This window comes from Ignisphaera cupida, from assembly GCF_030186535.1.
Lineage (GTDB): Archaea > Thermoproteota > Thermoprotei_A > Sulfolobales > Ignisphaeraceae > Ignisphaera > Ignisphaera cupida.
The window spans coordinates 134,174-191,844 of the sequence record NZ_JASNVW010000002.1; the positions used below are offsets into that span (position 1 = coordinate 134,174).

The following is a 57,671-nucleotide window of genomic DNA, read 5'->3' on the forward strand; positions in this document are numbered from 1 at the left end:
AGGTATGAGGCTAAAAAGAGAGCGTTGTGTTGGAGAACAAGCATTGAAAACATTGAAAGAAGGAGAAATAATTCAAATGGTTAGATTAGGCTTTGGAAAAATAGAAAAGATTCAGGAAAACAAAATAACAATTATTTATACTCATGAGTAAAGGTTTTGAGGCTCAAAATATCTTAAATACCCGACTAATTCAGTACATATAGTAACTAAAGATGTGGAAGGGTTAAAAGATGTCGAAACCATTTTATGTAAAATTCGAAGTCCCTTCAGATGTAGCTGAGAAAGCATATCAAGCACTGAAAAAAGCTAGAGAAACAGGTGGAAAAATAAGAAAAGGAACAAATGAGGTAACTAAAGGTGTTGAGAGAGGTCTTTGCAAACTTGTGTTAATAGCAGAAGATGTTGATCCTCCAGAGGTTGTAGCTCACTTGCCATTGCTTTGCGAAGAAAAGAAAGTGCCATATCTCTATGTTCCAAGTAAGAAGAGACTAGGTGAAGCAGCAGGAATAGAGGTTTCTGCAGCATCAGCATGTATAGTAGAACCTGGTGAGGCAAAAGCTGAGTTAGAAGAGCTTGCTTCAAAGTATCAAGAGCTTCGAGCAAAAGCTGGTAGATAGCAACTTCAATAAAATCTAAAACTGAAAATAAATTCAATAAAATGTTTTTTACAATCAATTGATTTAATTAATGAACCACTAAGATTAGCTGGAAATTATGTGAAAGTTACTTATATCTTCACTTACCTTCTTACTGTAAGCTTTCTAGCTTCTCTTTCTGTCTCTCTGAGAATTATTATGTCACCAATTCTGACAGGGCCTTTAACATTTCTTGTTAGAATTCTTCCTTTATCTCTACCCTCTAGTATTCTAACCCTAACCTGAGTAACCTCACCTGTAACTCCTGTCCTACCGATTATTTGTACAACTTCAGCAGGAAAACCTATTCGCTCAACCACATTGATATCATATTCTTTGCTTCTATCCTCAACAGTTACATTAGACATTTTAAGCACCTTTCTAACAATGCTGTATCTCTGATATGTTGAATAGAGCTTTTAAGCTTTACCAAAGAATTAGAGTTTACTAAAGGTGTGTTTAGGCATGGTCTCTAAGCATGTGTGTAGCTATTGCGGAAAGAGCATTGAACCTGGTACAGGGCTTATGTATGTTAAAAACGATGGTAGTATAACATGGTTTTGCTCTAGTAAATGCTATAAAAACTATAGACTTGGTAGAGACCCAAAGAAATTGCCGTGGACAAAGCTATATCTAAGCAGGAAATAGAATAGATAATTCCAACCTCTACTAATGGCCTATAAGTTCTTTAGTATGTACATGTATTCAGGATCTTTATACGATTTAATTTTAAGTATCTCCTTAAGTGTATCAATGCTATCTTGAGTAAGCATTGCTTTAAACTTTGTTACAAGCAGTTTTGCATGTTCTAATGGAATATCAGTATACAGAATATCGCCTTCGTGAATATGTCGCCCAACCATAACATTGCCTTTAATTGATATTGCAACCTCTTGCCCCATCCTAGCCTCCTTTATTGGTTGCCCCATGTGCTGAATTTGCATTATTTCACCAATTCTTTTGCCATCTGCCTTCATTAAAGGAACACCAGGTTTTATAATACCTCCAAGCACCTCTACCCCAACTATTGCTGGATCGCTTCTTCTGAATATAAAACCTGGTAGAATCTTTATTTTTCCAGGTGATACCAAAGACTCAAATTCTTTCTGAAGTTCTAATTTCTTCTCATTTTCTACCCACTGTAGATATTCCTCTATAAGCCTATATATTATGTTGTTTGAGAACACTCTCAGATTCTCCTTCTTTACAAGATCCTCAGCCTCTGGCAAAGGTTTTACATTAAATAACAGTATGACACCAAGATATTTATCAGCTTTTGCAACAAGAGAAGCCTCTATAACATCTCTTTTTGTTAAAGGTCCCACATCAGCAATGCGTATCGATATACCTCTTTTGCTAAGTGCATTAATTATTGCTTCTAGAGTTCCCAAGGTGTCAGCTTTTACTACAACACCATTAACATCTTTTCTAAATCTCACAGTCTCAACTTCTTCTTGAACAAGTCTTTTGTATTTATCAATTTCACTTTCTTGTGGAACAACATATAGTGGAGAGCCTGCTACAGCATCTTCCAAATTTGGTGCAACAATTCTAATACCTGCTGCAGCAGATACTAATTCAACTGTTTTAAGCTCTGTTTTAGCAACTCTAATATCTGTTACTGTTTTTGGCATTAAAATAGCTCTAACCTTTGTGACTATGGGTCCATTAAGACCTGCTAAAATTATTGTATCCCTTTCCTGTATAATGCCATCATATAGAATAACATCTATAGCTGTTCCAAATCCTGGTTGCTCCTTAACTTCAAGAACAACACCTTTTCCAGGTCCCTCAACATATAAAAGCTTTTCACTAATATATCTTTGCGCCATTCCTGCAACAACTGCAAGAAGCTCAGCTATTCCCTCACCTGTTCTTGCAGATACTGGTACTATTGGAATTGTTTTCATGAAATCCCTAATTCTTTCAAAAATATCAGCAGAAATATCATAATTAGATAGCTGAGCAATGAGTTTATACATCAAACTCTCTAATCTCTTTACTGTTGCCTGATCTTGCTTCTTTAAACTAATAGTAATTGGTGTATCTGGATTTGGTTTCCACCCAGGTATTTTATCAATTTTATTTGCTGCTATAACAAATGGAACATTTCTCGACTTTAATATTTCTATGCTTTCTACAGTTTGAGGCATTACACCCTCATTAATATCTATAACAAGTATTGCAATATCAGCAACGCTTCCACCTCTTTTCCTGAGATTAGAAAAAAGTTCATGGCCAGGAGTATCAATGAATAGAAGCCCAGGTATTGTTAGTTTAAGAGGTATAATCTTTTTAAGAGGCTCAGTAACTTTTTCAATAACAGATATTGGAATGTTGCTAGCACCTACATGTTGTGTCATTTCCCCTGCTTCCTTCTTTACAACAGCAGTACCTCTAATCTTATCTAGTAAAGTTGTTTTGCCGTGATCAACATGACCAAGCACAACTACTATTGGTTGTCTAAGCTTTTTTGATAAACTCACTATTAACACCCCTAGCTAATATTTTCAATTTCAGAATATAAGGTCTTTTATAAAAGATTTTCAAAACAGCTTTTTAGGGTTTGTTTAACAGATTTAGCTTATGAAAAGTGAAGAATGAGGTGTTCAAAAGTAAATGCCAGACTTTAAAATTGTTGTTTCAGATCCCAGAGCTAAGGAGCTAAGAATAGTGCCAGTCAAGGTTGTTGGTGTACCGAATCTTGAATATAGTGAAAAACACAAGGAGCAAAGAGAGCTTGTAATTGGCAAAGCTAATCCAAAGTTAATAGAGTTGCTTAATCCAGAGCTTGGAGTTGTAATAATTAGAATATGGAAGAATAGAGCAAACAATGAAAAGGTTAAAATAGCTGCAAAGATTGTACCTGATTCATCACTAGAAATTCAGGTTATTGCAGTTCCAGAAGCATTATTGCGTGAGAAAATAGGGGCTGGAGAAGCTATAGGTGAGGTTTTTAGAGCTCCAGCATTTCAGATAAGAATAAGTGGTGGAGAAGCTTCGAGGCTTATTGGAATGAGGATTGGTGATAGAATAGATGGGTCTGTAATAGGTTTTCCAAATATTGTTCTAGAGATTAGAGGTGGATCTGATTTAGCAGGATTTCCGATGAGAAAAGACATAAGTGGAGCTGTCAAAAAATATGTTCTCTTATCTTCAGGTCCTGGTTATAGACCAAAAGAGGAGGGAGAGAGAAGAAGAAAGCTTGTAAGAGGCAACACAATTTCAGAGGATATTGTTCAAATAAATACTGTTGCCATATTTAAAAGTGTAAAATAAGTATGTTTTTAATTCTCTAAACGAGATTTTCTGTTGTGGTGTATTTAATGTCTAGTTCAAGAAACTTTATACCAAGCATTATAATTGGTGTTGTTGGCCATGTTGACCATGGCAAAACTACGCTTGTTCAAGCATTAACAGGTATATGGACTGCTCGATATTCAGAGGAGCTTAAAAGATCCATGACGATATACTTAGGTTATGCCCAGACATCTATATTTCACTGTAGTAATGCAGAGCCTCCAGACTCCTACGTAACATCTGCTAGTTCTTGTGGTGAAAACGCAGAGCCTAGGTATTTAAAAACTGTGTCCTTTGTTGATGCTCCTGGTCACGAAATTCTCATGTCAACAATGCTTTCAGGAGCATCTTTAATGGATGCTGCAATAGTTGTTGTAGCAGCCAATGAACCTTGTCCTCAGCCTCAAACACGTGAGCATGTCAAAGCTTTAGAAATTCTTGAAATAGATCAGGTTGTAGTTGTTCAAAATAAGGTTGATGTAGTTTCAAGGGAAAATGTTATGACCAACTATAGACAGATAAGAGAGTTTCTAGAAAGTACACGATATTCTAAAGCACCAATAATTCCTGTAAGTGCTCTTCACAAAGCTAATATAAATGCTGTTGCAATGGCTATTGCAAAGCTTTTTAAAGAACCTGAAAGAATTCTTGGAAAACCTGCTATAATGCAAATTGCTAGAAGCTTCGATGTTAATTTGCCTGGAACAAGACCTGAGAAATTGGTTGGTGGTGTTGTTGGAGGAGGGCTTGTAAGAGGTGAGATATCTGTTGGTGATGAAGTTGAGATAAAACCTGGTGCAAGAATTGAGACAAAGGGCAAGGTTAAATATGAGCCACTAGTAACAGAGGTTGTAAGTATTAGATATGGAGATATGGAATCTGATGTGGCTAAACCAGGTGGTTTAGTAGCTATAGGAACAAAGCTTGATCCTTCATTAACAAAGAATAATAGGCTTGTTGGTCAAGTTCTTGGACATGACGTTCCAGATCCTGTTAACGACATTTCAATAGAGTATAGAATGCTGGATAAAGTAGTAGGGGCAAGAGAGCTTGAGACACCACCTCAGCTAAAAAATAGAGACAAAATAATACTGATAGTTGGTACTGCACCTACAATTGCTGTTATTCAAAAGATTTCAAGTGATGTGATGGAGGTGAAAACAGAAAATCCCATAGTTGTTTTCGATAAAAGTAAGGCAGCCATATTGGCACAAGTAAAAGGTAGATGGAGACTTGTTGGCTGGGGGAGTGTAAAATAGCAAACTGCTTTGCAGTCATAGATACAAATGTGCTTTTATTAATTGCAGAAGGACTTGCTTCTTTTGATAGTTTTTATGAAGTATTAGAAGGGTGTGAACCTGTGATCATAACTCCAGTTCTTCAGGAATTAAAGAAACTTGTAGAAAATGCAAGTGATAAGAAATCTAGACTTGCTAAGTGGGTTCTTGAAAATGTTATTTCAAGACTGAGGATTGTGGAATTTAATTTCCAAGGAGCCGTAGATGAGGCGTTGATTGCTTATGCAAAAAATTTACGTAATCAAGGCTTCAGAGTGTTTGTAGTATCTACAGATAAGAAAGTTCGGGAAAAAGCTTTGAAAGAACATATAGATATAATTATATATAAATCATCGAAGAGAATGTTTGAATCTCTATAACCATAAGCTTTTAAGTTTTGTATAAATTGTAGAAAGTACTTGGGATTATTTGGTGAAATTATTTGTTTAGGATATACAGGCTTAGAGATATTGTTAGAATAGATCCATCGAAAATCAACAGACCATTAGAAGAAGTAGCACTAGATGAGTTGAGAAAGAAGTATGAGGGATTGAAAGATAAAAACCTTGGTATAGTGATTGCTATAACCGATGTTAATGTTGATCCAATGGGTTATATACCAATTGGTGATGGAGCACCATACCACAGAGTAGAGTTTACAGCTATTACTTATGTTCCGCTTGTTAATGAGGTTGTAGAAGGTGAGGTTGTAACAGTTGGGAGAGGTGGGGCAACAATTTCTCTTGGTCCACTTGAGGGATTTGTTCACATACAGCAAATAGCTGATGATGATGTTTCTTATGATGTTGCAAGAAATGTTATTGTTTGTAAAAATACAAAGAGATTTGTAATGCAAGGTGATATGGTTAGAGCAAGAATAACTAGTGTTTCCCTAGGTGCTGTAGGTAAACCACCTAGAGTTACAATGACTATGAGACAACCATATTTAGGAAAACTGGATTGGTTATCAAAGAAATAATTTTTCATGTAATTGTGTGATGAGCCTTGTAAGGACTGAATCAAATGATGTGACTGGGGATGCTGATTAAATGGTTTGGATTAGTAAAAGAGAAATAGCGTACTATATAATTCTCAGAAAAGCTTTCAATAACAGAACCTTTAACTTAGGCGAGGCACTTGATATACTATCCCTTTTTGGGTCAAAAAATATTGGAAGAAAAACTATAAAAAAACTCGTAAAAAAAGGATTTATAGAAAAAGTTGATGAATTGAACTACAATGTTGTTGAAATTGAAAAAGCCTTTGAAAAACTTTTAAATCAATACATGATGCAAAGACTCTTTAAAAACCTAAAGTCGAAAGGATACAATGTAAAAATTGATGTAAAAAACAACAGCATTGTTTTAACTACATGTGATCAAACTCTTGAAAAGGTAATTAAAATTCTTAATTTCATTAGTTTATCAGTGGAATGCGAAGAATATCCAGTTTCCTCTACACTATGATATAGTAAGTAATTAAGCTGTAATATATTGAATAGTATGGTGGGAATTTCTAAAAAAGTTTTATATGAGTATATTGTGTGATGCTCTGCTCTAATCTTTCTTTGATATAACTATTTCTATGGTTGAAACTCTGCTTTGTCTGCCATCACTGCCAGTTATTGTTTGACTGCCAATTGTTATATTTTTAACCTCTATCTTTCCTGGAAGGAATCTGTTTCTAACAATTTCTATGGCATCAACAGCTTTGCTTATAGCTCTACCTCTAGCCTTTACAACAACTTCATTTACTCCCTGGTTTAATAATGTTAACATTGCTAGGACATAGTTCATTACAGGTTTTTTACCAACAAGTACTGTGTTTGCAGATGTGGGTGTTTGCGACATTGGTTTTCAACCCTTAGTTTTATGTCTTTTTGTTCTTAGTAAGTTTTAGAATGACTAGGGATTAAAAATTTATTTGCTGTAATGAGAAATTGTGATGCAAACTATATTATTAATAATTGTTATGAATCCATATATTGCTTTGCAAAGTGTATTAGCTTTGAAGAGATTTTCCATTATTCTAGATAACAGATATTTAAATTCAAGAAGTATAAGCATTAATTTTATAACAAGTTTTTCTGCTAATATGGCATGAACCTTAGTTTTTTTCTAAAATCTTCTTGAAAGAGTTAAGCTTTAGCATTGGGTATCAAGTTGCTGATGATAGAATATAGGAATGGTTTTAGCAACTATTGTAGGCAATTGAATGAGCTAGGAAGTAAAGCTGTAGTTGTGTGTATAAGAAAAGATAGTACCTCTTCTTTTTTTGAGGATCTGAAAAATGTTATTGAAAAGGAGATTGTATTCTTTAAGGATTTTTTTAAGCAGTGTACAGGGTATGAGATGAGATCTTTTCAAGAGTATTGGAGCAAGAAGCTATTATTTGGAGAGTCCTTTGCACTTGTTGCTCCAACTGGTGTTGGCAAATCAACTCTTTTAACTGTTTATGCACTTTACAAGACTTTGTTTTATAATAGCAAGGTTTATATGATTGCTCCTACTAGAGAAATAGCAAAACAATTGCATAGAAAAATAGTTAGTTATGTTGAAAATATTAAAGACTTGGGATATGATGTAAAAAAGATAAAGATATTGTTGTATGATTCAACAGCTAGGAATAGTGAGGAAGTAAAAAACTCTATAATGAATGGAGACTTTAACGTTTTAATAACATCAGCTGCTTTTCTTTCAAGACATCACATGCTTATAATGGATAAAAAAGTTGATGTTATTATTGCAGATGATCTAGATTCTATTTTAAGAAATTCTAAAAATGTTGATAGAGTTCTTCACTTGCTTGGATTCGATGATGAGATAATAGAAATAGGATTGCAGTTAGTGAAAATGAGACAGAAAATGCTTGTAGCAAAGATTTCAAAGGGATTAGAATATGTTGATGAAATTAGAAAAGAGATGCTGGAGCTGGAAGCATCTCTTAAAGATAAGTTATCAAAAGTCACAACACAACTTGTAGTTGCTTCAGCAACTGGAAGATCAAAAGGAATAAAGGCTCTTTTGCTGAAAGAGCTTCTTGGTTTTGATGCTGGAGCTGTTTTTGAGTATCTGAGAAATGTAGATGATGTATATATTGATTTGAATAGAATTGATGAAATTGTAGACATAGTTAAAACTATTGGAAGTGGGGTAATATTTGTTTCAAATCTATATAAAAACTTTGTTGATAAATTAACAGATTTGTTAAGCAGAAACAACATTAGATTTGCTATAGCGAAGAGTGGCAATAAAGCAGTTGACAAGTTCAGAAAAGGTGAAGTTGATGTTTTAATAGGGTCGGCATCATATTATGGAATCCTTGTTAGAGGTCTTGACGAGCCACAAAGAATTAGATTTGCAGTGTTTATTGGAGTTCCACATACTATGAAAAAACTTGATGATGCTTTGAATAATGTTAGATTCATGTTCATTCTACTTAAGACGCTTAAAAACTATGGGCTGAATGTAGATGAGGATTTGAAGAGAGTTGTTAATATAATCCAAAATTCAACTCCTGCACAACTTATTCTATACTCAAAAATGTTAAGAGGAATTCTCGAACCACAACAAAATGTGCATGGTGTTGTCGATAATGTAAATATCTTAAAAATTGTAAAGAACAAGCTTGTTTCAATAGTAAAGCATTTGCTCGACAAACAAAGCCACATATTAGTAGAAAACTATGGAATAATAGTCAAGGATGACAATGGACAAATTCAAGTTGTCAAACCAGATTTGTTTACCTATATTCAGGCAAGTGGTAGAACATCTAGAATTGTTGGAAAGAGCAAGTGCTATGGTGTTTCGATAGTTTTTGAAAAGTATCACGAACTTGTTAAGATACTTGAGAGGAGACTTAAGAAAATAACCTTGTTTAATGGGTTTAGAGGGTACAGTAAAGAGTTTATTTACGAAGCTTTCAAAAAAATTGTTCAGAGCAGAGCTGAAGGTGGATCTGCCGATGGAATTCAAATTGAGAATATAAAACCCATTTTAATAGTTGTTGAATCACCTACAAAAGCTAGAACTATAGCCTCAATGTTTGGAAAACCTGTTAAGAAAATTTATGGAAATATAATTGTCTATGAAACTGTTATACCACTTGAGGACAGAGTTTTTGTAGCCATGGTTACTGCTACACTTGGACATTTAACTGACTTAGTTGTTGATGAAGGCTTTCATGGTGTTAAGGAATTGGGGTCTGGAGGATATGCTGCAATATATGATTTCATAACAAAGTGTAGAAACTGTGGAGCACAACACGTTGGAGCCTTTGACTCATGTCCTTATTGCAACTCTTTCGATGTTTACACATCAGCTTCTATTTACAATGTATTGAAAAAACTTGCTTCAGAGGTTAGTGCCGTTTTCATAGCAACCGATCCTGATACAGAAGGTGAGAAAATTGCATTTGATGTTTACAACTTAATCTATAGTTATAACCAAAACATTTACAGAATAGAGTTTAGAGAGGTTACTAAAAACGCCATTCTCTCAGCACTTAAAAATCCAAGGAAAATAGATTTGAATAAGGTTCTAGCTCAAATCACCAGAAGAATAGCTGATAGATGGATAGGATTCGAGCTTAGCATGTATCTTCAAAACATGTTTAACAAGCCTTGGCTTGGTGCTGGAAGAGTACAGTCACCTGTTTTATTATGGACTGTCAACAGATATGTTGAATATAAAGCAAATCAAGGTCATGCAATAGTCGTTACAATTCTTGGATATAAACATAAGCTATTTTTAGGATCCATAGACAAGGCTAAGGCTGAGGAAATAGCTAGGAGAATCTATGAAAAAGGTGTGAGAATAGCTGATGTGAAATACGAGGAAATCGTCTTGAATCCGCCACCCCCATATACAACAGATACTTTATTAGCAGAAGCAAACATGCTTTATGGGTTTTCAGCATCGAAGACAATGTCATTAGCTCAAAACCTATTTGAAATGGGTTTAATAACCTATCATAGAACAGATTCAACAAGAATTTCATCAATAGGCATGGCCATAGCAAGAGAAGCATTAGAGAAAATGAATTTAAGTGCTTTTTACATGCCCAGGTCATGGGATAGGAATATAAGAGGTGAAGACGCACATGAAGCAATAAGACCAACAACGCCATTGAATTCCGAGGAAGTTGTTGAGGCTATTATGCGTGGTGAACTAGGATTTGCAACAAGAATATCACACGATCATTTAAAGCTTTATGACCTTATATACAGAAGATTTTTGGCAAGTCAAATAGTGCCTGCAAAAGTATTGTATGCTACAATAGTTATGGATTTTGATGGAATTATACAAACTATTTCATTACCTGTGGATATAATTGAGCAAGGATTTACATTTGCCTATCCAATTAAAATATACAATCAATTCAGAAAACTTTCAGCTGGCACTATCATAAAGATTGATCATGTTGAAGTGATAAAAACATCTAGTGTGAGACTCTATAAAGTTTCAGATTTAGTGTCGATGATGAAAAGCCATGGAATTGGAAGGCCAAGCACATATGCAAAGGCTATAGACAATAATGTTAGACATGGCTATATGATTCTAAGTAAAAAGAAAAAGGTTGCAATTCCAACTAAATTAGGTTTAGATGTCGCTGACATACTTTCAAGAGAATTTCTAAATTTAGTTGGAATTGAATTTACGAGAAACCTTGAAAAACTTATTGATGAAGTCGAGAAAGGATCTATTGATATTAAAGATGCACTTGCATTTATAAAATCTAGAGTTGATGAAATATGGATTAAGACACATGATAATCATTTAACACATTTAACACAATTTGATTTAATTTCAACATCTCTCTAAATAAATATTACTTAGCAAACTAAAATTTACTGCTAAAGCTTTATTTCTTTGCAATAGATATTTTTATATATGAAACTCTTCTTCCTTTAATCAATAGGCTTCCTATCTCAACATTCTTAAGCGTTACTCTATCACCTAATCTTGAAGCAAGTGTGTTGTATAGTGTAACTGCTCTATGTATATGTCTCCCTCTACCAAGAATTTCAATGACATCAGCCTCTCTATTCAAACTCACTATAGCTTCAAGCACATATTCTCTTAGAGGCCTATTTCCAAGCACAATTGTTTTTGTATTGCCAGTAGGTGCTGTACTCATGTTAAAAACCTTCTAGTAAAGCATTTATACACAGCTATAAAATATAAATTTATCATTTTGTAGCAATATTATTTTAGGTTTAAAAATTTTGTGCTGTAATGAGTATTGACTAGGAGGTGTATTTATTATAGCAGATACAGATACAAGTTTTTTAGTACTAACATGGAATGATTTAATGGCACTTAGTCTAGAGCTTGCAGAAAAGATATTTTTGTCAGGCTTTAGACCAAGCATCGTTGTTGCAATTCTTAGAGGAGGTTACATTGTTGCAAAACTTGTTAGTGATTATCTTGGTATAGACGAAATAGCAACAACAGAGATAAAATTTTATAGAGGTATCGGTGAAAAGGGTGAGAAACCCATAATATCCACACCTCTTATTCGCAGCATAAAAGATGAGAAAGTTCTTATAGTAGATGATGTTGCAGACTCTGGTAGAACCCTTCAAGTGGCTATAGATCTTGTGAGAATATATGGAGCAAAAGAAGTAAAAACAGCAACTCTATATCTAAAGCCATGGTCTATAACAGTACCAGATTACTATGTTGCAGAAACAAGAAGCTGGATTGTTTTCCCATGGGAAGTAAGTGAAATTTTGAGAGAATTAGCAAAAAAGCTTGGAGGTTTCGAAAAAGCTATAAGCATACTCAACTTAGAGAAATACTATAACAAAGAAATAATAGAAAGAATAGTAAAAATAGCAAAACATAAAGCTTAAAGCCTCTGAACAATAATAAGATTATTGCTGTGCCGCGGTAGTATAGCCCGGTCAAGTATGCGGGCCTTTCGAGCCCGTGACCCGGGTTCAAATCCCGGCCGCGGCACTAAACACATAACAAACAATATTTTATTTTATTATTTAAATAATAGTAAACTTCTATAGTTATGTTAACAACTACATTACATTAAGAAACTTAGTTTTGTAATTAAGGATCTTGCCTCTAAGTTGTGAATGGAAGTTGAGTTAAAATCAGAAATAGTTTTCTATTGTTAATCTTATATACAAATATTCTTCACTACAATACATGGCTATTTCTTTAGGCAACGTGTTTTTATCTGTACATGGTATTGCAACTTCATGATTTTTGAGTAGAGCTTCTTTGATTCTTTGTGGCAACATTTCAATGTTTATTTGACCAACATGTCTACATATTGAGATGTGTGTAAGGAAATGTCTATATGTTGATGTATCAGGTGACTTGATTTCACATAGCCTGATACTAGCTTTCAACAACTTTTGTGACCTTTGAAACTTTTTGTTTGACATAGCCAAGCGCTAACAAAAGTCCATAGATTATGGCCTCCGGCCTTGCAGGGCATCCAGGAACATATACAACCCTATCTATTTCTACTCCTTGCTCTTTTAGTATTTCTTTTAGCTTTGGAAATCCTCCTATAGTTGAATATGTATTCCACCAAATTCCTCCACCAACAGCGCAAGAACCTATGGCAACGACTATTCTTGGTCTTGGAACAGCATTTAATGTTCTTATAACCTTTGGAAGCACCTCTCTCGTCACAGGACCTGTAAACAATATCACATCAGCATGCCTAGGAGATGCAACTAGTTTTACCCCAAATCTTTCAGCATCAAAGTATGGGGTTAGCGCATCAAGAATTTCAATATCACATGCATTACAAGATCCACTATTCAAATGGAAAACCCATGGACTTCTTCTAATGTTCTTCAACTTCTCATCTAATTTCATGTAGAAGCGCCAAATCTAATGCTAATTGCTTTAGCAAAGAGTTTTTTTCTACAATCTGAACATAGATTAATGTATTCTTCTGAAACAGGTTGAGACTTTATAACACTTCTAAGTTCGGATGTAGGCCCTATAGGCTTTCCACATATAGAACACTTACTCGTTCTATGAATAACATATTCCTTAAGATCTTCAAGATCTGTTGATGCAAGTTCGAATTCCTTTGTTACACTAATGGCGTTTGCCGGGCAAACGTCAGCACACATTCCACAGAATATGCATCTTCCCTTGAAATATTCTATGATTATATTATCTTTTTCAAACTTCATAGATAAAGCATTTGGTGGGCAAATCAATACACAGGCTCCACATCCCCAGCACTTTGTATTATCTATGCTTATAGCACCTCTAAATGATTCTGTAACTAATGGAGCTCCAAATGGATATTTAATTGTAACCCTACCTGTCTTCAATCCAATTGTTACGATTTTAGTTAATTTAGCTATTTTATCTACTTGCATATCTCCTCCCATAAAACAAATTCACAAATTTTTTAGAATCTGATTTAATATCATGTATAACTATTGCTCTATCTGTACATGAAAAACAGGGATCTATACTTGCAATAGTTAGAAATGCATCTGCTAGTGGAGCTCCTCTTAACATAACTTTTAAAGCAGGAAGATTTTGATATGTTGGAGCTCTAACTCTCCATCTATAAGGTCTTCCCAAGCCAGTTATAATGAAATGCAAATCTTCACCTCTAGGCGCTTCCACAGCTCCAACAGCTTTTCTAAAAGGTGGAATTTCATAGGATTCCACAGCTATAGGTCCTTTGGGCAAAGCATCTAGAAGCTGCTCCACAATGCTAATACTTTCAAAAACTTCATCAATTCTCACTAAAGTTCTTGCTAAGTTATCTCCCTCGCTATATACAGGCACTTTAAACGAGGTGTATCTGTATGCAAAATATGGATAGTTCTTTCTAACATCTCTTTCAAGACCAGAACCTCTTGCAACAGGTCCTACAACACTTAATTTTCTCGCATCTTCCTTGGGTAAAACACCTGTTCCACTTGCTCTTTTAACTATCTCAGGTACTGAAACCAAAACATCTACAACTTTCTTGAACTCATCTCTAACATTCCTCAAAATTTCCAAGGCTTTTCTCTTCTTAGACTCATCAATATCTCTTCTAACACCACCAACAATATTTATTCCATAAGTTTTTCTAGAACCTGTTAAAAGCTCTGCAAGCACCATCACTGGTTCTCTTATTCTCCACAACTGCATAAATCCAGCATCATAGCCTAGAATATGTGCTGCAATGCCAAGCCATAGAAGATGGCTATGAATTCTTTCAATCTCTAAAACAATTGATCTTATAAATTGTGCTCTTTCAGGTACTTCTATTTTTGCTGCTTTTTCAACTGTTAACACATAACATGATGAATGAACAAACCCACATATACCACAAATTCTCTCAGCTAAAAACGGAATGGTTTTGTATGTGAATCTAGGAGATTCAGCAAGTTTTTCAATACCTCTATGAACATGAAAACCTCTGTAAAAAACATCAACAACTTTTTCACCTTCAACATAAAGTTCAAAGTATTCAGGTTCGTGAAGTATTGGATGGTAGGGGCCTATGGGAAGACCAACCTCCTTCGGAAGCTCTTCATCAAATTTGCTAAACTCACTCTGAGGTCTGTAATCATATGAAAAATCTTTTCTAAGTGGATAAACATTTTCAGGCCAATCCTGTGGAAGAATAAACTTTGGCTTATCTTCATGACCACTTATCCTTATACCAACCATATCCCTTGCTTCAAGCTCACACCATTCTGCAGGTGGAACAATATCTGATATTGTAGGTGTATAGTCTTTATCAGAACCTGATACTTTCACAACAACATCTACACCCATTTCATCAAGTCCAAATATGTGATACAATGTGAATCTACTGTTAATCTCTCTTTCATCAACTCCTGCACATGTTTTTAGAAATGCATTATTTTCGTAAAGCCATTTTGCAAACTCCTTCAAATTATCTTTTGTAATTTCAACAATTACTGTATTATCTGAAACTGTTTCTATAAATCCACCCAAATCCTTAATTTTATTTTCAATTGCTTTGAGATTAGATGATAAACTCATACTATTTCACCGTAAGCATGTAAATTAAAAGTGTTAAAATCATTAAAATAATCATGGTCTTAAGCATAGTTGCAGGCCCTATATCTACACGAGTTCTAGCAAGTATAATACTAATGATGCTTGTGGTTATCCATATAATGAATGTTAACAAGGTTATTACAAAGAATGTATATAGCTCTAAATGCACGTTAAACAACTTGAGAAGAACATAGCTAAGAACTTCTGAAAGAACATATCTTTTAATATGGAGAGAATACATTGCAACTCCTAGCAAAGGTCCTGAAAGCTCTATATTTACTCCACTTGCAATTTCTGGTTCTGCTTCAGCAATATCAAAAGGTATTCTGCTACTAAGAACATAGCAAGACAAGGCTATTATAATCAACAACATTAATTTTAAAGGAAGAGAAGCATTAATGAAAAGAACTGTGGCAAGTGATGGCAAGAAGAAGGATTCTGTAGATAAAACAATATGAAATTCTCTAAAAACTCCTATAGAGGCAAATGGATTATTAAGGGCTATTGACCTAGTTATAAAGAATGCTGTAGATATTGATAGAAACACTATGAAAAGAGTCTTTACAACTATTAAATTGTTGAATAGAATTAAGATTTGAAGAAGTATAGCTGTTGAGGCTATAAGAAAAAGTTCTAACATTGTAATAATGAGTATTCCATAACCCGTTATAACAAGTTCTTTACTAAACAACTTAGCTATGTCAAACCAACTTTGTAGTAAGCTTCTAATAAAACCTCTTGGCCCTACTCTAGACTGAATTAATGATTTAACTTTTCTTTCAATGCTATCATAAATAGGTGCTAAGAGAAATGGCAAAAGCAATATTAACAAAATACTAATGAGCACCAAGTATTATCACCATTATGAGAAACGCTATTGTTAATAAAATCCCTGCCCAAAGAGATGAAAGTAAAAGTGATTTTTCGGCTGATTGCTGCAAGAATTGCACAAATATTGAGAAACCCTTAGCTATTCTAGCCACCCCCTCCTCGACATTGTGAAGATAAAAGATTTCTCTTATCTTTTCAGCATTTGAAAGATAAGACATTTTTACTGGAAATATGGACTTTTTTATCTCAATACCATAGACTATCCTTGGCGCTAAAGTTGATACTCTATTACTTTTCCCAGAAACTTCTTCTAACTTTTCTTCTCTCCTGTTATTCAAGGTCTTGCACCACCAAGCCAACTCTCAGAAACTCTAAAGATTTTTTGAGACTTATATACAATATATATTACCAGTATTAAGAATATTAGCGAAATTGTCATGATCATACCCAAAATAGTTCCATAAATTATTTGCTGCTCAAATAAAATTGAAAATGATAGTGCAACAGAAATTGCTATTGTTGTAACCACTGGTAAAGCTAGCTGTCTTAATAAATTTAAATCTATTCGAGGAAGTATCCTTATTGTTGAAGAGCCAAAGTGCGTCATCAGGTATTTAGCTCCATATCCTATGCTAAAAACAATTTCAATAGCTACAACAATAAGTAGAACAACTATTGGCGAAGCTGATATGAGGTTAGTTACAAGTGAGAGTATTGTTAAGAATTTTGCTAGGAAACCTGGGAGTGGGGGGACACCAATAAGAGATAGAATTGATAGTAAAACTGCAGTACTTTCTAATGGATATACTCTGGATATGTATCCTAAGCTTCCAATATCTCTTGTATGAGCAATTATTTCAACAACTCCTGAATCCATAAACAATGCAGCTTTGAAAAATGCATGCGCCAGTACATAGAATAAGGTTGCTTGCAAAGCCTCAACAGAATTAAACTTCACATACATGCTTAGCAAAATACTCATAACACTTGTATGCGATATTGTGCTATAGGCTAGAATCCTCTTTATATCTGATTGTGCAAGAGCTAGTAATCCACCATATACAGCTGTGATGCTTCCACAAATCATTAGGGTATATACATAAACATCTTTATTTATCGATGGATATAAAGATAACAGGTAAAGTCCATAAATTCCCATTTTAACCATAAGCCCAGATAACATTGAAGATGCAGGTGCTGGAGCTATTGAATGAGCATCTGGTAACCAAAAGTGTAAAGGTGCTATAGCAGCTTTAGCTAAGAATCCCACAACACATAGAATTGTTAGTATAGGTGAGCCTTGTATTGCTGGCTCAATACTTGTTATACTCACTGTATATGCTTTTTCAACACCTGTTAATGCAATTAATGCAAACAATGTTATGTCTGCTGGAACCATTGACACTAGGAGATACCTTATACCTGCTTCAAGAGCATTTCTATTACCTTGTGTAAACCACTCAAAAGTTATTAGTACAAATCCTATGAGTTCTGCAATAATCCAAAACGTAATAAACTCTATCAAGTATTTGGATATAAATGTGAATGTAATTGAAAGCGAAAAAGCATCTACAATTAACTGTAAATAAGGTAGTCCATACTTGTGTTTAGCATAGTTAGCTGTATATATTGAAACAATACATGCTATTACACAACTGGAAATGGCAAGTATTTTAGCAAAGATATTTTCAACAAACAATAAGGTGTAGAGCAAAATAAGAATATATCCAAGAATTCGAAGAATTGCACCATGTTTTTTATCAAATAGTTTTGCAGAACCACCTAATAATATAAGTATTGTTGAAAGAATATATGTAGTATATCTATATAGGTCTGCCAAAGCTTGTCACAGCCCCTATAATTTTTGCTAAAGCTCTTTTCTTAGCCTCATCAAATACGAATTGAGGAGTGCTAATGACTATGGCTTTTGTTGGACACATGACACTGCATGCAGGTTCTAAACCCTCGCCTCTGAGTTTTCTACACAAATCGCACTTCATTGATGTTTTTGTAACTACATCTAGCTCTGGTATTCCATAGGGACAGGCATAGAGACATGCCATGCAGCCAATACATCTAGATACATCAACATATACAGCCCCACTCTCATCTCTTCTCATAGCTTTTGTTGGACAAACCTCTACACATGGTGCTTTGGCGCAGTGAAAACATGATATTGGCTTTATCAATCCTCCACCAACATCGTAAAGTCTTATGTAAGGTGTTCCCTCATGTATGAATTCACAAACAGATGAACATATGCCACATCCAATACACTTGCCATAATCTATCCATCTAAGCAGTATTGGATTTCCAAATCCCTTATCCACATTCATACACCTCTAAGAAATACTTCAATAGCTTTTGCAGCATAGAGTCCATGTTTACATGCCTCACCTAGTTTTGTAGGCCCTGTTAAAACATCTCCAGCTACAAAAACATTTGTGTTTCCAAGTCTATAACCTTTTGAGATTATATAACCTTTCTCATCCAGAAACTGCTTAAGCTCTGCGCATTCAAATGTGAATGGAGGTGTTGAAATTTCTCCTATAGCAGGTATTACGAGATCTGCCTCCAAAATAAACTCACTACCTGGAATTGGTATTGGTGCTGGTCTACCAGTTTTATCTGGTGGGCCAAGCCTCATTTTCTGAAATTCAACAGCTTTAACAGTGTTATTTTCTGTAAGTATTTTTGTTGGTGCTGCCAACTCAACCCATTTAATACCTTTCATTATAAGATCCTCTATGTAGTATTCACCACAGGGAGCTTCCTTTTTCGTTCTTCTATAAACTAAGTAAACCTCTTCAGCGTCAAGCCTTAAAGCCTCTTCAGCAGCATCAACAGCACTTAAACCAGCCCCAATCACAATAACCTTTCTAGGTTTTGGCGGAGCCTCCTTAATAAGTCCATGTTCAATAAGTTTTAACCTGTAGAGAAAGGTAAGAGCATCAACAACTCCTCTAGCTTCCTCACCTGGAACACCAAGTTTTCTAGATCTCCATGTTCCAGTTGCAATAAGAATAGCGTGATATTCCTTCATGAGATTTCTCAAGTCAATAACTTGTTTAACAAAGTCGTCACCTTCATCATGTCTCTCACCACAAACAACCTTTGTGTTTAAGTATATCTTTACACCAAAGTTTTTAACTAAATCCTCAGCACCTTCCAACACATCGCTGGGCAATATTCTATAGGATGGTATGGCTAATGTTGCCATACCTCCCACTAATGGTTGTTTATCATAGATATCAACCTCAAAACCCTTACAGACTAGGTAGCCTGCTGCAGAAAGACCTGCTATACCAGCACCAACGATAGCTACTTTCTTTCCTGTTGTGCTTGGCTTTGACTTACACAAGAATGTGAATTTCATTGTACAAATCCCAATTTTGAATATCTATGAAGCTGGAATTAAAAATTCGTAGTATGATTTATATCTTTCAACAATCTCGTATCCAATACTATTTATGTAATTTCTTATAACAGGGTTAACCATGTAGAGAAAGCCTAGCGCAATGATAATTGTTATGCAAGTAGCTATAACAATATCAGCTAATAAAGTATTTTTCAATCTCTCATCAGCTTTAGATTTCTCAATAGCTTTAAAGGTATTGAAAATTAATTTAAAGTAGCCTATGGCTGAAATACCTGTTGCCAAAGCTAATATAATAGCGCCATAAACCTTGCCAACATCGATGAAGGCCTTGAATATTAGGTATTTACTCCAGAAACCTATAAGTGGTGGAACTCCCAGCAAATTTAAAACCCCTATAACCATACCTGCTAAAGCTATTTTATATTTTCTTAAAACTCCTAACGTGTCTATGGATCTTCCCATTGCCACTATTGCTATACCTGCTCCATAGAATAGTAGTGATTCTGCAAATGAGTTGGATATTGTATGTAGTATTGCTGCTGAGACACCTTCGCAAGTATCAATTGTTAGTGACATGAATATAAGCCCTAAATGACTTATTGTGCTAAATGCTATAAACTTCTTTACATCTGTTTGAATAAGCATGAGAAAAGAGCCTATAAAAACAGTTACTATAGCAAGTATTTGTATTGCTATAAGTGCGCATTCTCTATATTGTGAAACTATAGAACCTCTTCCAAATATTGTGTAGAACATTCTAATAGCTCCATATATACCTATCAAGTCTATTACACCTACAAAAATAGCTGAAATAGGTGTTGGAGCTTCTGGAGTTGCATCTGGAAGCCAGAAATAGTTTGGAAATATTGCACCTTCAAATGTCCAAGTCCATGCTGTAAGAGCTATAATCGTAGTTGCTGCAAGAATAACATTACCAAAAACACTTCCACTAAAAGGTATTGAAGCCTCCACACTTCTGCTCTTCAACGCTATGTCGGCAATGGTTAAAGTACCAAAAGATGAATAGGCTATGAAAGCTGATAGCAGGTAGAAACTTGATGATATGATACCTGCAAATGCATATCTTATCGCAGCTTCTATAGACTTTGGACTATCTCTAAAATATGCTACAAGAGCGAAGGATGATAAGGATAATACTTCTAGCATAACAAAGAAGTTGAAGTAATCCCCTGTGTAAAGACATCCCATAGATCCTGCTAAAAGTGTTAAGAGCAATACATAATATAGGTATATTCTTGGGAACCTCATATACCATAAGCTATACAGGCCTGAAAGAAACATTAACGATGATGCTAATAATCCCAGAAGTGCATTCAAAATATCAATTTCATAGATTATTCCCAGAGGTGGTGGATAACCTCCGAAGAAGTAAAGTTGTATACCACTTTTTGAAACCTTCAGGAAAATATATATAGAGATTATAAGGGCAATAAAAAGGTTTAGTACTGCAAACAATGCAGAAAAAATATTTCTTCTAATTATAACCCCTAAACCTGCAAGAATAAAGGCCATTGCAATTAGATAAAGAGGTGCTAAACCAATTATTGGATCCAACAATGTATTCATATTTTCACCCAAAAATTTTCATAGCATATTCTTCAAAAACCTTTGATATTTCCTCTCTAGCTTTTTTGGGATCTGTTGTTGTAGCATATATCCAATGAACATATAACACCTTCTTCTCTTCATCAACATCTACAACACATGTGCCTGGGGTGTTGGTGATGGAGCCAGCAACTAGGGTTATTCCATAATGTGTTTTTACATTGAATGGAACTTTAACAATAGCAGGTCTAATATCAATTTTAGGACTAAGAACAATTTTTATCACCATTGCATGAGCCTTAACCTCATCAATAATCATATACCGAAAATAGTAAAATACAAGGTAGAAAAACCTCTTTAAATCTCCAAACACGATCTCCCTTTGAATAATGAATGAAGTTAAGAAAGTTGTTAATATTACAGATCCTATTAATCCAAGAACTAAACTAAACTCTGCTATACCTCCTGTAAAAATTACGTAGAACAGATATACGTACAAGAATACTGTTATATATGTTAATACTTTTTTCATATCCTCACCTTTCTCACATTTGTAGTGCCATAGTATTTGTAAAACAAAATTATCAATCCTATGAGAAACATGTTCACTGCAAGACCAATAACTATAGCAGTGAGAACCAGGGCCTGTGGAAGTGGATCTACAGCTGAAGAAACAAATTGATGAATTTCTGTAACGTTTCTTGGAATTTCATGGTGTACAGCTATTGATGGATAAGCTTCAGAAGTTCTTCTAAACCCAATGAAAATAGCAAAACTGTTTATACTATCTGAGAAAATGGTTAAAGCTATGAATTTCTTTATTAGTGAAGGCTTTGAAAAAACTCCGTAAAGTGATATAGCTGTATTTATTATTAGAGAAATAACAATTGATGTTAACAGAAATGATTCTACATTACTCATGCTCCTCTCCTCCAATAACATGTTTTACTTCTTCATCTCTTAAAGATAATAGGACAATACCTAGAGACAACCCTCCAACAACAGCTACAGACTCTGAAACATTGAAGAAGAATAGTATTCCACCCAAGGGTCTGTCTAGAAACCATGAGGGCATGGTATACTGAGATCCTATTCTAATCATGTTTTGGAAAATATATGCATAACCTCCAAAGATTAATGCTTTGATAAGTAAAAACACCGCTGTAAGGACTATGAATATTAACCCTATCCACCTAATAATCAACAGCTTGTCTATGGTTATTTTTTTCTGAGCTATGAACTCTATTGAAAATGCTACAACAATTAACGCTATGGCTACAGTCATAAATGATCCTCCTTGGAAACCACCTCCAGGTGTTAAGTGACCATGGTAAGCAAGTGATACTCCTGCAACAAGTATTAAGGGGGCCACGATTTTAGTAGTTGTTTTAACTATTAGCGATAATCCTTTATTGCTAATACCTTGAACAATATTTGAACCTCTAAACAATGCTAAAAGCCCAATCAATGCTATGAACAACACAGAAGTTTCAAAATATGTATCAAGCCCTCTATAATCCCAAACAATAGATGTAACACCTTCAGGTGCCATAGCACTTAACTTTATTTCCCATGGATTATACGTATAGTTCAAGTAGCTTACAGCTAAAGGCCTTAGATTATATGGAGCTATTGGTCCCAACCCTCCATAAACCATTAAATAGGAAAGAATTATTGCCAATATAGCCATGGAAAGTCCTGCAACAATATCACTTACCCTCATTCCTCAAACCTCTCAGTCTTTTTGATTAGTGTTATTGTGAGTAGTGGTAGAAGACCAACAGATACTGGGAGATATACCAGAACTATGTCTGGAGCCATTAGAAGGTAGTATAATAGAGCATAGCATGTGCTTTGAACAGCTGAAAAAAGTGTTGCTATTATTAAGTCCTTTTCTTGTACAGCAAGCCATGTTGAGACAACACTTATTATAGCAGCTATAAAAGCGATTATCAGAGGTGTTACGTCGATTGTTTTTCACCTTTTCCATTCTTTTCAGATAATGCATCGTATATTATTGGCTGTAGGGGAGCTGCCCTAGCTCTATATGCTGCTCTTGCAAGTGCATGAGAACCTGCTTGGGCTAATACCATTGTTATAAGGCTTGTTGTAAAGGCTACACCAGCTAAAATGAATCTTGTTTCTCCAAGAGGTTCATATCCCAAAGCTATTAAAGCAGCTCCAAGCATTGGAATAACAGCTCCACCAATAGCTCCAACAGTTGCTGCATGAAGTCTTGTAAAAAAGTTTGGAAGCCTAATTAAACCTATAGCACCAACAAAATCACAAAAAACACCTATGATTACCAATATCAAACCTAAAACAATTAGAATTAAATCAATCAATTTAATCACCCATTTCTCTAGCCTCAAGGTATTTAGCCACATAGATATCTAAAACAAATATCCATAGAGAAAGTGAAAGTGCACATACAGCTATCAATGGTGATCTCAGGTATACTGATAGAATAACCATGAAAGCAGCTAAGTCATATCCAAGAGAATCTATAGCCAAAACTCTATCAGGAATTGTAGGACCCTTAAAAACCCTGACAAGATATAATGTAAACGAAATTACATAGAGTATTAGCAAAACACCTAGTAAAGACATGACAAAGTCATATATCATAATAAGCAAGCACCTAAAAATCATTTGCAAAGGCCTAGGGTTATAAACTTTATCACCCTCTATTATTAGATTTTCTTGTAACAATTGTAAATAAGTTTATATATATCTATAAACAACTTCAGAAATGCATAAGGCATTGTTTCAAATGTTTGAATTTAATTAGGTCAGGATCCAGAGTGCAAAAATATTCCTAAATCCCTTTAAATGCTATAAACATTGATTTTTTCCTTGGCTTTACACAACAATGTTTTAAGCAAAATTTTATTAATTATTTTAAGAAAGTTGTTTTAAAATATTGGTGGTTTTAAAATATGGATGATTTTTTCGCTATTTTAAGAATTGTTGAAAGAAAATGTGATGATTTTGGTGTTCCTAGGATAGATATTGATGATGGTATTGCATTGTATTCTTTGCTATATGTCTTAGCAACTGAGAAAAACAATGTTGTTGTAATTGATGCTGGTGCTGGAGTAGGTTATTCAACGTTGTGGTTGTTAAAAGCATTGGAAGATGCCTGTGCTGAGGGGGTTTTATATGCTATTGAAAGAGACAAAACTAGATTTTTAGAGTTAGAGAAAACTCTAGGAATGTTGAAAGCTAGTTGTGTAAAGGTGTATTCTATTAATGACGATGCTATTGAGTTTGTTGAAAGAAAATTTGATTTCGAAACTCTAAACTTTATCTTTATAGATATTGATAAGAATAAATACTTTGACATGTTCATAGCTGCAAAAAATAAACTAGCTAAAGGAGGGTTAATGGCTTTTCACAATGCATACATGGTTAAAAATATTGTAGAAAAAATCTTGAATGAAGCACATAAAATTAACTGGTTTGCTACCATAATACCTACTGATGAAGGGATACTGCTTCTAAGAAAAAGATAGTAAAGCTAAGAACATTAATTATTAATTGTTAAACAATGAATTTGAGATTATTCAACAACAGCAAATGTTAATAAGAAATTGTTTTAAAGTTTATTGTTTTTGAATTGATGCACCAGGAATGACCTCAAAGTCTTTTAATATCCATGATAATCTTGCAACACCATTTGATGTTCTTGCTCCCCATTCTGTGCCTATTTCCCATCCAAGAAGATAATGATTAGATATATCAAACGTTGCAAACTTAGCAGCAGCCTTTACAAAGTCTATAGGATTATAGGCTACATAACCACAGATATGCCTCCATCCCTTGGGCTTAAACGCTATATATTGCCACCCACCCCACGAAACGCTATCCATTCTCCACACCTCCCATTGTGCATTAACTATTGATTCATTTAGAGCTATTGGTATTGTTATTTCCCCAACTTTGTTTCCAGCTGGATTTAGGTTCTGATTGAATAGCCACACCATTATCTCTAAATCACCATTGCTTGGCGCTGTTCCAGGAGACTTAGCAATGGCTTCTCTAACAATCCAAGCATCAGCAGCTATATTTAGATTCATTTGTGGATGCAGATCCTTAATGCAAATATAGAATGAAATTACGAATGGGGTAGCGTTTCTAATTTTCATTGGAAAGGAAACTCTAAATCCATTAGCATATGATGTGTACCAAGGCTTTCTACCAATTGCTATCTCTGGGTAGCCATTAACCCATTCTGCCGGTATTACATCTATCAAACTTATATTTGTTTCAATAGATTTTTTAAGAACATCTATAATCATTATCTGATCTCCTTTAGCACTTTTCATATTCCATGGATTTATCTCTACAACAGCATCGTAAATTCCATCATTATTAAAATCGATCTTAGTTAAATGAATTGATGGGTATCTTAGAACTATTTGTGTAGATGAGCTTATGGTCTTTGTCATGGTCTCAATAAAGAGTAGTGTTATTGTATAGGTATATGTACTAATCGAAGTGGTGGATAAATTAGTAGGCTTAGTAACTATAGAAACAGATGATACTTCAGTTGTGATTGGATAAGGAGATGTAATGGTCTTATAAATGGTTTCAGTAACTGTTGTAGTTAATGTATGTAGCGTATATTTGCTTAAAGTGTATAAGTAACCTCCAGTAAAACCTAAAGCAAGCATGACAATGGTTATAACTATTAATGCAAATCTTTTTGAATCCATATGCTAAACCCATAAGACATATAAGAGTTTTACTTGTAGGTTTCATTTATAATAAGAATATATAAAAATTAAAAATGAAATGTACCAACCATGCAAAAACTCTGATACCTAGTACACATATTCCTTAATCTTTAGAGTTATAACAGCTGAGATGAACCTCATTATTGCTGATATTAAATATGATATTCTAAGTCCTTGAACTAATCCAAATATTGTAATAAGATAACCAGATACCAGTCCTCCTACCATGGAACCTGCAAAGCTTGCCAAGCCTATGAGTGTATTGTAAACACCAAAAAACGTTGCTCTATCCTTTTCTTCGGCGCATTCTACTATGTACATTGGAAATATTATATTTGTAAAACCACTAACAAAACCTACGAATATATTTAGCAACAAAATTTGTATATAATCTGTTGAAAATGCATAGGTTAAAGGAACCATAACAAGACCAAATCTATTCACAAGTGTAAAAAACCTGTATTTGTTTCTACTTACATGTCTTCCAGTTATGTATTGACTAAGAATCATCATGGCGTTAGAGGCTATGGAGAACGAGGTTATTTGTGCTGGTGACAAGTTTAAAACACTTCGCTGAGTTATTATAAAGAGTGGCCAGGCCAAAGATAATGAAAAATTATAGAATGTATTTGCAAATGCAAATCCTCTAAATTTTTTGTTTGACAAAGAGATTTTAAAGCTCTTCACATATTCTATTATGTTTAATAATGCTACTTTACCACCTGGTATTGTATTAATGTTTTTATCAATAATGCTTTTAGGAATGGATAGTGTTACTAAAACAGATGCTGATGCTGATGTAAAAGCAAGTAGTATTATCATAGAAATTGCTGTAGATGTGTTTGAGACAGCTTGGAAAATTATTGTGGTTACCAAGTTACCAACAATGCTAAATATTGCAGATAGATTCGAATGTATAGAATATACAACTGCTCTTCTAGAATAGTCTGAGAGATCACTGATAACATCACCAATTACTGGTGCAGATGAAGATCCTATGAAGGTTGCTATAGCAGATAGAGTTATGATTTCATATGGATTAATAGAATTAAACAATGTGATAAGCATTAGATAAATCGTAGATACTAGAAGCATTGGTAACGAGCCAAGTAAGAGCATTAGCTTTCGAAAACCAGTTACATCACTTATTCTACCCCAAATAATCTGTCCTATGTTACCAAGTAAATTGTTAGAAGCTTGAAATACTCCACTTTCTTTTACACCTCCACCATAGTAAACTATTAGATAAGGTAGAATTGGAGATACAAGATTATTTGAAAATGAAAGTGTTGAAACCCTAAAATAGAGTTTCTTTATAGCATTACTTCTTTGTATTTCAACATTTGTTGACAAACTTATTATCGCCTTTAACAAAACAATTTTTACAGGTATTTACAAGTATATAGAGATATACTATATACATTTGGCCAAAATAAAAATTAATTTAACAAATAATGCTGAAACAATGTAAGCTTATATACTCAAAAACACTACTATTCTATGTGATGCTGCATGGGTAGCGCTATAGATGTTATATTGAGTAACTATCAAAGCTATCTTGTAATGCTTGTTCAATTCCTTCTCGGGCTTGCCCTTGGCTATGTCTCTGTAAAAGCATTAAAATATATTCTAGCATTCATAGCAATACTAGCTCTAGGAACATTACTATCCGTCTGGTCTCTTGGAGCAACACCATCAGATGTTCTAAAAACCGTTGGATTAACAATAGAAAGCCTAAAAAGCTTAGCCATACTGCTTGGTCTCATGACAATAGGTCCAGTATCAATAGGGTTTATAATTGGCGCCCTAATGGCATTACTTAAAAAGTGAAGTATTTTTGCCCCAATATCTAATATGTATCATAATTTTGCTATTTGCTAATATTGCATCATAATCTCGAAGAAATTTCTTGTCCTAGTAATTGATCAATAACACTAATGATAGATACAATTTTACAACTGAAAGCCTTGTCTTTTCAGAATTGGGAGGAAGTTATATTCATCTCAGAAATATATAATGTCCTAGCAAATAACTAAAACAACATCCTAGATTTTAATCAAGGTTAGCATTTTCCTTGGTATTGAAAGTAAATACGTATACAGTGTTATTTTTCCGTATTGAATTTGTTAAAAAAGAATTGGTTTTAATTAAATAATGTTATTTTGAGTTTAGCAGCTTTTTGAAGGTTTAAATATATACTCATATAGAGCTGTGCCTATATTGCCTATATTCTCCAATAACAACTTTTGCAAATTCCTAGATTATTAAATGGCATTGAAACTACCTAACTCAGCGTTTGCACCGCTCATCATCTTACTATTTCTCAGACCCGGATTCTCGCTCATCACAAACCTATCTAAATACCACATGCTATATTTTATGGCCTTAGTCAAAGATTTATAAGCTTGAATCACAATATTTAATATTTTTAAAGGAATAGGCAATAAATAAACCAAACAGTAAATACAGTAAATTTATTGTCCCGCCTGTCACAACACCTACAGTTTGTGGCTCGATATTTTTGCTTATTTTCATACACTTCATTTATTCAAGCAAATACATTAAGTTTTAAATGTCATTTGCAATAGGATTGATGGACAAATTACAACTGAAAACCTTGTCATTTAATGGCGGGGATGAAGGTTTATAAGTTTTGAGCCTCATATTATCTAGCGATGATTAGTGCTGGTAGTATTCACTATTCGATGATGGGTTGCCCCAAGGATCCGATGCGGGATTGGCAACCAAGAGTATTCAGATGGGGGATCTCTAACCACCCCAACTGCCTCCCAGATGACAGATGTGAAAACAAATAGATGCTGGAAACCTATGAGCCGCTCTAAAAGAACCCTCACCCTTCAGGGCGGGGAGGAGGTCAGATATCTTGGGATGAAGAATCGCATCCTTAATGATAGATGATTAAATAACCCCTTCTGACCATTGTTGCTCAGCGTTGCCCACTCTTTTTACCATAATTAGTTGTTGAAGCTTCTTCAAATATCATTGATTTTCAGATACTTGTATAGATGCATTCTCTACTCAGTTTATATCCAACTAAATTTTTCTTTTCCCAAAATCTCTCTAACTGTTTTTCTTACAGCATCTTTTGATGATAGCTTTGGTCTCCAGGAGGTTAGGCTCTTAATCTTTGTTATATCCAATAGCATCAGCTTTACATCACCTGGCCATCCACGCCCATCTGGTGTAACGAGAATATATTTGTATTGAACATTTTTAAGCTCCATTTCATTAACAGTAATATCTGCAATTTCTTTAACTGTTATCCAATCATCATTACCTATGTTAAATACGTGATATCCCTTTCTTTCCTTTGCATATAGGGTTATAATTGCCGTGGCTTCTACAGCGTCTGAAACGTGTAAATAGCTCTTTCTTTGTGTGCCATCGCCTAGTATTTCAAGAATATTTGGGTTTTTCCTCAATTTGTTTATAAAGTCTATTATAACTCCGTGGTTAGATCTATAGCCAATTATATTTGCATATCTTCCAATAGCCACATTGAATCCGTATAAATGAGAATATGAGTAGTAGAGCATTTCACAAGCAGCTTTAGAAGCTCCATATACAGAAATAGGCTTTAAAGCGTGGTCTTCTGGTGTTGGAATTTTATCAGCATCACCATAAACAGTTGATGAACTTGCAAAAAAGTGTGTAGTAACATCGAATTTTCTTGCTGCCTCTAAGACATTGAATGTTGCAACTATGTTTTCATTGAAGTGAATTCTGGGATCTGTAGATGATATTCTAACCTCTGGATTAGCAGCAAAGTGAAAAACAGCATCAGCATCTTTAAAAACATCAACCCATTTACTCTCAAAACTCTTTAGATCAGCATTGATGAGCTCAAAATAATCTTTACCTATATGATGCTCAACATTTTTTATAGAACCACTACTGAAATTATCTATAACCACAATTTTATTGGCAAGACTCTTTACAACTATGTAGTCAACCATGTGGCTACCAATAAACCCAGCTCCACCAGTAACAATAACTTTTTCAAATCCCTGTTTACCCATACTTGATCATTTCAACAATCATTTTTTCGCAATTTAAGCTTTTGTGCTGATATATTAAGAAACAAAAACAAGAATGAGTTTATGTAAAAAGCTTTGATTAATTGACTCTGTATTAATCATTTAGCATTTAGACTAAAACTTTTTAATCTGAGTTGCTGAAAGCTTTCAGCAAAGGGTTTTATTGTTAGTTTTAAATACTTGTAGAAAGAATATTGCAAACATTTGTTATGAGTATATGTGCTTAGCATTTTCTGTACATAGAGTTAATGGGTGGTTGAAGTGCCTCTAGCCATCATTGTTGGTGGATTTTTTGGTGATGAAGGTAAGGGTAAGATAGCAGCGTATTTAGCTATAGCAGATAACCCGTTTATTGCTATTAGATGTGGTTCTATAAATGCTGGTCACACTGTTGTTTATAATGGTAGGATGTGGAAGCTGAGACTTGTTCCATCGTTTTTCGTTAATAAATTTACTAAGCTTATGATCCCTGCTGGTGCTTTGATTAGACTTGATGTGTTTTTCAATGAGTTGATGGAGACTGGTGCTGGGGATAGAATATTTGTTGATAGAAATGCTGGTGTTATTGAGAATAGGCATGTTGAAGCAGAGAGGAACGACTCTTTTCTTGTAAGAGATGTTGGCTCAACTCTTCAAGGTGTTGGATTTGCCATGGCTGATAGGGTTTTGAGAAGACTTAGGCTTGCAAAGGATTTTGAAGAGCTTAGAAATTATCTTGTTGATGTTGCTTTAGAAGTTAATAATGCTATTGATAAGGGTGAGCTAGTCTATGTAGAAGGTGTTCAAGGAACTTTTCTTAGTCTTTACCATGGTACATATCCTTATGTTACAAGTAGAGATACTACAGCATCAGCATTTGCATCAGAAGTTGGTGTTGGGCCTAAGAAAATCGATGAGGTTATGGTGGTCTTTAAATCTTATGTTACAAGAGTTGGTGGTGGTCCACTAGATGGGGAGCTTGCGCCAGAGGAAGCTGAGAGACTTGGTCTTGTGGAGATCGCAACCGTTACGGGTAGGAGAAGAAGAGCTGCATTATTTAATGTGGAGCTTGCTAAAAGAGCGGTAATGTTAAATTCTGCAACACAAGTGGCTATAACAAAGCTTGATGTTCTGTATCCAGTTGATAAATGTGTGAGGGAGTGGAATAAGTTGTCAAAAGATGCTAGAAGTTGGTTGGAGAACATCGAAAATGCGTTGAAAACTCCAATAACAATTATTAGTACTGGGGAAGATGTTTTGTGTACAATTGATAGAAGAAAGGAACTTGGGTTTGGGTGGAGGTAAATGGAGAAGTTATATGATGTTGCTATTGTTGGTGGTGGTGTAGCAGGACTTTTTGCAGCTTATGAGCTTTCAACATATGGATTTGGAAGACTTAGAATAGCAGTTATTGAAATGGGTAGTGGAAATCCTTTTAGAACATGCCCAATGCTGAATCTGAAAAAACTTGCAAGGGATAGGGAGTGTGTTCTTTGCAGACCATGCCATGTCATGTCAGGAGTTGGTGGGGCAATAACGTTTAGCAGTGGCACAATGAATCTAAGGCCAGATGTTGGTGGGGATCTTGATAAGCTTCTTGGCAGCTGGGAAGAGGCTGAGAAGCTCATTCAATATGTTGATAGCATTTTAGTTAAGTTTGGAGCACCTGATAATGTGTATACAATGGACTATGACCAAGCATCAGAACTTGAAAGATTAGCAGCAAAGGCAGGAGCAAAATTTGTTCCAACTCCTCAGAGACTTATAGGCTCTGAAAATATGCCAAAGGTTATAGCAAACATTGTTGATTACTTGAAAAGTAGAGAAGTTGCAATACATGACTATACAGAGGTCTTGGATATAGAGCCTATTGGTGAGAAGATAAAAATAAAAACAACTAAAGGTGATATAATATCCAAGTATGTTATCATAGCCCCTGGGAGAGTTGGTGCTGAGTGGTTTTCTCAATTAGCAAGGAAAAGGGGTATAGATGTTGAGCCTGGGCCTTTAGACATTGGTGTAAGAGTTGAGGTTCCAGCATATGTAACAGAGCCTATCACCAAAATTGTTAGAGATCCAAAGATAATAATGTACACAAAAAGCTATGATGACAAGGCAAGAACTTTTTGCACAAATCCAAATGGTCTTGTAGTTGAGGAAAGATACCCAGATGATTCTGTTGGTGTAAATGGAGAGAGTTTTGCAACTATAAAAAGCAAGAACACAAACTTTGCACTTCTCGTAACAGTTAGATTAACAGATCCATTTGAGGATACTGTTGCATATGGAAAAAGCATTGCAAGATTAGCAACAAAACTTGGAGGAGGAAAACCAATAATTCAAAGATTTGGAGATTTGGAAGCTGGTAGAAGAAGTACATGGTCAAGAATAGAAAGAAGTGTTGTTGATCCAACATTGAAATCTGTAACTCCAGGAGATATAGCAATGGCATACCCATACAGGGTTGTTGTGAATATTATAGAAGCATTGAAGAGACTAGATATAATAATGCCTGGAGTAGCATCTCAACAAACACTGTTGTATGCGCCAGAAATAAAGTTTTATAGTATAAGAGCTAGGGTTACAAGAGAACTTGAAACAAATATTAAGAATGTTTTTGTTGCAGGAGATGGTGCAGGGCTTTCAAGAGGTATGAATGTTGCAGCAGCAACTGGTGTTATTGCATCTAGATCTATTTTGAATAGAGAGGGAATAGATATTGAAAAATATTAAACCAAGTTAATATCTAATGTTGAAAAAGAGAGGATTATTTAGATGATGTTGGGTCTAAGCGCTGATAAACAATGATGATACTTCATCAACTAACGCTGATTTGATTATCCTTTTCTAACAGGTTCTACATGCACAGTTGCTTCCCAACCAAGTTTTTCCCTAATATTTTTCTCTATTTGTGTTGCTATTTCATGTGCCATATTCAAGCTCATAACAGGATCTAGCCTCACATGAAGTGTTACCTCAATATGTGCACCATATTTATGTATATGCACATGATGAACATCTTTAACTAAGGGACTTGTCTCATACACTATCTTCTCAAGTTTCTTAAGATCTTCTTCAGATGGTGCTTTTCCAAGTATTTCACTCGCAGTTTCTATAACAAGCTTTATTGCTGTTGCTATTATTATTGCTGAGACAACTACGCCTAAAACACCATCAAGCCACCAAAGAGTTTCGCTAAGCACTATTGCAATAGCAAGCAAGGCAGAGGCTATTGCATCACTTCTATGATGCCATGCATCAGCAATTATTGATTGCGCCTCATACTTTTTGCCAAGCTTTATAGCCCATAGAGCTAAAGCCTCTTTAACTATAGCTGATATTGCGAGAACTGCAACAAGAATCCAGCTAAAAATCAATCCCTCTCTGGATAGAAGTTTATTAACACTTCTCTGAATAAAGTCTATGCCAACCATTACAAGCATAGAGCCTATAACAATGGTTGCAATAAGCTCAGCCCTTCCATGTCCAAATGGATGCTCTTCATCAGCTGGTTTATATCCTATCCAAAACCCAAGTATAACAACAACAGATGTTAAAGAATCTGATAAAGTGTGAATAGAATCTGCAACAACAGCTATGGAATTAAACAAAACACCGTAATAGAACTTTGCAATGAATAAAATCGTGTTTATAGCTATTGAGACCCAACCCTCCAAATAACCTGCAAACTTCCTTGCATCTTTTCTGTTTTCCATAATAGTTCATATAAATATGAGAATTTATTGGCTTAAAAATAGTGATAATTTTAGATGTGGCAAAAACAATGATAAACGTTTTTAGAATTAAGTTTAAAAACTGTTGAAAAACACTTTTTCTTGTAGTGGAGATTCTCATGCTAAACGCTGATGAGGTTAGAAAGGATTTTCCAATACTAAATAGGATGATTCATGAAAGAAAGCTTGTATACTTCGATAATGCTGCCTCAACTTTGAAGCCCATTCAAGTTATAGAAGCTATAAAAAATTTTTATGTGAATCACTATGCCAATGTTCATAGAGGCTTTCATACCCTTAGTCAAGAAGCTAGTCAAATGTATGAACAAGCACATGAAACGCTAGCTAAATTCATAAATGCTTATTCATGGGATGAAATAGTATTTGTGAATAACACTACAGAGGGTTTAAATCTTGTAGCATATTCTTGGGGTCTTCACAACATTAATGAAGGAGATGAAATAGTTTTAACAGTAATGGATCATCACAGCTCAATGCTTCCTTGGAGACATATCGCAAAAATAAAAAAAGCTAGAATTAAATACATAAACGTTACAAATGATGGTTATTTAAACTATGATCAGCTCGATGAGGTTATAAATGAAAAAACAAAAGTTGTTGCCTTCCCTATTGCAAGTAATGTTCTTGGCACAATAAATGATGTTAGAAAGATTGTTAAAAAAGCTAGGGAGGTTGGCGCTTTGGTTGTTGCAGATGGTGCTCAAAGCGTTCCTCATATGCCAACTGATGTGAGGGAACTTGGAGTAGATTTTCTTGCTTTTAGTGGACATAAAATGCTTGGGCCAACAGGTAGTGGTGTTTTGTGGGGTAGAAGGGATTTGCTGCAGGAATTAAAGCCATTCAAAGTTGGTGGAGATACAATTAAGGATGTTACACTAGATGATGTTATATGGCTTAATCCGCCGTGGAAATTTGAAGCTGGTACACCAAACATAGAAGCGGCTATAGGACTTGCAGTAGCAGCGGAGTATTTGATGAAAATTGGAATGGAGAATGTTAGAAGACATGAGATTGAACTAGTTGAATATATGCTTAAGATGATGTTAGAAACTTTTGGAGATGAAATAATTTATTATGGGCCTAAAAACACGCATCATAAAACAGGTGTAGTGGCGTTTAATGTCAAGAATTTGCATTTTCATATTGTTGCACAAGCACTTGATTATTTCGGTATTGCTGTAAGGTCTGGAATGCATTGCGCACATCCACTTCACTACGCTCTTAGGATTAGTCATGAATATCCCCCACCACAATCAGTACCTGATGAAGTTGATGAAAGACTCAAAAGATTTGGTAGTGTTAGAGCTAGTTTCTATATATATAACACTAAGGAGGAAATAGACTACTTCATAGGATCATTATCAATGATTATATTACTTAGAGAACAACTAAAAACAAAACCTGTGGAAGCCGTTTGCACTGGAACATAAAGACTGTGCTATGTTTTAATTCTTCTCAAAACCTCTACCCTATCTGGATATCCAACAATTATCTCATCAGCCATATCCACAAAAAGCCCTGTTTCAACAACTCCTGGAATTCTTTTTAAAATAAGTTCAAGCTCTTTAGGATCGAAATCAGTAGAAGGCTTAACATCTAAAATAACACCTCTTGTATCTGAAACCACAAAACCATACTTTCCTGACTTTACCATTCTTATACTTACCTCAAACCCAAGCTCTTTGAGTTTTTTATAAACAACATTTAAAGCCTCTGGCAAAACCTCTACAGGTATTGAATGTTTTTCTCCAAGTCTTTTCACAAGCTTTGTATAATCAACAATAAATATTTTGTAGCGAGAGGCATAAGCAACTATTTTTTCCAGTGTTGAGGCCCCTCCCCCACCTTTGATCATGTTCATGTTGCTATCAATCTCATCAGCTCCATCAACATAAACATCAACCTCGCTTACAACACTCAATTGTGAAACATTGAATCCTTTTTGGGCAACTCTATATGCAGAGTAAAGGGAAACACAAACAAAAGTAACATTCCTAAGCTCTTTCTCAAATCTTGGAAGCATATCTATAAAAACATCTACAGTTGATCCTGTACCAACTCCAAGAATTCTTGGCTTTAGAGATAATACTCTCTTCAATGCTTCTTCAGCAGCTTTTTGCTTTGCAATATCAACATCGCTAAACAAGTTCATCATAACCCACGTCATATAATTTATTTAAATCTTCTATAGTATTCACATTGAAAACCTCTTTATATGGAAACCTAAAAACATTTTCAGCATCTATGTATTGAACAGATGCTCTATCTTTTAAACATTTAGCTATGCTGTATTCACCACTATAAAAACACATCTCTAAAGTCTTCAAAAGAGCATCTCTATATACTGCAAACAAGGGCTCTAAATACCTGCTTGTTCTCCACATTGGAATACAGGCATCTGCACTATCTAAGCAAAGAGAACAAAACCTCTCAATACTAGTGACTTCAATAAGGGGAGTGTCACATCCAATAACAAAAACTGATTTGAACATTTTTAAAATTTGGTATATGGCAGGTAATGGTCCCAACAAAAAATTGTCTATAAAAACTTTCAATCCTAATGAAGAAAAGTGTTCTGCTTTTTCCCAAGATGTAACAATGTATAAATCCATAAATTGTTTCGATTTTACAAGCTTACTGTATACAAACATTATCATGGGCTTTCCATAGATGGGATAAAGACATTTGTCAATGCCTTGTCCAAACCTTGTCGATTTCCCTCCAGCTAGTATTGCTGCTATCACAATAACTAACACTCAGCATATTCAATCTTTCTATAAGCTAGTTTGAATATGTTTCTTAGTTTCTCTATATATCATATACCCAAAAATCATTACTATGACTAACAAAATTATTGATATTGCTAGCAATGGAATGACAAGGGCCTGCTGCCCTAAGCTAAAACATATTGGTATAAACAGTATCACTATACATCCACCAACTCCAACTCCTGCACTGCTTGGTGGTGAAGGAGGGCTCAACATGTATATAATAAATGGTATTATTGAAGCAATAAACAGTAATACAATACCAAAAACAATTAGAATGAAGCCAATTTTATATAGATTCACTATATCACCTCCAAGCTAAAAATGGATTAATCGTAATGTAATTCAAAAGTATGAACGCTACTATAGCAACAATTGTTAGTGCGATAGCCAGTATCATCAAAATCTTTGTCACTTCTGTACTAGTTCCGAAAACAAATGGTATTGGACCAACTATAATTACTGCACCGCCCTCAACTCTCTTCTCACCTTCCTTACGACGTTGCTCACTCAATGTTTTTGCAAAGAGAATTAGAAAACCTATGAAAATTATGATAAAAGCTGAGAAGATTAATATTATAAATAGTTGTAGCAGAGACATCATATAGCATCACACATCATATTACAACTGTGTGTTATAAAGACTTAAAATTTTGATGGAGCAACACTATTCATCATATAAATTGATATACAATAGCACAGCAGCCAAGGTCTTTAAATCAGCTATACCACCACTGTTTAAAGTATCTAAATATTCTTGAGGAGTCATATAAACATTGGCTAAGATCTCTCCGGCTTCTGGCGATGCACCAACAAATTTAAGTTCTTTAGCAACAAAAATTGTTTGAATTTCATCACTATAACCAGGCGATACAAACACTGTTGCAAGAGGAGTAAGCTTATTAGCAACATACCCTGTTTCCTCCCTAAGCTCTCTCATTGCAGCAGCCTCAGGGGATTCACCATCTTCAACTCTTCCTGCTGGCACCTCCAAAACCCATGAGTTAACAGATGCTCTCCACTGTCTAATGAAAACAATTTTGCCATTGTTAAGAACAGGCACAATCACAACAGCCTTACCAAATTTCACAACATCTTTCTCAACAACTTTATCCCCAATTTTTATAATTCTTTTAAACAATGAAATTCTTTTACCTTTGCACAAGAACTCATCACGAATTATAGCAGGAGCTTCTTTACTCATAATTTAGCACCCATATCATTATGTAATAAAGATATAACGTTTTCACATTATTAAAAATTTTGATGATGATAACCCGGTTTCAGTTGAAGATAAAATGATATGGAGTTACCCATCTGAAAGCCTTATCCTTTTATGATGGAGAGGAGGTCAGCCATTCAATCTTGGTATAATTGTTTTAATACTGTAATAATTGTGTAATATTGTATAAGCTTATATATTTCCTTAACTCCCTATAATCTTCTGTGGTTGGAAAATATGGCAAAAATCGTACTTGGTTTAAATCTTAGCTGGGCTGTTAAGAGATGGCCTATGCCAGATGAATGGAGCGAAATCGTTGCTAAAAATGATGTAAAATATGTTCAGTTCTCATTTGATTTGTTCGATCCAAGATCTACTCAAGCTGCTGTTGAACATATGGCAGGTCTCATTAGGGATGCTATTAAGAGATATGGTATAGTTATACACTCAACATTTACAGGTCTTGCAGCATATTCATATAATCTCCTGGCACATCCTGATCCCATTATAAGAATGGATGCTGTTGACTGGTATACGAAAGCAATTGACTTTACTTCAAAAATTGATGTAAAGGCAACTGGTGGGCATATTGGAGCAAAAAGTGTTAGAGACTATAAAGATGCTAGCAGAAGAACTTTCATGGATTTAGTGCTATTTGATACTGTAAAAGCATTGAGAAAATATGCACAATCAAAAGGTTTAGAGATGATTTTATGGGAGCCATTACCTGTTCCAAGAGAAACTCCATGGAATATGGCAGAAACAGAAGAGGTTCTAAGAAAAGCTAATGAGGGTGCTGGAGTAGCTGTAAAACTCAATATAGATGTTGGTCACCAGTGTACCTTACAAGGAGTAGAGGCAAGTCCATATGAATGGCTAAAGAGATTTGCTCCACAATCCCCTGCAGTCCACATTCAGCAAACAGATGGTAAAGCTGATAGACATTGGCCATTCACAGAAGAGTACAACAAAATTGGAATAATAAAACCAGATAAACTAATTGAAGCAATAGAGCAGTCAGGTGCTAAAGAGGTTTATCTATTTCTAGAGTATATACCACCATTTGAAGCTCCAGATGACGAAGTTTTACAAAATCTTGAAATCTCTGTAAAATATCTCAAACAATTCATACCAACAACATAAAATAGATTTGATATAACTTTTTTAATTTGAATTGATTTATGAAAAATAAATTGTTAAATATTTTATAGTTCTATTGCTTCAGAGAAGTAATGTTTACGATGTTGAATAATTTGCTTTTCGCCTACAATTCTAAACTTTCCCTCTAATTGTATGTCCTCACTGCTTCTACCAATCATTACTCTGTACTCCCCAGGCTCTATAACAAGATGCATATCACTATCATAGAATGCTAAAAGCTCTGTTGGTACTCTAAACAATAGTCTTTTTGTTTGTCCAGGCTCTAGATATATTTTCTTAAATCCTTTCAATTCTTTTACTGGTCTAGCTACGGAAGAAAATTCTTTGGCTATATAAAGTTGAACAACTTCTTTACCAGGTCTCTTACCAATGTTTTCAACAGTTACTTCAATTTCCACATAACCAAATGGATTAACATCTGGCGTTTTCACAACCAAGTTGCTATACTTAAATTGTGTGTAGCTTAAGCCAAAACCAAATGGAAATAGAGGCTTTGAGTCAACATCTATGTAGTTTCTGAATGCTGATGGCTTTCTAGAGTAGTAAACTGGTACTTGCCCAACAGATTTTGGTATTGAAACTGGTAATCTTCCACCAGGATCAACATCACCAAACAACACATCTGCAATAGCATTGCCTCCTTCCTCACCAGGGAACCACGCCTCAACAACAGCATTAACATATGGAAGAATCTCTGTGATTGCCAAAGGCCTTCCATTTATGAGAACAAGAACTATTGGCTTTCCAACTTTATGTAGTTCCTTTATAAGATCCTCCTGAACACCTGGAAGCCTAAGATCACTTCTGTCAACACCCTCACCACTAGTATGCTGAACAATCTCTTGTTTCAAGCCAAACCATGTTGGATCCAAGCCGCTTTTCTCACCCATAACAGCAACTATAACGTCTGCTTCTCTAGCTATTCTCAAAGCTTCTTCAAAACCACTTCTATCTTGTGAGTAAATATCGCAGCCCTTAGCATACAACACTTTAGTGTCTTTAGAGACTTTTCTCTTTATACCCTCCAAAACAGTTACAACATTTACTGATGTAGAGTCTTTTCCAAGATGAGCATCGTAATGGTAATCACCAAGCATGTTTCTAGGCTCATTTGCATTAGGCCCTATAACAGCTATTGTCTTTATGTCTTTGGATAGTGGTAGCACACCATCGTTTTTGAGAAGAACTATGGATTCTCTTGCCGCTTCAAGAGCAAGTTTTCTATGAATCTCATTATCGAGAATTTCAGGAACCTTTGTCTCGTCAACATATGGATTATCAAAAAGCCCAAGAAGAGCCTTAACTCTTAAAACTCTTTCAACAGCTCTATCAAGAACAGCTTCAGATATCAGCCCCTCCTTAACCGCTTTAACAATATCATCAAAGCATATAATATCGGGAAAGATTATATCCACACCTGCTTCTAAAGCAATTTTAAAAGCCTCTACACAATTTCTTGCAATTCTATGTATGGTATTGAGCTGCAAAACCGCGCTATAATCTGATACAATAACTCCTCTGAATCCCCATAAACCTCTTAAAACATCTGTTAGAAGCCACTTGTTAGCATGGCAAGGAACACCATCTATTTCATGATATGCCGGCATAACCGAAAGAGCTCCACCAACCTTAATACCAACTTCAAATGTGTAGAGATGTTGCTCCATAAACTCTCTCAAACCTGCATGAAGAGGTCCAATGTTTCTACCACCCTCTGGAAAGCCATGACCAGCAAAATGCTTTGTTGTAGCAATAACACCTTTTGAAATATCTTCTCCTTGAAGGCCAAGAATATATGCAGTGCCAATTGCTGAAACAAGATACTGGTCTTCACCATAAGTTTCCTCACACCTGCCCCATCTAGGATCTCTACATAGATCTAGAACAGGCGAGAGACAGTGTCTAGATCCAATACACAAAACCTGTTCTCTTATCGCATTAGCAACTCTATTAACAATTTCAGGACTCCATGTAGATGCCAATGCTATTGCTTGTGGAAAAACAGTTGCTGTAGGAGCCATTAAACCAGCTAAACACTCCTCATGTACTATTGCGGGAATGCCAAGTCTTGTCTTTTCTACAAGAAACTTCTGAATCTCATTAACTATCCTAGCAGCTTCTCTGGGTCTGAGACCAATTCGTGAACCACCAACCCTGGTAATTTCCCCAATTCCATATCTGAGAAGCTGCTTTGCTTTTTCCTCAGAAAAATTCTTACCTTCTAACAACCTATCAACAGAAATTGATTGCAGTTGAGCAACCTTCTCCTCTATAGACATGCTTTTCAATATATTGCCTATCCTCCTCTCTAAATGACTCAAATAGCTATTCACACACATCACACAAACCAAGTTTTAAGCTGCACTACTTTTAAAAGTTTTATCTATGTTTTTTCCTAGTCACATTCCCTTCAAGGCCCATAAGTATATGCATTATATATGCTCTTCTACTTTTAAAGACCTTTCCACAGCGATTACATATATAAACCACTCCTTTCACCAAAGGTAGAAAGAGTTATTTAAAATGACTATGCAATTCAAAATTATTTAAATGCGTTCATTAATACCACTTTTAATTAAATTTAAAACGTTTTAGTCTACACACTTTATTGCAGGTGTTAAACAACGAATATTGTAGTACTTATAAAGCCTGTTCCAGATATTACAAAAGCTAAATTTGATTTGGAAAGAGGTACTGTAGACAGAACCTCAACAACTCTAGAAATAAATCCCTTTGATTTATATGCTATAGAGGTTGCTAAAAGAATTAAGAAGTTATTTGGTGGAATAATAACAGCAATTTCAATGGCACCTCCACATGCTGAAAACGCGCTTAGAGATGCTATTGCAAGAGGTGTTGATAGAGCTATACTTTTAAGTGATAAGAGATTTGCTGGTGCTGACACACTAGCAACATCCTATACTCTTGCTTCTGCAATAAAGAAGCTTGGGCACTTCAACCTTATTTTATGTGGAGAGAAATCAGTTGATGGAGATACTGCTCATGTTGGTCCTGAAGTTGCAGAATTTCTAGGGATTCCCCATGTTTCATTCGTTACTAGGATAGTTGATGTTGGAAATAACAAAATTGTTGTTGAATCTGATTATGGCGATGCTTATTACAAAGTTGAAGTTAATACACCAGCTTTAATAGCATTGTCACGCCCAGTTGTTTTCATGAATGAGTTTATAGAGCCTTCAATGCCTAGAATAAGCGATGTTTTAAGAGCTAGAAGAGCAAAGATAGAGATTTGGAATGCTGATTACCTAAGCGATATAGCTGATACAAGCAGATTTGGGTTGTCTGGCTCTCCAACTAGAGTTGTGAAGGCTTATTATGCTCTTGAAAAAGGCAGGGAACCTAAAATAGTTAAGGGAGAGGAGGGCACAACACTAATTTTAAAGACATTGAAAGAGTTGGGTGTTGTTTAATGGTATGGTCGGGAGTTTTGGTTTATGCTGAAAACTATGGCAGAGGTATTTCAAAAGCTTCTTTCGAATTACTTGGAAAAGCAAGAGAGATTGTTACAAAAATTGGTGGAGAGGTTTCTGCGGTAATAGCTTCTGATCCTAGCAATATAGAAAAATATGCAAAAGATTTAATAACGTATGGAGCTGATAAGGTTGTTACATACCGAATTGATGTTGATGCTTTGTCAAATCCCATGATACATAGATGTGTTGTTATTGATGCAATTAACTATTTGAAACCAAAACTAGTAATGTTTCCTGCAACACCATGGGGAAGAGGTTTAGCACCTAGAATTGCTGCCCACATAGGAGCTGGTATAACAGCTGATTGCCTCGACATATATGTTGATGATAATGGTGACATTATTCAAGTAAGACCTGCTTTTACTGGTAATATCATTGCTCATATAAAGACTTTAACAAGTCCTGTCATGGCAACAATAAGACCAGGGGTGTTTCCAATGCCAAAACCTAATCATGATAGAAAAGGTGAGGTTGTTGAGAGGGAATTAGGTTATGAAAATGAATGCTTAGATTTGTCGAAAAGAGTTAGAGTGGTTGGTATTTCTCGAGAGAAGAAGGTTAAGCTATCTGAAGCTGAGGTTATTCTCTCTATTGGAAGAGCTGTTAAAAGCAAGGAGGATATAAAGCTTTTTGAGGAATTAGCTAAAGAGCTAAATGCTCAATTAGCATGTAGTAGACCACTTGTTGATATTGGCTGGATGGATAGAGATAGACAAGTTGGTTTTAGTGGAAATATTGTAAGACCCAAACTCTATATAGCTATGGGGATTTCAGGTGCTCCACAGCACATAGCAGGTATGAAAGACTCTAAATATGTTATCTCAGTAAATATTGATCCTAGTGCACCTATAGCCAAATACAGTGACTTATTTGTTGTTGGAGACATTTATGATGTTGCTAAAAAGCTTTTGGATAAATTAAAGGAGATTAGATGTGGTGAAAAACAATGATTAGAGATTTCAAGTCTTTGATAGGAGATTTAAAAAGTGTTGTTGGTGAACAGTGGATTGTTACTGAGGAGAGAGCTGTTGAGAGATATCTCTATGATGAAACAGCATTTGGTGTTAGACCAGAGCCTGTAAGAGATGTTGTTGTTGTTAAACCTGGTAGCACTGAGGAAGTTTCCGAGGTTCTAAAAATAGCTAACAAGTATAAAGTGTCCGTACATGTTAGAGGTGGTGGAACAGGTTTAGTTGGTGGTGCTATACCAACAAAACCAGGTATTGTGTTGTCTCTTGAAAGAATGGATAAAGTAACTATTGATGTTGACAACATGGTTGCAGAAGTAGAAGCGGGTGCAACACTTGGAAAACTAATTGAGGAAGCTGAAAAACATAACTTGATGTTTCCAGCACACCCAGGTGATGAAGGTGCTACAGTAGGAGGTTTGGTAGCATGTAATGCTGGAGGCTCAAGAGCTGTGAAAACAGGTGTTGTGAGAAACTATGTTCTTGGTCTAGAAATTGTTCTTCCAAATGGGGATATTCTCAGACTTGGTGGAAAAACTATTAAAAATAACATGGGTTATAACCTTGCTCATTTATTCATAGGTTCTGAAGGTGTTTTAGGTGTAATAACAAAAGCTTATATAAGACTATATCCAAAGTGGCGTTACACAGCAACAATAGTTGTTCCATTTAATAGCAGGGTAGATGCTTTTAGAGCTGCTAAAAAGATTTTGTTTGAAGGTTTAACGCCACTTGCTTTGGAGTACTTCGATAGAAAAGTCATAGAAACTTCTGCAAATTACCTAGGTACTACGTGGCCTGTTAAAGAAGGTGAATACTATTTAATGATTATTCTTGCAGAGGCTTTGGAAGATGTACTATATGTTGAAATGGAGCATATAGATAATATTGTAAGAAGTGAGGGTGCGTTAGAGCCTTTTGTAACTCAAAGAGATGATGAACAAAAAAGTTTGTTAAAGATTAGAAGCGAAATATTCTCAGCTTTAAAGGAAGAGACATTTGATATTCTAGACACGACAGTTCCTATAGGTGTTGTAGATAGATTTATTGAGAATGTAATCGATATTGAGAAAAGATATGGTGTGTGGCTTCCAGTATATGGCCATGTTGGCGATGGAAATGTTCATGTTCATGTAATGAAGCATAAGGGATTTAGCAAAGAACAGCTCGAAAAAATAGCTGAGGATGTATATGATGTAGCTTTGCTGCTAGGAGGAACAATAACAGGAGAGCATGGAATAGGTTATATCAGAAGAAAATATGTTAAAAAAGTTTTGGGAGATGCATGGATAGAAACTGTTAAAAAGTTGAAAAGTGTTTTAGATCCAAATAATATTCTCAATCCTGATAAGGTTTTGCCGGGTGACTAATGTGAGAATAGCGTTTCCATATGGCAAAGGTTATTTGTATCTCGACTTGCCAGATAAAACACAGGTGCTTTATTCAAAAACGCCAAAGGGTTTAAGTGAGGAGGAAACCCGTAAACTTATTGAAAATAGTATAAATAATCCAGTTGGCTCAGAACCTCTGGCTTTGCTAGCTTCAAAATCAAGAAAAGTTGCAATATTAATAACAGACAAGACTAGGGCCACACCAAACAAGATATTATTGGAGCATGTGCTTGCTGTGCTAATTAGGAATGGTGTTAAGAAAGAGAATATAGATATTGTTGTTGCTACAGGTCTTCATAAACCACATGCAAAACCGGAGATTGTGGAATTGGTTGGAAAGAATATAGCTGAGGAATACAATGTTTGGAGTCATGATTCTGATAATGAAAAGCTTATGACTTATTTGGGCAAAACTTCATATAATACTGATGTGATTATAAATAAAACTGTTGTTGAATCGGATTTAACAATTGGTGTAGGGCTTATAGAGCCCCACTTCTTTGCTGGTTATAGTGGTGGTAGAAAACTTATTTTACCTGGTGTTTCAGCAACAAAAACTGTTTATCAGAATCATAGCTTCAAAATGCTTTCTCATCCAAAAGCTGATTACGGGTATTTAGATGGTAATCCTGTTCATGAGGATATGGTTGAAGCAGCTAAGCTTGTGAAGAGCTATAAATTCATTGTGCATGTTCTTCTAGATAAGGAGAAGAGGGTGTTTGAGGTGGTTTCTGGAGATCCGTTTCAAGCTCATGTGCATGGCGTTAAAGAACTTGATAAATATGTTAAGGTGAAAGTTTCTTTCGAAGCGGATTTAACAATTGTTACTAATGGTGGTTACCCACTTGATAGAGACTTGTATCAAGCTGTTAAAGGTATGGTAACAGCATCAAGAGTTACGAGAAGAGGAGGTGTTATAGTAATGCTGGCAGAGTGTATAGATGGTGTTGGACATGAGCATTTCAGAGAGCTAGCATCCATGAGCAAAGACCCTAAAAAGATTTTAGAGTATATAGAGAAGAATGAGCCTTTGAGAGATCAGTGGGAGGTTCAAAAACTTGAGCAGGTGCTTCTAAAGAATAGAGTTATTGTTGTAACAAAAAATATTAGCCATAGTGTTCTAGAGGAAATGAATCTTATTCCAGCCTCTTCTGCTGAAGAAGCAATGCAAATAGCATGTAAAGAGATTTCTTGTGAAAAAGTTATAGCTATTCCAGAAGGCCCCTATATAATACCATTTTTGGATTAAGAAACATTAGAACATTTTGAAGGCACAATTCAGTAATGAATACTTAAAAACCGTTTCATTACTCAACTCATGATTTATAATGAGACTTTCCTTAGTGGGTGAGACTTTTACGAGAAGTGACTCTTTTCCAAAAGTGGAAATTTATACAGTTTTATCTGTAACCACATTAGTGAATTTCTTAACAGGGTTCAATGCAAGACTTGCTGTTGTTGGTTTACCCACTATTGCAAGAGACTTAAATGCTGATATCTATCAAATCATATGGATTGTTCAAGGCTATATACTTGGCTCGACAATTCTTCAGCTTATTGTTGGAAGGTTATCTGACTTGTTTGGAAGAGTAAGATTATTCAATGTGGGAATTGCCATTTTTGGTCTCGGTGCTTTCATGTCTGGTATAAGCAGCAGCTCGCTACTTTTAATTGTTTCAAGAATTGTTCAAGGTGTTGGAGCTGCATTTTTAATATCTTTAACAGTTACTATTTTAACAGACAATGCACCTCCTACTAGACTTGCTACATGGCTTGGGGTTCGGGTTTCATAGGGCTTTATATTAATTGATGCCAGCCCTCTACCCTTGGCTTCATTGCCTTCAGAGCTCCTTTCATTGGAGCCCATATCATTGGCTTCCACCCGTTTGGGGTGACCCCAGCCCACAGCTCCACCATCATCGAGGCCTCTGGGTCATTGCTGTGGGGGAACCCCCACATCCTGGGTTTTCCTTCCTTACATCTACCTTCCAAGTATCTCTTCCTAATGTTCACCGATGCTACTTTCTGTCTATTCATCTCAAGTCCGCACCTCGGACACTTGAATATACGCCCCACTTGGGTCTTCACAACATACCCGCATCTGGGGCAGGTACGAGATGTGTTCTTGGGATTCACAAAAACTGTTAGAGCAGTCTCTGATATTCTTCTGTGTATGCTCCTCCAAGGCATCCTAGCGTTTCTCTTCCTCCTAGACTTCTTAACTCTCTTCCTGCTAACAAGATCCTCCTTATCTAGATCCTCGAAAACATGGATAGAGTTTGGTAACAACCTTATCAGACCTGCTACTAGCTTGTTTACAAAATCCTTCTCCCTGTTCCTCTCCCTAGCCACATACTTCTCGTAAACCTCCTTCTTGCCCTTGCTCTGTGCAATCGCCTTCTTCCTCTCATAAACAATTTTCATGCTCTGAAGAGGTCTGAGGTTTATGTGTATGAATCCTATTGATGGCTCGTAGCCATCCAATGTCAGCTCGTTACTATCCCAGCCAACAACCCTCTTAACCTCAACCTCCTTAGAGGTCTTAAAGGGAATAATGATTCTATCATCCTTAATTATAACCTCGCCAACAATCCAGCCCCTAACTCTGTGCTCGAACCACGTTGATCTCCACGACACAGTCAGGTACTCTCCCGGTCTCAGCGTTATTCTAATGGTCTTAGCTTGATAATCTACCTTCATAAGCGTTGTTTTGCACCTAGCGAACCTCCTCCTAACCCTTGGCTTAATCTTCCTAGCTCTCTCTTTTAGGTATCTCTTCCTCCAGGATTCCATGATCGAATAAGCTGTTCTGATAACAGCATCAACCCAGTGGCTCGCGTACGGGTTATCCTTCATAAGCATATCTCTAAGCATCTTCTTGAACACTTTATTCTTTGGTATTGCTGGTACGCGTATCTTCAAACCAGTAATCACTACCAGCTTTCCACTCTTTCTAACAAGCTTCGGGAAGCGGTATTCCCACTTGATATTATCCCATATCACGTCTATAGCCTTCTGCAGAGTCCTCAGATACCACGTTATTAACTCTCTAACCCTTTCGTCCTTTACTGGAATTGAATACACTTTAACAAGCTCAAGGGTCTTCAACAAGCCTCCTTACACCCTCAACCATCTTCTCGTACTTGTGGCTCCTCATGCCGTAGAGTTTCCCCGCGAAGTGAGAGATTATTGTTATGAGGTCTTCCACAAGCTCTTCTCTCGGATCTCTATCCTCGTGGTTTAAGACGACTATTTCAACGCCGAAGGATCTCAAGAGCTCCTCAAGTGTTTCGAAACCGAACCTAGTCAGCCTATCCGGATACGCCACGACAACCTTCGATATTTTTCTCTCCACAGCTAGCTTCAGTATCTTCCTGAAGCCCTTCCTATCCTCGTTGAGATCACTACCGATATCGGTTATGACCTCGTACTCTTGGACATTGTTTTTCCTAGCCCACTCCTCCAAGGCTCTAATCTGTCTATCTAAGTCGTCCTTCTGCGCATGTGATGAGACTCTGGCATATAGCACAGCCCTCCTAGCCCTGGTTAAACCCATCAGCTTGTCGACATCCTCTTCCCTAAACCTCCACCAACCACTCTCAAGGACAACAGGCTTGATCCAGCCTCTTCTAACATACTCCCTGAGGGTAGTGTAACTTATCCCCAGCCTCTGGCAAACCTCCTTAGGTCTTAACATCCTTGTTACTGATAAAGGATTTTATATTAACCCTTATAAACTTCTATGAAACTTGAAACAGTTCTGCAAGGCTTTCAGATGCTATAGGCTTTGTCCCAATAGCTGTAGCAGGTCTTGCAACAGGGTCTGCAGCACTTTATCTAATTTCTGTAACAGAATCGCTTAAGTCATTGATTATAGCAGAGTTTTTGCTAGGAGTTGGAACAGGTCTCTTTGTCTCCCCAAATACAAGTTCAATAATGAATTCTGTACCTCCACATAGAAGAGGTGTTGCATCATCTATAAGAACAATTTCATTTAACATAGGATTTGCGTTGAGCTTAAACATAGCAGTACTCTCCTTGACACGAATGCTACCCTATAAAATTGTTTCAATGCTAATTACATATGAAGGTATGCCATCACTTAATGGAAGCAGCTTCTCTATAGAATTGTCAACACTATCTAAAGCAATAAAACACTCATTTCAGATACAATCCATGATCATGGCACTAGCAATACCATTTACGCTTTCACGAAATAAGAAAATGCAAAAAATACTTGCTTAATTACTTTAGCTAAACATCAATTGCCTCTGTTTGTAGTATTGCCAAGAATGAAATAAGGTTTATAAATTAGAATAAAAACTTGTGTATGTAGGGTGTATTAGGTATGTTAAGCAGATTGGAAAAGGAGCTTGAGGTTGTAGATAATCTACCTCCCCCACCACCACTTACCTTTAAAAATGTTATGAGAATTATAGGTCCTAGCGCAATTGTTTTGGGTGTGGCTATAGGCTCTGGTGAATGGCTTATAGGACCTGCTAATGCGGTTCTCTATGGAGCAGGTATTATGTGGATTGCTACAGTATCTATACTACTACAAACACTGCTCAATGCTGAAATGGTTAGATACACCAAATATACAGGTGAACCTATCTTCAACGGCATGCTGAGACTATGGCCAGGCCCCAGGTTTTGGGGCCCTCTACTAATAGTTTTATCAGTTCTTGAAAGAGCCTGGCCTGCATGGGCTTTTGCAAGTGCCACAGCTCTTGCAGCAGCTTTTCTTGGTAGAATACCTGGTGCAGGTGACGAGATTACTGTTATGATAACAGGTCTTCTACTAGCGTTGCTAATTGTAGCTATAGTGTCTTTTGGTGGTGTTATTGAAAGAGCTTTGGAAATAGTTCAGTGGATATTCATATTCCTAATAATAGGATTTCTAATATTCCTAAACGTGCTTTTGACACCAGCTAAAGTTGCTTCAGATGTTGCTGCAGGATTCTTCAAATTTGGCTACTTTCCCAGAGGAGCCACAGTAGCCTTATTAGCAGCACTAGCAGGCTATGCTGGTGCAGGTGGATTAAACAACACCACCATAACTAACTACTATAGAGATAAGGGTTTTGGCATGGGATCTATTGTTGGCGCTATTCCATCACTTATAAGAGGAAAGAAGATAACTGTTTCACCTAAAGGCAAAATATTTAAGATTACATCAGAAAATCTTGATGCATGGAGAAAGTGGAGATTATTAACATGGATTGACATAGTAGGCATCTTCACCACAGGAGCCTTCATAGGAATGTACTTATGTGTTGCTCTAGCAGTTGCTCTAATTCCTCCAGGCACACAAATCGGTGGATGGGGTGTAGCAGCCTATCAAGGCAACACATTAGCTGCTAGACTAGGTTTCGCTGGTTGGGTAATAGCTTTGTTAACAGGCTTCTGGATACTATTTAGTACTCAACTAGGCTCTACAGACATGATAACAAGAACACTAACAGATTTGTTATGGAGTTTTAGTGATAGAGTTAGGAAGTGGGCTGGAGGAGAAATCAAAAAACTTTACTACACAGTACTTACCTTCATAACAATATGGATATTCTTTGCATTTGCATTAACATACCTATTCAAGATACAGCCTTTCATCTGGATTCTTCTAGTGGCAAACATATCAAATATAGTATTAGGAATTGTTGCAATCGCTACAGCATATATGAATAGAAAATGGTTACCTAAAGAGATAAGAGCACCACTATGGTCAACCATAATATTGATATTAGGAGCACTGTTCTTCTGGTTCTTCTTCGCAGTAGCAATGATATTAAATCAATTCTTTGGAATTAAATTCTAAAACCATTCAATTTTTACAAAATAAAATTAAATCAATTTTTTAATTAAAATTAACCAGACATGTGAGGTTGCATCAATGATATTTAATTGCAGATACCAAGGCATGTTTCAATGTTTTATAAATAAAATATTGTTGTAGATCTAGAATTGTGGCCAGCTTCAATTCATTCTTTATCTTCTACATAGACTGCAAATCCTAGTAATGTTGCTAAATCCTTCAAATCCTCTGCTAAATCTCCGTAGAATACCACTCTGTGCCATGACCACCTCCAGTTTCTTGCAATTGTTTTTGCATTTACCTTTGCAACAAGCTTTGTAGCACATGCATAGATGCTGTATTCATTGCCTATGGCCTTTCCTTTGTGAAGAATAATTGTTTTTTGTTCAGGCCATATCTGAGCAGCTGTTATATCCTCGTTTACTGGAAGTTCAACGTATAGAGAAGCTCTTTTTAGATTTAGATGAGCTGGTGTTATTATGTATGGAACCTTTCTATTTCCCCCAAATGGGTTTACTGGGCTATAGCAATGATAATACACAATCTCGTTTTTTGTGTAGTCAATAACAGGATCTGATATGAATCCTGGTTTTTCTTCAAGATACCAAACCATGAGAAGCATCACTGCTGAATATGGATCAGCTTCGCATACAGGTATGTAGCCATCTAGCCAAAGCTGCATGTATCCAAGACATGGCCATGCATCAAGAATTTTCGCATCGAATAGGTTTATACAATCAACAGCAATCGATATTGCTTTAAAGTCTTGAAGGGCTTTCTTCATAGCTAGATATAGCTTAGCAGCTTTCACGATATCTTCATAGCTATTCTCATAAACCTTATATGCATTAGACATCCATTCCAAAGCCCATTTCCTAGCTTCATTCTCGTTAGCAACACGATAATACTTCTCAGCAAAGACTTTACCATCGAGATAGATAGATTCTACTCCTAAAGTTTCCCTTAAAACTTTTTCAAAGTAATCAAATCTCTGCTTATCAATTGTTATAAACAATATTCTGCTTTGTCTAAGCCTATAAAGAACTTCTAAAAGCTTAACCTTCTTAATTACAACATCGCTATCCAAATTCCTTACTGATATGCCAACAACTTTTCCACCATTGCTCAACGCTTTTCCATATTCAATCAAAAATTCTCCTCCACCACCATAGCTTTCAGCAATGAGCACAACAGGTTTTCCACTTTCTAGAAAAACTCTTGTTGCACCACCAGACCATGTATGTAGCAGAACAACTACAAAACCTATGGAATCTTTCTCCAGCTCCAGTACCTTCTTCCCCTCATCAACATTAGTAACAGTATAGAAAGCAAAACTTGTTTGCGGAAAAGACAATTTCAATTTGAGCATAAATCTATGCTTCTTCTCCTCAAGCCAATCCTTTATAAGTGGTGGCCCTCCCAAAGCACCAGTATAACTCCTTGGAGTGGTTTCTGGAGCTATAAAGACGATAGGTAATTTCATTTTCATTCACACAAGAGGTTAAAATGCTTAAAGTTTAAAAGTTTTATTCATTTTTATGCTTATGGGGGTTGTATGGCAATAAAAAATGTTGATGAATTGTCAAAAACATTTTTACATAGACTAGCTTTGGAACTTGCTGAACATGGCTTGGCTGTTGCTGATCCATATAATGCTGTGAAAAACCATGTTAGAATATGTAATGGTAGAATATGTGTAGCTGATAATGCTATAGATGTTGTGGGGAGAATACATGTTATAGGATTTGGAAAAGCTTCGAAAAGAATGGCCATGGCATTAAGTGATATACTTGGAGATAAAATAATTGGGGGAGTTGTTATAACACCTGATGAAGAAAGCTCATATGGAAATATAAGATTTGTTAAAGGTGATCACCCAATCCCAGGTGAAAACACGTTAAAATCTTCTAGAGCACTTCTAGAGTATGTAACAAGTAATGTGCTTGAAGATGACATTGTATTTGTTGTTGTGTCTGGAGGAGGCTCGGCATTATTTGAAGTTCCAGAAGATGGTATTGATTTAAAGGATGTTGCATGGATTTCGAAAGAGCTTATGAAGAGAGGCTCTGACATATTTGAGTTGAATGCTGTAAGGAAAAGGTTTTCTAAGGTTAAGGGTGGAAAACTCCTAAGGTTTTTAAAGTGCAGAAAGGTGATATCGCTGATAGTTAGTGATGTTGTTGGAGATAGATTGGACACAATAGCCTCTGGTCCTACAGCACCTGATGAAACAACTTTTCAAGATGTTTACACCATTCTGAAGAGACGTGGGCTATGGAATGAGCTTAGAGAGTCTATGCGAAGAATTGTTGAAATGGGGTTGGAGGGAAAAATACCTGATACGCCTAAAAGTGGTGATAAAATATTTGAGAAAGTACTGAATGTGATTATCGCAAGTAATAAAATAGTTTTAGATTCCATGGCAAAAAAGGCTAGAGAGTATGGGTTTAACACATTAGTATTAACCTCAATGCTTGAGGGAGAGGCAAGAGAAGTTGGGAAAGTGTTGGCATCGATAATCAAAAACATTGAAAGATATAATGAGCCAATACAAAAACCTGCAGCAATATTTGCTGGTGGAGAAACTGTTGTAACAGTTAAAGGCAGAGGTATTGGTGGAAGAAACCAGGAGCTTTGCTTATCCCTATCAATTTCAATTAAGAGCATGAGAAATGTTGTGGCATTGTGTATGGGAACTGATGGTGTTGATGGTATAAGCCCAGCTGCTGGTGCTATAGTAGATGGTGAAACATATCATGAAGGATTAAATCAGGGATTAGATGCCCAGGAATATCTAGAGAATAATGATAGCTATACCTACTTCTCAAAGATCAGAAAATCAATTGTAACAGGGTATACAGGCACGAATGTAAATGACATCTTCATAGCTTTAATAAAGTAACTTGAAAATTATAGATTCATACCAGTTGAGGCTTTTATTCTAGGAATAGAGATATGTGATGAGGTGGTTTAGTTGCTGGTTTTCTCCACAATGATCCTCGTCAATTTAAGTCCAGTAGATGCTTTAACTACATTAATTAGAAATGGGTTTTTTATTGAAATTGGTTATGACAACTTCATTACCTATGGAGGTAAATATGCAGAGAATCAACTAATTAAGAGAGTCTTAGAAACTGTTACTAGCTATGATAAAAACTTCATAAAGTCTATTCATATGCCATATGATGAAATAGATGCTGATACTGTTCCACTAGAAGCTATTGTAAGTAGAATGATTAAGTGGCTGGATTTTGCTCAAGAAGTGGGAGCATCTATAGCTGTTTTCCATACATTAAAAACATCCTCAAATGTCTTCGATACTAATCTCTACTTCTTTAGAAAGATTGTGAAAGAAGCAAGTGATAGAGGTGTTATGGTTGCTATTGAGAATAGACTTGAAAAAGAGCTTTTTGGCTCAAAACCACAGGATTTGAAAAATCTTGTTACAGCTCTTGGTGAAGAGGCTGGAATATGTCTAGATGTTGGCCATGCAAACATAACTAAAAATTTAAGACAATTTATAGACGTTGTTGGAAACCAAGTAATAGAGTTGCATCTTCACGACAACGATGGTTCAAAGGATTTACACAAACCACCATATACTGGCTCTGTTGATTGGAATCTTGTCACAGAGTTTATTAAAAGAAGAAAAAATGCTTTACCAGTTTTCGAGGTTTTATGTAGAGAATCGCCTGTGCATTGCATAGTCAATGCAAATACAATTAGGAAAATGTTTGAAATTTAGGAGATTTTAAGAGAGTTTTGCGGCGTGATTATTCTATTGATGAGAGTATTTACTTTGCAGCTCAAGTCATTTTTGCAAAGGCTATTCAGCTTAGGAGCTAATTCTGCAAACCTTGAAAAAATCTGTTTGCATTCTTCAGATAAAGATATTTTATCAATATCACATTTTATGAAAACACATGGAGCTAAAATCTTCAGCATGTTAAGAATATCAACATAGTTTATACACTCAGCTTTCTCTACAAGTTCTTTAATTGAATACTCAAAGTATTTTTCAATGTGCTCATCCATGTTTTTCTCAAGGAGAAATCTATGCACATCTAAATCCTTAACAATTGTTGATGCCAAATAAACAATTTCTGAAGCTTTCTCTAAACCAAATTTCTCAACAAGCTCCTTGCTAAAGCTAATCAAGTAATAAGCTATTGATCCGTGGAGAATACTGTGAGTTGCTTCATGAATTAGAAGAGCATCTAGATATTCTCTACTTAAATTTTCGCATAGCTCATAATCTATATGAATTCTAGGCCAACCTCTCCAAGCATCATGAGAAACTATGTAGTCTCCTAAAACCATTACCCCAAGCTCTAAACCCTCTCTCAAAAGAAAGCTTCTTTTACTAACAGAATTTTTATATACATAAACTTCAACATAGTCCACATCGGCATTTACACTTTCATAAAAATCCTTAATCAAATTTTCAACATATTCAATGAAATTATTTGGCACAAAACCTACTTTAAATATCTTAACTAAAACCATTTTCGAACCTGTACACTATATTAATGCTTAAAGCTATAAAATGTAGATGAGTGTTATGGAACTAGATAAAAAGTCTCTTCGTAAAGCTTTTGAAGATCTCTATGAAAAACTTGGTGATGGGAAAATTAGGTGTTTAATATGTGAAAGAAAGTGTGTTATTGATAATATGAAACGTGGTTTGTGTAGAAATTACATAAATATTGATGGTGTGCTTTACCACATTGGCTATGGTGTTTTAAGTGCTGTGGAGAGTAGACCTATTGAGATAAAACCATTTTTTCATTACTGGCCTAACAGCACAGCCCTAACTTTTTCTGGATATGGCTGCAATTTTTATTGTCCTTGGTGCCAAAACTATTTGCTTAGCTTTTCTGATCTTCCCAAGAGCTATGACAAGTTCTCTCCTGAGGAACTTGTTAAAATAGCTATTCTCAATGGTGATGAGGGTCTCAATGCCAGTTTTAATGAGCCTACAGCTACACTATTCGATTTTCTACTTGATGTTTTTGATCTTGGTAGAAGAAAGGGTTTATACGGATCCATTGTTACCAATGGTTATTTAACAATTAAAGCAATTAAAAAGCTTGTTGATGTAGGGGTTGATGGGTGGAGTATAGATATTAAGGGCTGTCCAAAAATGCGCAAAGCCCTGGTATCGGTAGATCACAGCATAATCTATAGAAATGCTAAATACATAATTGATAGTGGAGGTCATGTGGAAATGGTTTACCTAGTTGTAACAAATACAAATGATTTTGAGGAATGCTACCAGTGGATTATAGATCAGCACATCAAATACCTTGGACATGATGTACCACTTCATGTAAATAGGTATTACCCAGCTAACTACTGGAAAGAGCTTTCAACACCAATCAACAAATTGATAGAAATAGCTGAGGAAGCTAAGAAAAGCGGCATAGAATATGTTTACATAGGCAATATAGGAGATTCCACGTATGAGACAACAAAATGCCCTAAATGTGGAAAAACACTAGTGGTTAGAATTGGTTATCGCGTAAGATTTTTTGATGTAGATAGGGAAGGAGATAATTATAAATGTCCCAAATGCGGATACAAAATCAATATAAGAGGCAGGTATATACCAAGTAAAAAGATTTCACTTTTCTAACTAGAAAAAGTCATGAAGTTGTTAACAAAGGCATTACCTACACTTTAATATTTAAGCATAAATTGCTGGTTTGCTCAAGAGATTGATGTAAATTAACTCTGCAGAATTTTCAATACCTCTAAATAATAACATAGTTACTTTTATTGTTTTCTTCAGAATTGCCGCTTTTCTTTCTTCTCTCCAAACATATGAATTTTTGTGTAAAATTTTTGTGAATGCTAATGAAGATGTTTATCCACTGATTATCTTTGTGAATACCTGAGGAAACATATAGTACTGAAGTAGAATGGTTGAGGAGGAGGCAAATATCTACTCAAATCAATATAAGTATGTTGAGCAACTAGGCCACTTCTGAATGTTTTTCTTGTGAATGATGAAGTCTAAGGGAAGAGGAGAAGGAAATGATAGAAGCATTTAAAATATAGTTGAAATTATTGATTAGACTCAAACATCTTAGAACCTAAACTTATTTTAATTCATTTAGTAGTTTTGTAAATGGTGTAACTATGGATGTGGATAAGACATTATTTATGTTTGGAATAGTAACTCTTCTAATTGGGATCTTCATAATTATTTTTGGAGTTTTCCTAGCTTTTTATGCATATCTCAACTATAAACCTCTCTTACCTGCTGGAAAAGACCTGCAATCCTCAATTACGAGTACTGTTTATGAGTTGCTAAATCTTGTCATTAAACTAGCTTTTCTTGGTGCTATGATCTGGGCTGGTTCAATACTTTTGGGGAAAGGTATTGATCTTTTCAAGTCTATTTACGTTGGGGAGAAGAAATATAGAGGGTCTGGGGGTTAGGAGTGAATAATCTTCTTAAGCTAGGTATAATCCTAGCAGCTTTTCTAATACTAAGCACTATGCTAGCTCCACTATTAATATTTGCACATGAATTGATTAGCAAACCCGATCTGATAAGTTTTAAGGTTTCATATGAGCAGCTTAATGAAACATCCATTAAATTAGTATTCAATATAACATATAAGGGCATCATAAAATTAGATGATGTTAAACTTGAGGTGCTAAATAAAACACTATACCTTGGCAACATGCAATCAAACACCACAATCTCAAAACATATAACACTCAACATGAATTCCATTCCCAAACATTTAGAGATTTTGATGAGTCTAAGAATTGCAGGAATTTACAGTCTCAAATTAAGGATTAGAGGTGTTTAAGTAATGGATGTGAATGTTGGTATTAAGAAGATGGTATGCTCTCTTGTCATAGGAGTTTTTATGGGGATGCTTTACTACCTTGTTTACGTAGTAATATTTCCAACGCTATTCTCCAAAATACTTCCAAATACTGAAATTCCCAAATTACCTGGTCTTTACATACCTGTTTTCATTCTTTTCACTGCTTTGGGTTTAGCAAACTCCCTAGTAAGAGAACATCCAATATCATTACCTCTCAAACTTTTATCTAAGATTTTAGGAGCTCTGGTAATGCTTGTCTTGCTAAATTTTGGTATTATTGAAGGTGAAATAGCTTTGAATGGAGTTCTAGTTGAGTATAATATGGATATTTCACCACTGCTCTACACATTAATACTTTTTAGCCTATTGATTTTTCCTTAAACCCTGGCTCTGATTAAATTATATGAAATAATACAAAAATGTTATGATGAGAAATCAATTTTGTTAAAGCCACTATAAATGTTGAGCTTGT

The 57,671-nt window shown here is 35.5% G+C and carries 63 protein-coding genes, 1 tRNA gene and 1 pseudogene (2 of these 65 running past the window's edge); 30 read left to right on the top strand and 35 right to left on the bottom strand.

Features of this window, described 5'->3' with window-relative positions; all coding sequences use genetic code 11:
- Positions 1–151 carry the end of a glutamate--tRNA ligase gene (locus tag QPL79_RS04230; protein ID WP_285273542.1) on the top strand. 1,607 nt of this gene lie to the left of the window's left edge, so 151 of the gene's 1,758 nt are visible here — the last part of the coding sequence; the start codon falls outside the window, past its left edge; it ends in the stop codon at positions 149–151.
- Positions 152–230: 79 nt separating this feature from the next.
- Complete coding sequence (gene rpl7ae / locus QPL79_RS04235) at positions 231–617, top strand: 50S ribosomal protein L7Ae (RefSeq protein WP_285273543.1); 387 nt, start codon at positions 231–233, stop codon at positions 615–617.
- Positions 618–739: 122 nt separating this feature from the next.
- On the opposite strand, the gene QPL79_RS04240 is transcribed toward rpl7ae, so the two are convergent.
- Positions 740–1,003 carry a 30S ribosomal protein S28e gene (locus tag QPL79_RS04240; RefSeq protein ID WP_285273544.1) on the bottom strand — a complete coding sequence of 88 codons (264 nt, stop codon included), beginning with the start codon at positions 1,001–1,003 and terminating at the stop codon, positions 740–742.
- Between the two features lie 97 nt (positions 1,004–1,100).
- On the opposite strand from QPL79_RS04240, the gene QPL79_RS04245 reads away from it, so the two are divergent.
- Complete coding sequence (locus tag QPL79_RS04245) at positions 1,101–1,283, top strand: 50S ribosomal protein L24e (protein ID WP_285273545.1); 183 nt, start codon at positions 1,101–1,103, stop codon at positions 1,281–1,283.
- Between the two features lie 29 nt (positions 1,284–1,312).
- On the opposite strand, the gene infB is transcribed toward QPL79_RS04245, so the two are convergent.
- Positions 1,313–3,130 (bottom strand): translation initiation factor IF-2, encoded by a 1,818-nt coding sequence (infB, locus tag QPL79_RS04250; protein WP_438839349.1) that lies wholly within the window; start codon positions 3,128–3,130, stop codon positions 1,313–1,315.
- Between the two features lie 124 nt (positions 3,131–3,254).
- Between infB and QPL79_RS04255 the strand changes: the two genes are divergently transcribed.
- From QPL79_RS04255 to QPL79_RS04275, 5 genes are all read left to right on the top strand, one after another.
- Complete coding sequence (locus QPL79_RS04255; RefSeq protein ID WP_285273546.1) at positions 3,255–3,914, top strand: 30S ribosomal protein S6e; 660 nt, start codon at positions 3,255–3,257, stop codon at positions 3,912–3,914.
- Positions 3,915–3,961: 47 nt separating this feature from the next.
- Positions 3,962–5,194: a translation initiation factor IF-2 subunit gamma gene (locus QPL79_RS04260; protein ID WP_285273547.1), complete on the top strand. Its 1,233-nt coding sequence runs from the start codon at positions 3,962–3,964 to the stop codon at positions 5,192–5,194.
- Complete coding sequence (locus QPL79_RS04265; RefSeq protein WP_285273548.1) at positions 5,161–5,592, top strand: PIN domain-containing protein; 432 nt, start codon at positions 5,161–5,163, stop codon at positions 5,590–5,592. The genes QPL79_RS04260 and QPL79_RS04265 overlap by 34 nt, the downstream gene beginning before the upstream one ends.
- Before the next feature lie 62 nt (positions 5,593–5,654).
- Positions 5,655–6,191: a DNA-directed RNA polymerase gene (locus QPL79_RS04270; protein ID WP_285273549.1), complete on the top strand. Its 537-nt coding sequence runs from the start codon at positions 5,655–5,657 to the stop codon at positions 6,189–6,191.
- A 70-nt stretch (positions 6,192–6,261) separates the two neighbouring features.
- Positions 6,262–6,678: a hypothetical protein gene (locus tag QPL79_RS04275; protein WP_285273550.1), complete on the top strand. Its 417-nt coding sequence runs from the start codon at positions 6,262–6,264 to the stop codon at positions 6,676–6,678.
- A gap of 90 nt (positions 6,679–6,768) precedes the next feature.
- Here the strand turns inward: QPL79_RS04275 and albA are convergent, their stop codons facing one another.
- Entirely contained in the window at positions 6,769–7,062 is a 294-nt protein-coding gene (gene albA / locus QPL79_RS04280) for a DNA-binding protein Alba (RefSeq protein ID WP_285273551.1), read from the bottom strand.
- 318 nt (positions 7,063–7,380) lie between these two features.
- On the opposite strand from albA, the gene rgy reads away from it, so the two are divergent.
- Positions 7,381–11,034 carry a reverse gyrase gene (gene rgy, locus QPL79_RS04285; protein WP_285273552.1) on the top strand — a complete coding sequence of 1,218 codons (3,654 nt, stop codon included), beginning with the start codon at positions 7,381–7,383 and terminating at the stop codon, positions 11,032–11,034.
- 40 nt (positions 11,035–11,074) lie between these two features.
- Here the strand turns inward: rgy and QPL79_RS04290 are convergent, their stop codons facing one another.
- Positions 11,075–11,350, bottom strand: a complete 276-nt coding sequence (locus QPL79_RS04290) for a DNA-binding protein (RefSeq protein WP_285273553.1) — start codon at positions 11,348–11,350, stop codon at positions 11,075–11,077.
- Between the two features lie 175 nt (positions 11,351–11,525).
- Between QPL79_RS04290 and QPL79_RS04295 the strand changes: the two genes are divergently transcribed.
- Both QPL79_RS04295 and QPL79_RS04300 read left to right on the top strand, forming a co-directional pair.
- Positions 11,526–12,068, top strand: a complete 543-nt coding sequence (locus QPL79_RS04295) for a phosphoribosyltransferase (RefSeq protein ID WP_285273554.1) — start codon at positions 11,526–11,528, stop codon at positions 12,066–12,068.
- 31 nt (positions 12,069–12,099) lie between these two features.
- Positions 12,100–12,174: transfer RNA gene (locus QPL79_RS04300), tRNA-Glu, on the top strand.
- 146 nt (positions 12,175–12,320) lie between these two features.
- Here the strand turns inward: QPL79_RS04300 and QPL79_RS04305 are convergent.
- From QPL79_RS04305 to QPL79_RS04380, 16 genes are read right to left on the bottom strand one after another with little or no spacing between them, the layout of a single operon-like run.
- Entirely contained in the window at positions 12,321–12,584 is a 264-nt protein-coding gene (locus QPL79_RS04305; RefSeq protein ID WP_285273555.1) for a hypothetical protein, read from the bottom strand.
- Entirely contained in the window at positions 12,571–13,059 is a 489-nt protein-coding gene (locus QPL79_RS04310; protein WP_285273556.1) for an NADH-quinone oxidoreductase subunit B family protein, read from the bottom strand. The genes QPL79_RS04305 and QPL79_RS04310 overlap by 14 nt, the downstream gene beginning before the upstream one ends.
- Complete coding sequence (locus QPL79_RS04315) at positions 13,056–13,589, bottom strand: 4Fe-4S dicluster domain-containing protein (protein ID WP_285273557.1); 534 nt, start codon at positions 13,587–13,589, stop codon at positions 13,056–13,058. The genes QPL79_RS04310 and QPL79_RS04315 overlap by 4 nt, the downstream gene beginning before the upstream one ends.
- Positions 13,564–15,213 carry a hydrogenase large subunit gene (locus QPL79_RS04320; RefSeq protein ID WP_285273558.1) on the bottom strand — a complete coding sequence of 550 codons (1,650 nt, stop codon included), beginning with the start codon at positions 15,211–15,213 and terminating at the stop codon, positions 13,564–13,566. Before QPL79_RS04320 ends, QPL79_RS04315 begins: the two co-directional genes overlap by 26 nt.
- A 1-nt stretch (position 15,214) precedes the next feature.
- Positions 15,215–16,078, bottom strand: a complete 864-nt coding sequence (locus QPL79_RS04325) for an NADH-quinone oxidoreductase subunit H (protein WP_285273744.1) — start codon at positions 16,076–16,078, stop codon at positions 15,215–15,217.
- Positions 16,068–16,400: a hypothetical protein gene (locus QPL79_RS04330; protein WP_285273559.1), complete on the bottom strand. Its 333-nt coding sequence runs from the start codon at positions 16,398–16,400 to the stop codon at positions 16,068–16,070. The genes QPL79_RS04325 and QPL79_RS04330 overlap by 11 nt, the downstream gene beginning before the upstream one ends.
- The gene (locus QPL79_RS04335) at positions 16,397–17,902 is read right to left on the bottom strand and encodes a complex I subunit 5 family protein (RefSeq protein ID WP_285273560.1); all 1,506 of its coding nucleotides are present in this window, start codon (positions 17,900–17,902) and stop codon (positions 16,397–16,399) included. The genes QPL79_RS04330 and QPL79_RS04335 overlap by 4 nt, the downstream gene beginning before the upstream one ends.
- Positions 17,886–18,392 (bottom strand): 4Fe-4S dicluster domain-containing protein, encoded by a 507-nt coding sequence (locus QPL79_RS04340; RefSeq protein WP_285273561.1) that lies wholly within the window; start codon positions 18,390–18,392, stop codon positions 17,886–17,888. The genes QPL79_RS04335 and QPL79_RS04340 overlap by 17 nt, the downstream gene beginning before the upstream one ends.
- Positions 18,393–18,394: 2 nt before the next feature.
- On the bottom strand, positions 18,395–19,438 hold the full coding sequence (locus tag QPL79_RS04345; RefSeq protein ID WP_285273562.1) for an FAD-dependent oxidoreductase: 1,044 nt from the start codon (positions 19,436–19,438) through the stop codon (positions 18,395–18,397).
- A gap of 24 nt (positions 19,439–19,462) precedes the next feature.
- The gene (locus QPL79_RS04350) at positions 19,463–21,028 is read right to left on the bottom strand and encodes a proton-conducting transporter transmembrane domain-containing protein (RefSeq protein ID WP_285273563.1); all 1,566 of its coding nucleotides are present in this window, start codon (positions 21,026–21,028) and stop codon (positions 19,463–19,465) included.
- Positions 21,029–21,032: 4 nt separating this feature from the next.
- Positions 21,033–21,539 carry a Na+/H+ antiporter subunit E gene (locus QPL79_RS04355; protein WP_285273564.1) on the bottom strand — a complete coding sequence of 169 codons (507 nt, stop codon included), beginning with the start codon at positions 21,537–21,539 and terminating at the stop codon, positions 21,033–21,035.
- Entirely contained in the window at positions 21,536–21,928 is a 393-nt protein-coding gene (locus QPL79_RS04360; protein ID WP_285273565.1) for a sodium:proton antiporter, read from the bottom strand. The genes QPL79_RS04355 and QPL79_RS04360 overlap by 4 nt, the downstream gene beginning before the upstream one ends.
- Entirely contained in the window at positions 21,921–22,730 is an 810-nt protein-coding gene (locus tag QPL79_RS04365; protein ID WP_285273566.1) for an MnhB domain-containing protein, read from the bottom strand. The genes QPL79_RS04360 and QPL79_RS04365 overlap by 8 nt, the downstream gene beginning before the upstream one ends.
- Positions 22,727–22,978, bottom strand: a complete 252-nt coding sequence (locus QPL79_RS04370; RefSeq protein WP_285273745.1) for a Na(+)/H(+) antiporter subunit B — start codon at positions 22,976–22,978, stop codon at positions 22,727–22,729. Before QPL79_RS04370 ends, QPL79_RS04365 begins: the two co-directional genes overlap by 4 nt.
- Complete coding sequence (mnhG, locus tag QPL79_RS04375; protein WP_438839350.1) at positions 22,969–23,352, bottom strand: monovalent cation/H(+) antiporter subunit G; 384 nt, start codon at positions 23,350–23,352, stop codon at positions 22,969–22,971. The genes QPL79_RS04370 and mnhG overlap by 10 nt, the downstream gene beginning before the upstream one ends.
- A gap of 1 nt (position 23,353) precedes the next feature.
- The gene (locus tag QPL79_RS04380) at positions 23,354–23,635 is read right to left on the bottom strand and encodes an MrpF/PhaF family protein (RefSeq protein WP_285273567.1); all 282 of its coding nucleotides are present in this window, start codon (positions 23,633–23,635) and stop codon (positions 23,354–23,356) included.
- A gap of 311 nt (positions 23,636–23,946) precedes the next feature.
- On the opposite strand from QPL79_RS04380, the gene QPL79_RS04385 reads away from it, so the two are divergent.
- Positions 23,947–24,522 carry an O-methyltransferase gene (locus QPL79_RS04385; protein ID WP_285273568.1) on the top strand — a complete coding sequence of 192 codons (576 nt, stop codon included), beginning with the start codon at positions 23,947–23,949 and terminating at the stop codon, positions 24,520–24,522.
- 90 nt (positions 24,523–24,612) lie between these two features.
- Here the strand turns inward: QPL79_RS04385 and QPL79_RS04390 are convergent, their stop codons facing one another.
- Together QPL79_RS04390 and QPL79_RS04395 are read right to left on the bottom strand one after the other, a co-directional pair.
- Positions 24,613–25,725, bottom strand: coding sequence for a GH12 family glycosyl hydrolase domain-containing protein (locus QPL79_RS04390; protein ID WP_285273569.1), 1,113 nt, complete (start codon positions 25,723–25,725; stop codon positions 24,613–24,615).
- Between the two features lie 108 nt (positions 25,726–25,833).
- A complete protein-coding gene (locus QPL79_RS04395) occupies positions 25,834–27,099 on the bottom strand; it encodes an MFS transporter (protein ID WP_285273570.1) in 1,266 nt (421 codons plus the stop codon).
- 159 nt (positions 27,100–27,258) lie between these two features.
- On the opposite strand from QPL79_RS04395, the gene QPL79_RS04400 reads away from it, so the two are divergent.
- On the top strand, positions 27,259–27,576 hold the full coding sequence (locus tag QPL79_RS04400) for a hypothetical protein (RefSeq protein ID WP_285273571.1): 318 nt from the start codon (positions 27,259–27,261) through the stop codon (positions 27,574–27,576).
- A gap of 1,214 nt (positions 27,577–28,790) precedes the next feature.
- Here the strand turns inward: QPL79_RS04400 and QPL79_RS04405 are convergent.
- Entirely contained in the window at positions 28,791–29,786 is a 996-nt protein-coding gene (locus QPL79_RS04405; RefSeq protein ID WP_285273572.1) for an NAD-dependent epimerase/dehydratase family protein, read from the bottom strand.
- 279 nt (positions 29,787–30,065) lie between these two features.
- On the opposite strand from QPL79_RS04405, the gene QPL79_RS04410 reads away from it, so the two are divergent.
- Together QPL79_RS04410 and QPL79_RS04415 are read left to right on the top strand one after the other, a co-directional pair.
- A complete protein-coding gene (locus QPL79_RS04410; RefSeq protein ID WP_285273573.1) occupies positions 30,066–31,088 on the top strand; it encodes an adenylosuccinate synthetase in 1,023 nt (340 codons plus the stop codon).
- Complete coding sequence (locus tag QPL79_RS04415) at positions 31,089–32,516, top strand: NAD(P)/FAD-dependent oxidoreductase (RefSeq protein WP_285273574.1); 1,428 nt, start codon at positions 31,089–31,091, stop codon at positions 32,514–32,516.
- 104 nt (positions 32,517–32,620) lie between these two features.
- Here QPL79_RS04415 and QPL79_RS04420 read toward each other — a convergent pair whose 3' ends face one another.
- Positions 32,621–33,499 (bottom strand): cation diffusion facilitator family transporter, encoded by an 879-nt coding sequence (locus QPL79_RS04420; RefSeq protein ID WP_285273575.1) that lies wholly within the window; start codon positions 33,497–33,499, stop codon positions 32,621–32,623.
- Between the two features lie 137 nt (positions 33,500–33,636).
- Here QPL79_RS04420 and QPL79_RS04425 point away from each other — a divergent pair, with 137 nt between their 5' ends.
- Positions 33,637–34,968 (top strand): aminotransferase class V-fold PLP-dependent enzyme, encoded by a 1,332-nt coding sequence (locus QPL79_RS04425; RefSeq protein ID WP_285273576.1) that lies wholly within the window; start codon positions 33,637–33,639, stop codon positions 34,966–34,968.
- Positions 34,969–34,976: 8 nt separating this feature from the next.
- On the opposite strand, the gene rpiA is transcribed toward QPL79_RS04425, so the two are convergent.
- The 5 genes from rpiA to QPL79_RS04450 form a co-directional block, all read right to left on the bottom strand.
- A complete protein-coding gene (rpiA, locus tag QPL79_RS04430; protein WP_285273577.1) occupies positions 34,977–35,684 on the bottom strand; it encodes a ribose-5-phosphate isomerase RpiA in 708 nt (235 codons plus the stop codon).
- On the bottom strand, positions 35,677–36,282 hold the full coding sequence (gene mobA / locus QPL79_RS04435) for a molybdenum cofactor guanylyltransferase (RefSeq protein ID WP_285273578.1): 606 nt from the start codon (positions 36,280–36,282) through the stop codon (positions 35,677–35,679). The genes rpiA and mobA overlap by 8 nt, the downstream gene beginning before the upstream one ends.
- Before the next feature lie 30 nt (positions 36,283–36,312).
- Complete coding sequence (locus QPL79_RS04440; protein ID WP_285273579.1) at positions 36,313–36,609, bottom strand: hypothetical protein; 297 nt, start codon at positions 36,607–36,609, stop codon at positions 36,313–36,315.
- A 4-nt stretch (positions 36,610–36,613) separates the two neighbouring features.
- Entirely contained in the window at positions 36,614–36,910 is a 297-nt protein-coding gene (locus QPL79_RS04445; protein WP_285273580.1) for a TIGR00304 family membrane protein, read from the bottom strand.
- A 63-nt stretch (positions 36,911–36,973) separates the two neighbouring features.
- Entirely contained in the window at positions 36,974–37,510 is a 537-nt protein-coding gene (locus QPL79_RS04450) for an NUDIX hydrolase (protein WP_285273581.1), read from the bottom strand.
- Positions 37,511–37,765: 255 nt separating this feature from the next.
- Here QPL79_RS04450 and QPL79_RS04455 point away from each other — a divergent pair, with 255 nt between their 5' ends.
- Positions 37,766–38,671, top strand: coding sequence for a sugar phosphate isomerase/epimerase family protein (locus QPL79_RS04455; RefSeq protein WP_285273582.1), 906 nt, complete (start codon positions 37,766–37,768; stop codon positions 38,669–38,671).
- A gap of 62 nt (positions 38,672–38,733) precedes the next feature.
- On the opposite strand, the gene QPL79_RS04460 is transcribed toward QPL79_RS04455, so the two are convergent.
- Entirely contained in the window at positions 38,734–41,028 is a 2,295-nt protein-coding gene (locus QPL79_RS04460; protein ID WP_438839351.1) for a glycoside hydrolase family 3 N-terminal domain-containing protein, read from the bottom strand.
- Positions 41,029–41,370: 342 nt separating this feature from the next.
- Here QPL79_RS04460 and QPL79_RS04465 point away from each other — a divergent pair, with 342 nt between their 5' ends.
- The 5 genes from QPL79_RS04465 to QPL79_RS04485 all read left to right on the top strand — a co-directional run bounded on the left by QPL79_RS04465 (position 41,371) and on the right by QPL79_RS04485 (position 46,335).
- Positions 41,371–42,120: an electron transfer flavoprotein subunit beta/FixA family protein gene (locus QPL79_RS04465; protein WP_285273584.1), complete on the top strand. Its 750-nt coding sequence runs from the start codon at positions 41,371–41,373 to the stop codon at positions 42,118–42,120.
- The gene (locus QPL79_RS04470; RefSeq protein ID WP_285273585.1) at positions 42,120–43,133 is read left to right on the top strand and encodes an electron transfer flavoprotein subunit alpha/FixB family protein; all 1,014 of its coding nucleotides are present in this window, start codon (positions 42,120–42,122) and stop codon (positions 43,131–43,133) included. The genes QPL79_RS04465 and QPL79_RS04470 overlap by 1 nt, the downstream gene beginning before the upstream one ends.
- The gene (locus QPL79_RS04475) at positions 43,130–44,521 is read left to right on the top strand and encodes an FAD-binding oxidoreductase (protein WP_285273586.1); all 1,392 of its coding nucleotides are present in this window, start codon (positions 43,130–43,132) and stop codon (positions 44,519–44,521) included. The genes QPL79_RS04470 and QPL79_RS04475 overlap by 4 nt, the downstream gene beginning before the upstream one ends.
- Entirely contained in the window at positions 44,514–45,791 is a 1,278-nt protein-coding gene (locus QPL79_RS04480) for a nickel-dependent lactate racemase family protein (RefSeq protein WP_285273587.1), read from the top strand. Before QPL79_RS04475 ends, QPL79_RS04480 begins: the two co-directional genes overlap by 8 nt.
- A 94-nt stretch (positions 45,792–45,885) precedes the next feature.
- The gene (locus tag QPL79_RS04485; RefSeq protein WP_285273588.1) at positions 45,886–46,335 is read left to right on the top strand and encodes an MFS transporter; all 450 of its coding nucleotides are present in this window, start codon (positions 45,886–45,888) and stop codon (positions 46,333–46,335) included.
- 4 nt (positions 46,336–46,339) lie between these two features.
- On the opposite strand, the gene QPL79_RS04490 is transcribed toward QPL79_RS04485, so the two are convergent.
- The gene (locus QPL79_RS04490) at positions 46,340–47,650 is read right to left on the bottom strand and encodes a zinc ribbon domain-containing protein (RefSeq protein WP_285273589.1); all 1,311 of its coding nucleotides are present in this window, start codon (positions 47,648–47,650) and stop codon (positions 46,340–46,342) included.
- Positions 47,637–48,239: an IS607 family transposase gene (locus QPL79_RS04495; protein WP_285273590.1), complete on the bottom strand. Its 603-nt coding sequence runs from the start codon at positions 48,237–48,239 to the stop codon at positions 47,637–47,639. Before QPL79_RS04495 ends, QPL79_RS04490 begins: the two co-directional genes overlap by 14 nt.
- Before the next feature lie 77 nt (positions 48,240–48,316).
- On the opposite strand from QPL79_RS04495, the pseudogene QPL79_RS04500 reads away from it, so the two are divergent.
- Positions 48,317–48,787 (top strand): annotated as a pseudogene (locus tag QPL79_RS04500) (MFS transporter); the annotation flags it as partial.
- Between the two features lie 103 nt (positions 48,788–48,890).
- Positions 48,891–50,357, top strand: coding sequence for an Nramp family divalent metal transporter (locus QPL79_RS04505; RefSeq protein ID WP_285273591.1), 1,467 nt, complete (start codon positions 48,891–48,893; stop codon positions 50,355–50,357).
- Positions 50,358–50,520: 163 nt separating this feature from the next.
- On the opposite strand, the gene QPL79_RS04510 is transcribed toward QPL79_RS04505, so the two are convergent.
- A complete protein-coding gene (locus QPL79_RS04510) occupies positions 50,521–51,837 on the bottom strand; it encodes a hypothetical protein (RefSeq protein ID WP_285273592.1) in 1,317 nt (438 codons plus the stop codon).
- Between the two features lie 72 nt (positions 51,838–51,909).
- Between QPL79_RS04510 and QPL79_RS04515 the strand changes: the two genes are divergently transcribed.
- Together QPL79_RS04515 and QPL79_RS04520 are read left to right on the top strand one after the other, a co-directional pair.
- Positions 51,910–53,256: a glycerate kinase type-2 family protein gene (locus QPL79_RS04515; protein ID WP_285273593.1), complete on the top strand. Its 1,347-nt coding sequence runs from the start codon at positions 51,910–51,912 to the stop codon at positions 53,254–53,256.
- A 72-nt stretch (positions 53,257–53,328) separates the two neighbouring features.
- The gene (locus tag QPL79_RS04520) at positions 53,329–54,099 is read left to right on the top strand and encodes a sugar phosphate isomerase/epimerase family protein (RefSeq protein WP_285273594.1); all 771 of its coding nucleotides are present in this window, start codon (positions 53,329–53,331) and stop codon (positions 54,097–54,099) included.
- Here QPL79_RS04520 and QPL79_RS04525 read toward each other — a convergent pair.
- A complete protein-coding gene (locus QPL79_RS04525; protein WP_285273595.1) occupies positions 54,096–54,860 on the bottom strand; it encodes a hypothetical protein in 765 nt (254 codons plus the stop codon). The genes QPL79_RS04520 and QPL79_RS04525 overlap by 4 nt on opposite strands.
- A 55-nt stretch (positions 54,861–54,915) precedes the next feature.
- On the opposite strand from QPL79_RS04525, the gene QPL79_RS04530 reads away from it, so the two are divergent.
- The 4 genes from QPL79_RS04530 to QPL79_RS04545 all read left to right on the top strand — a co-directional run bounded on the left by QPL79_RS04530 (position 54,916) and on the right by QPL79_RS04545 (position 57,580).
- Positions 54,916–55,989, top strand: coding sequence for a radical SAM protein (locus tag QPL79_RS04530; protein ID WP_285273596.1), 1,074 nt, complete (start codon positions 54,916–54,918; stop codon positions 55,987–55,989).
- A gap of 506 nt (positions 55,990–56,495) precedes the next feature.
- Positions 56,496–56,798, top strand: a complete 303-nt coding sequence (locus QPL79_RS04535; protein ID WP_285273597.1) for a hypothetical protein — start codon at positions 56,496–56,498, stop codon at positions 56,796–56,798.
- A gap of 2 nt (positions 56,799–56,800) precedes the next feature.
- Complete coding sequence (locus tag QPL79_RS04540; protein WP_285273598.1) at positions 56,801–57,178, top strand: hypothetical protein; 378 nt, start codon at positions 56,801–56,803, stop codon at positions 57,176–57,178.
- A 3-nt stretch (positions 57,179–57,181) separates the two neighbouring features.
- Positions 57,182–57,580, top strand: coding sequence for a hypothetical protein (locus QPL79_RS04545; protein WP_285273599.1), 399 nt, complete (start codon positions 57,182–57,184; stop codon positions 57,578–57,580).
- Positions 57,581–57,621: 41 nt separating this feature from the next.
- Here the strand turns inward: QPL79_RS04545 and QPL79_RS04550 are convergent, their stop codons facing one another.
- Positions 57,622–57,671: the 3' end of a formate dehydrogenase accessory sulfurtransferase FdhD gene (locus tag QPL79_RS04550; RefSeq protein WP_285273600.1), read on the bottom strand. The gene runs 652 nt beyond the window's last position; only the last 50 of its 702 coding nucleotides appear in the window; the start codon falls outside the window, past its right edge; it ends in the stop codon at positions 57,622–57,624.

Coding starts and splice junctions, on each gene's coding strand:
- QPL79_RS04320 (WP_285273558.1), bottom strand. CDS start 15,213: ATGAGTTTATCATCTAATCTCAAAGCAATTGAAAATAAAATTAAGGAT.
- QPL79_RS04380 (WP_285273567.1), bottom strand. CDS start 23,635: ATGATATATGACTTTGTCATGTCTTTACTAGGTGTTTTGCTAATACTC.
- QPL79_RS04265 (WP_285273548.1), top strand. CDS start 5,161: ATGGAGACTTGTTGGCTGGGGGAGTGTAAAATAGCAAACTGCTTTGCA.
- QPL79_RS04470 (WP_285273585.1), top strand. CDS start 42,120: ATGGTATGGTCGGGAGTTTTGGTTTATGCTGAAAACTATGGCAGAGGT.
- QPL79_RS04310 (WP_285273556.1), bottom strand. CDS start 13,059: ATGAAATTAGATGAGAAGTTGAAGAACATTAGAAGAAGTCCATGGGTT.
- QPL79_RS04545 (WP_285273599.1), top strand. CDS start 57,182: ATGGATGTGAATGTTGGTATTAAGAAGATGGTATGCTCTCTTGTCATA.
- QPL79_RS04425 (WP_285273576.1), top strand. CDS start 33,637: ATGCTAAACGCTGATGAGGTTAGAAAGGATTTTCCAATACTAAATAGG.
- QPL79_RS04415 (WP_285273574.1), top strand. CDS start 31,089: ATGGAGAAGTTATATGATGTTGCTATTGTTGGTGGTGGTGTAGCAGGA.
- QPL79_RS04295 (WP_285273554.1), top strand. CDS start 11,526: ATGGCACTTAGTCTAGAGCTTGCAGAAAAGATATTTTTGTCAGGCTTT.
- QPL79_RS04455 (WP_285273582.1), top strand. CDS start 37,766: ATGGCAAAAATCGTACTTGGTTTAAATCTTAGCTGGGCTGTTAAGAGA.
- QPL79_RS04510 (WP_285273592.1), bottom strand. CDS start 51,837: ATGAAATTACCTATCGTCTTTATAGCTCCAGAAACCACTCCAAGGAGT.
- QPL79_RS04275 (WP_285273550.1), top strand. CDS start 6,262: ATGGTTTGGATTAGTAAAAGAGAAATAGCGTACTATATAATTCTCAGA.
- QPL79_RS04495 (WP_285273590.1), bottom strand. CDS start 48,239: ATGTTAAGACCTAAGGAGGTTTGCCAGAGGCTGGGGATAAGTTACACT.
- QPL79_RS04445 (WP_285273580.1), bottom strand. CDS start 36,910: ATGATGTCTCTGCTACAACTATTTATAATATTAATCTTCTCAGCTTTT.
- QPL79_RS04385 (WP_285273568.1), top strand. CDS start 23,947: ATGGATGATTTTTTCGCTATTTTAAGAATTGTTGAAAGAAAATGTGAT.
- QPL79_RS04240 (WP_285273544.1), bottom strand. CDS start 1,003: ATGTCTAATGTAACTGTTGAGGATAGAAGCAAAGAATATGATATCAAT.
- QPL79_RS04345 (WP_285273562.1), bottom strand. CDS start 19,438: ATGAAATTCACATTCTTGTGTAAGTCAAAGCCAAGCACAACAGGAAAG.
- QPL79_RS04350 (WP_285273563.1), bottom strand. CDS start 21,028: ATGAATACATTGTTGGATCCAATAATTGGTTTAGCACCTCTTTATCTA.
- QPL79_RS04355 (WP_285273564.1), bottom strand. CDS start 21,539: ATGAAAAAAGTATTAACATATATAACAGTATTCTTGTACGTATATCTG.
- QPL79_RS04405 (WP_285273572.1), bottom strand. CDS start 29,786: ATGGGTAAACAGGGATTTGAAAAAGTTATTGTTACTGGTGGAGCTGGG.
- QPL79_RS04290 (WP_285273553.1), bottom strand. CDS start 11,350: ATGAGTACAGCACCTACTGGCAATACAAAAACAATTGTGCTTGGAAAT.
- QPL79_RS04260 (WP_285273547.1), top strand. CDS start 3,962: ATGTCTAGTTCAAGAAACTTTATACCAAGCATTATAATTGGTGTTGTT.
- QPL79_RS04475 (WP_285273586.1), top strand. CDS start 43,130: ATGATTAGAGATTTCAAGTCTTTGATAGGAGATTTAAAAAGTGTTGTT.
- rpl7ae (WP_285273543.1), top strand. CDS start 231: ATGTCGAAACCATTTTATGTAAAATTCGAAGTCCCTTCAGATGTAGCT.
- QPL79_RS04315 (WP_285273557.1), bottom strand. CDS start 13,589: ATGGGAGGAGATATGCAAGTAGATAAAATAGCTAAATTAACTAAAATC.
- QPL79_RS04515 (WP_285273593.1), top strand. CDS start 51,910: ATGGCAATAAAAAATGTTGATGAATTGTCAAAAACATTTTTACATAGA.
- QPL79_RS04245 (WP_285273545.1), top strand. CDS start 1,101: ATGGTCTCTAAGCATGTGTGTAGCTATTGCGGAAAGAGCATTGAACCT.
- QPL79_RS04365 (WP_285273566.1), bottom strand. CDS start 22,730: ATGAGGGTAAGTGATATTGTTGCAGGACTTTCCATGGCTATATTGGCA.
- QPL79_RS04390 (WP_285273569.1), bottom strand. CDS start 25,725: ATGGATTCAAAAAGATTTGCATTAATAGTTATAACCATTGTCATGCTT.
- QPL79_RS04400 (WP_285273571.1), top strand. CDS start 27,259: ATGGGTAGCGCTATAGATGTTATATTGAGTAACTATCAAAGCTATCTT.
- albA (WP_285273551.1), bottom strand. CDS start 7,062: ATGTCGCAAACACCCACATCTGCAAACACAGTACTTGTTGGTAAAAAA.
- QPL79_RS04360 (WP_285273565.1), bottom strand. CDS start 21,928: ATGAGTAATGTAGAATCATTTCTGTTAACATCAATTGTTATTTCTCTA.
- QPL79_RS04525 (WP_285273595.1), bottom strand. CDS start 54,860: ATGGTTTTAGTTAAGATATTTAAAGTAGGTTTTGTGCCAAATAATTTC.
- QPL79_RS04255 (WP_285273546.1), top strand. CDS start 3,255: ATGCCAGACTTTAAAATTGTTGTTTCAGATCCCAGAGCTAAGGAGCTA.
- QPL79_RS04530 (WP_285273596.1), top strand. CDS start 54,916: ATGGAACTAGATAAAAAGTCTCTTCGTAAAGCTTTTGAAGATCTCTAT.
- QPL79_RS04505 (WP_285273591.1), top strand. CDS start 48,891: ATGTTAAGCAGATTGGAAAAGGAGCTTGAGGTTGTAGATAATCTACCT.
- QPL79_RS04535 (WP_285273597.1), top strand. CDS start 56,496: ATGGATGTGGATAAGACATTATTTATGTTTGGAATAGTAACTCTTCTA.
- QPL79_RS04420 (WP_285273575.1), bottom strand. CDS start 33,499: ATGGAAAACAGAAAAGATGCAAGGAAGTTTGCAGGTTATTTGGAGGGT.
- rgy (WP_285273552.1), top strand. CDS start 7,381: ATGATAGAATATAGGAATGGTTTTAGCAACTATTGTAGGCAATTGAAT.
- QPL79_RS04450 (WP_285273581.1), bottom strand. CDS start 37,510: ATGAGTAAAGAAGCTCCTGCTATAATTCGTGATGAGTTCTTGTGCAAA.
- QPL79_RS04460 (WP_438839351.1), bottom strand. CDS start 41,028: ATGTGTGTGAATAGCTATTTGAGTCATTTAGAGAGGAGGATAGGCAAT.